Annotated in this window: 41 protein-coding genes and 1 pseudogene (1 of these 42 only partly in view); 17 read left to right on the forward strand and 25 right to left on the reverse strand. The window is 60.4% G+C overall.

Features of this window, described 5'->3' with window-relative positions; all coding sequences use genetic code 11:
• From coaBC to Q1A75_RS08945, 3 genes are all read right to left on the reverse strand, one after another.
• Nucleotides 1–1,066, reverse strand: partial view of a bifunctional phosphopantothenoylcysteine decarboxylase/phosphopantothenate--cysteine ligase CoaBC gene (gene coaBC, locus Q1A75_RS08935; protein ID WP_299547581.1) — the 5' portion only. 128 nt of this gene lie to the left of the window's left edge; only the first 1,066 of its 1,194 coding nucleotides appear in the window; it begins with the start codon at nt 1,064–1,066; its stop codon lies off the left edge, out of view.
• Between the two features lie 130 nt (nt 1,067–1,196).
• Nucleotides 1,197–2,000, reverse strand: a complete 804-nt coding sequence (locus tag Q1A75_RS08940; protein ID WP_299639625.1) for a ChaN family lipoprotein — start codon at nt 1,998–2,000, stop codon at nt 1,197–1,199.
• Nucleotides 1,997–2,875 carry an RNA polymerase factor sigma-32 gene (locus tag Q1A75_RS08945; RefSeq protein ID WP_299547575.1) on the reverse strand — a complete coding sequence of 293 codons (879 nt, stop codon included), beginning with the start codon at nt 2,873–2,875 and terminating at the stop codon, nt 1,997–1,999. Before Q1A75_RS08945 ends, Q1A75_RS08940 begins: the two co-directional genes overlap by 4 nt.
• Before the next feature lie 90 nt (nt 2,876–2,965).
• On the opposite strand from Q1A75_RS08945, the gene cobU reads away from it, so the two are divergent.
• The 3 genes from cobU to Q1A75_RS08960 are packed head-to-tail and all read left to right on the forward strand — an operon-like array spanning nt 2,966 to nt 4,796.
• A complete protein-coding gene (cobU, locus tag Q1A75_RS08950; RefSeq protein ID WP_299547572.1) occupies nt 2,966–3,487 on the forward strand; it encodes a bifunctional adenosylcobinamide kinase/adenosylcobinamide-phosphate guanylyltransferase in 522 nt (173 codons plus the stop codon).
• A complete protein-coding gene (locus Q1A75_RS08955) occupies nt 3,484–4,056 on the forward strand; it encodes a histidine phosphatase family protein (protein ID WP_299547569.1) in 573 nt (190 codons plus the stop codon). The genes cobU and Q1A75_RS08955 overlap by 4 nt, the downstream gene beginning before the upstream one ends.
• 59 nt (nt 4,057–4,115) lie before the next feature.
• Nucleotides 4,116–4,796, forward strand: a complete 681-nt coding sequence (locus tag Q1A75_RS08960; RefSeq protein WP_299547567.1) for a glutathione S-transferase — start codon at nt 4,116–4,118, stop codon at nt 4,794–4,796.
• On the opposite strand, the gene Q1A75_RS08965 is transcribed toward Q1A75_RS08960, so the two are convergent.
• Complete coding sequence (locus Q1A75_RS08965) at nt 4,786–5,118, reverse strand: DUF1992 domain-containing protein (protein WP_299547564.1); 333 nt, start codon at nt 5,116–5,118, stop codon at nt 4,786–4,788. The genes Q1A75_RS08960 and Q1A75_RS08965 overlap by 11 nt on opposite strands.
• 102 nt (nt 5,119–5,220) lie before the next feature.
• Here Q1A75_RS08965 and Q1A75_RS08970 point away from each other — a divergent pair, with 102 nt between their 5' ends.
• Nucleotides 5,221–6,732, forward strand: coding sequence for a YifB family Mg chelatase-like AAA ATPase (locus Q1A75_RS08970; RefSeq protein ID WP_299547561.1), 1,512 nt, complete (start codon nt 5,221–5,223; stop codon nt 6,730–6,732).
• Here the strand turns inward: Q1A75_RS08970 and Q1A75_RS08975 are convergent.
• From Q1A75_RS08975 to rsmI, 4 genes are all read right to left on the reverse strand, one after another.
• Nucleotides 6,702–7,610 (reverse strand): alpha/beta hydrolase, encoded by a 909-nt coding sequence (locus Q1A75_RS08975; protein WP_299547558.1) that lies wholly within the window; start codon nt 7,608–7,610, stop codon nt 6,702–6,704. The two genes, Q1A75_RS08970 and Q1A75_RS08975, sit on opposite strands and share 31 nt — an antisense overlap.
• On the reverse strand, nt 7,607–8,542 hold the full coding sequence (gene gshB, locus Q1A75_RS08980; RefSeq protein WP_299547555.1) for a glutathione synthase: 936 nt from the start codon (nt 8,540–8,542) through the stop codon (nt 7,607–7,609). Before gshB ends, Q1A75_RS08975 begins: the two co-directional genes overlap by 4 nt.
• Before the next feature lie 101 nt (nt 8,543–8,643).
• Nucleotides 8,644–9,057, reverse strand: a complete 414-nt coding sequence (locus Q1A75_RS08985; protein ID WP_299547551.1) for a YraN family protein — start codon at nt 9,055–9,057, stop codon at nt 8,644–8,646.
• Between the two features lie 18 nt (nt 9,058–9,075).
• Nucleotides 9,076–9,936: a 16S rRNA (cytidine(1402)-2'-O)-methyltransferase gene (rsmI, locus tag Q1A75_RS08990; protein ID WP_299547548.1), complete on the reverse strand. Its 861-nt coding sequence runs from the start codon at nt 9,934–9,936 to the stop codon at nt 9,076–9,078.
• 89 nt (nt 9,937–10,025) lie between these two features.
• Here rsmI and Q1A75_RS08995 point away from each other — a divergent pair, with 89 nt between their 5' ends.
• Both Q1A75_RS08995 and Q1A75_RS09000 read left to right on the forward strand, forming a co-directional pair.
• Nucleotides 10,026–11,216: a penicillin-binding protein activator gene (locus tag Q1A75_RS08995; protein WP_299547545.1), complete on the forward strand. Its 1,191-nt coding sequence runs from the start codon at nt 10,026–10,028 to the stop codon at nt 11,214–11,216.
• A gap of 126 nt (nt 11,217–11,342) precedes the next feature.
• Nucleotides 11,343–14,000: a [protein-PII] uridylyltransferase gene (locus Q1A75_RS09000; protein ID WP_299547736.1), complete on the forward strand. Its 2,658-nt coding sequence runs from the start codon at nt 11,343–11,345 to the stop codon at nt 13,998–14,000.
• Between the two features lie 31 nt (nt 14,001–14,031).
• Here Q1A75_RS09000 and Q1A75_RS09005 read toward each other — a convergent pair whose 3' ends face one another.
• The 7 genes from Q1A75_RS09005 to Q1A75_RS09035 all read right to left on the reverse strand — a co-directional run bounded on the left by Q1A75_RS09005 (nt 14,032) and on the right by Q1A75_RS09035 (nt 24,896).
• Nucleotides 14,032–15,663, reverse strand: a complete 1,632-nt coding sequence (locus Q1A75_RS09005; RefSeq protein ID WP_299547542.1) for an alpha-D-glucose phosphate-specific phosphoglucomutase — start codon at nt 15,661–15,663, stop codon at nt 14,032–14,034.
• Entirely contained in the window at nt 15,660–17,792 is a 2,133-nt protein-coding gene (glgX, locus tag Q1A75_RS09010; protein ID WP_299547539.1) for a glycogen debranching protein GlgX, read from the reverse strand. Before glgX ends, Q1A75_RS09005 begins: the two co-directional genes overlap by 4 nt.
• Entirely contained in the window at nt 17,789–19,213 is a 1,425-nt protein-coding gene (gene glgA / locus Q1A75_RS09015; RefSeq protein ID WP_299547733.1) for a glycogen synthase GlgA, read from the reverse strand. The genes glgX and glgA overlap by 4 nt, the downstream gene beginning before the upstream one ends.
• Entirely contained in the window at nt 19,210–20,460 is a 1,251-nt protein-coding gene (gene glgC, locus Q1A75_RS09020) for a glucose-1-phosphate adenylyltransferase (protein ID WP_299547730.1), read from the reverse strand. The genes glgA and glgC overlap by 4 nt, the downstream gene beginning before the upstream one ends.
• Before the next feature lie 22 nt (nt 20,461–20,482).
• Nucleotides 20,483–22,639, reverse strand: coding sequence for a 1,4-alpha-glucan branching protein GlgB (glgB, locus tag Q1A75_RS09025; protein WP_299547536.1), 2,157 nt, complete (start codon nt 22,637–22,639; stop codon nt 20,483–20,485).
• A 35-nt stretch (nt 22,640–22,674) separates the two neighbouring features.
• Nucleotides 22,675–24,264: an alpha-amylase family glycosyl hydrolase gene (locus tag Q1A75_RS09030; protein WP_299547533.1), complete on the reverse strand. Its 1,590-nt coding sequence runs from the start codon at nt 24,262–24,264 to the stop codon at nt 22,675–22,677.
• Between the two features lie 152 nt (nt 24,265–24,416).
• The gene (locus tag Q1A75_RS09035) at nt 24,417–24,896 is read right to left on the reverse strand and encodes a GNAT family N-acetyltransferase (RefSeq protein ID WP_299547530.1); all 480 of its coding nucleotides are present in this window, start codon (nt 24,894–24,896) and stop codon (nt 24,417–24,419) included.
• Nucleotides 24,897–25,037: 141 nt separating this feature from the next.
• Here Q1A75_RS09035 and murJ point away from each other — a divergent pair, with 141 nt between their 5' ends.
• Nucleotides 25,038–26,576, forward strand: coding sequence for a murein biosynthesis integral membrane protein MurJ (gene murJ / locus Q1A75_RS09040; protein WP_299547527.1), 1,539 nt, complete (start codon nt 25,038–25,040; stop codon nt 26,574–26,576).
• Here murJ and Q1A75_RS09045 read toward each other — a convergent pair.
• Complete coding sequence (locus tag Q1A75_RS09045; RefSeq protein ID WP_299547524.1) at nt 26,573–27,256, reverse strand: rhomboid family intramembrane serine protease; 684 nt, start codon at nt 27,254–27,256, stop codon at nt 26,573–26,575. The two genes, murJ and Q1A75_RS09045, sit on opposite strands and share 4 nt — an antisense overlap.
• A gap of 73 nt (nt 27,257–27,329) precedes the next feature.
• Here Q1A75_RS09045 and trpS point away from each other — a divergent pair, with 73 nt between their 5' ends.
• Nucleotides 27,330–28,352, forward strand: a complete 1,023-nt coding sequence (trpS, locus tag Q1A75_RS09050; RefSeq protein WP_299547521.1) for a tryptophan--tRNA ligase — start codon at nt 27,330–27,332, stop codon at nt 28,350–28,352.
• Nucleotides 28,353–28,603: 251 nt separating this feature from the next.
• Here trpS and Q1A75_RS09055 read toward each other — a convergent pair whose 3' ends face one another.
• Nucleotides 28,604–33,553, reverse strand: coding sequence for an ExeM/NucH family extracellular endonuclease (locus Q1A75_RS09055; protein ID WP_299547518.1), 4,950 nt, complete (start codon nt 33,551–33,553; stop codon nt 28,604–28,606).
• A 304-nt stretch (nt 33,554–33,857) separates the two neighbouring features.
• Nucleotides 33,858–34,766, reverse strand: coding sequence for a haloalkane dehalogenase (locus Q1A75_RS09060; protein ID WP_299547515.1), 909 nt, complete (start codon nt 34,764–34,766; stop codon nt 33,858–33,860).
• A gap of 138 nt (nt 34,767–34,904) precedes the next feature.
• On the opposite strand from Q1A75_RS09060, the gene Q1A75_RS09065 reads away from it, so the two are divergent.
• The 4 genes and pseudogenes from Q1A75_RS09065 to Q1A75_RS09080 all read left to right on the forward strand — a co-directional run bounded on the left by Q1A75_RS09065 (nt 34,905) and on the right by Q1A75_RS09080 (nt 38,142).
• Entirely contained in the window at nt 34,905–35,393 is a 489-nt protein-coding gene (locus tag Q1A75_RS09065) for a VOC family protein (protein WP_299547512.1), read from the forward strand.
• Between the two features lie 280 nt (nt 35,394–35,673).
• Nucleotides 35,674–36,780 (forward strand): class II histone deacetylase, encoded by a 1,107-nt coding sequence (locus tag Q1A75_RS09070; protein ID WP_299547509.1) that lies wholly within the window; start codon nt 35,674–35,676, stop codon nt 36,778–36,780.
• Between the two features lie 61 nt (nt 36,781–36,841).
• On the forward strand, nt 36,842–37,420 hold the full coding sequence (locus Q1A75_RS09075) for a nitroreductase family protein (protein ID WP_299547506.1): 579 nt from the start codon (nt 36,842–36,844) through the stop codon (nt 37,418–37,420).
• Nucleotides 37,417–38,142 (forward strand): annotated as a pseudogene (locus tag Q1A75_RS09080) (EI24 domain-containing protein). The gene Q1A75_RS09075 and the pseudogene Q1A75_RS09080 overlap by 4 nt, the downstream one beginning before the upstream one ends.
• Here Q1A75_RS09080 and Q1A75_RS09085 read toward each other — a convergent pair.
• Both Q1A75_RS09085 and mce read right to left on the reverse strand, forming a co-directional pair.
• A complete protein-coding gene (locus Q1A75_RS09085) occupies nt 38,093–38,368 on the reverse strand; it encodes a DUF1467 family protein (protein WP_299547504.1) in 276 nt (91 codons plus the stop codon). The pseudogene Q1A75_RS09080 and the gene Q1A75_RS09085 sit on opposite strands and share 50 nt — an antisense overlap.
• Nucleotides 38,368–38,772, reverse strand: a complete 405-nt coding sequence (mce, locus tag Q1A75_RS09090) for a methylmalonyl-CoA epimerase (protein ID WP_299547501.1) — start codon at nt 38,770–38,772, stop codon at nt 38,368–38,370. Before mce ends, Q1A75_RS09085 begins: the two co-directional genes overlap by 1 nt.
• Before the next feature lie 128 nt (nt 38,773–38,900).
• Here mce and Q1A75_RS09095 point away from each other — a divergent pair, with 128 nt between their 5' ends.
• Nucleotides 38,901–39,620, forward strand: a complete 720-nt coding sequence (locus Q1A75_RS09095; RefSeq protein WP_299547498.1) for a response regulator — start codon at nt 38,901–38,903, stop codon at nt 39,618–39,620.
• 8 nt (nt 39,621–39,628) lie between these two features.
• On the opposite strand, the gene Q1A75_RS09100 is transcribed toward Q1A75_RS09095, so the two are convergent.
• The 4 genes from Q1A75_RS09100 to aspS form a co-directional block, all read right to left on the reverse strand.
• A complete protein-coding gene (locus tag Q1A75_RS09100) occupies nt 39,629–40,357 on the reverse strand; it encodes a GNAT family protein (RefSeq protein WP_299547495.1) in 729 nt (242 codons plus the stop codon).
• A gap of 52 nt (nt 40,358–40,409) precedes the next feature.
• A complete protein-coding gene (locus Q1A75_RS09105; protein WP_299547492.1) occupies nt 40,410–41,582 on the reverse strand; it encodes a DUF1501 domain-containing protein in 1,173 nt (390 codons plus the stop codon).
• A 9-nt stretch (nt 41,583–41,591) separates the two neighbouring features.
• On the reverse strand, nt 41,592–42,983 hold the full coding sequence (locus Q1A75_RS09110; RefSeq protein ID WP_299547489.1) for a DUF1800 domain-containing protein: 1,392 nt from the start codon (nt 42,981–42,983) through the stop codon (nt 41,592–41,594).
• Nucleotides 42,984–43,079: 96 nt separating this feature from the next.
• On the reverse strand, nt 43,080–44,861 hold the full coding sequence (aspS, locus tag Q1A75_RS09115) for an aspartate--tRNA ligase (RefSeq protein ID WP_299547486.1): 1,782 nt from the start codon (nt 44,859–44,861) through the stop codon (nt 43,080–43,082).
• 119 nt (nt 44,862–44,980) lie between these two features.
• On the opposite strand from aspS, the gene pcaC reads away from it, so the two are divergent.
• The 3 genes from pcaC to pcaG are packed head-to-tail and all read left to right on the forward strand — an operon-like array spanning nt 44,981 to nt 46,691.
• A complete protein-coding gene (gene pcaC, locus Q1A75_RS09120) occupies nt 44,981–45,361 on the forward strand; it encodes a 4-carboxymuconolactone decarboxylase (RefSeq protein WP_299208340.1) in 381 nt (126 codons plus the stop codon).
• On the forward strand, nt 45,358–46,083 hold the full coding sequence (gene pcaH / locus Q1A75_RS09125) for a protocatechuate 3,4-dioxygenase subunit beta (protein ID WP_299547483.1): 726 nt from the start codon (nt 45,358–45,360) through the stop codon (nt 46,081–46,083). The genes pcaC and pcaH overlap by 4 nt, the downstream gene beginning before the upstream one ends.
• Nucleotides 46,083–46,691 carry a protocatechuate 3,4-dioxygenase subunit alpha gene (gene pcaG, locus Q1A75_RS09130; protein ID WP_299547480.1) on the forward strand — a complete coding sequence of 203 codons (609 nt, stop codon included), beginning with the start codon at nt 46,083–46,085 and terminating at the stop codon, nt 46,689–46,691. The genes pcaH and pcaG overlap by 1 nt, the downstream gene beginning before the upstream one ends.
• 51 nt (nt 46,692–46,742) lie before the next feature.
• On the opposite strand, the gene katG is transcribed toward pcaG, so the two are convergent.
• Nucleotides 46,743–48,917, reverse strand: coding sequence for a catalase/peroxidase HPI (katG, locus tag Q1A75_RS09135; protein WP_299547477.1), 2,175 nt, complete (start codon nt 48,915–48,917; stop codon nt 46,743–46,745).
• Nucleotides 48,918–49,150: 233 nt separating this feature from the next.
• Between katG and Q1A75_RS09140 the strand changes: the two genes are divergently transcribed.
• Nucleotides 49,151–49,810, forward strand: a complete 660-nt coding sequence (locus tag Q1A75_RS09140; RefSeq protein ID WP_366142192.1) for a LysR substrate-binding domain-containing protein — start codon at nt 49,151–49,153, stop codon at nt 49,808–49,810.
• Nucleotides 49,811–49,883 lie beyond the last annotated feature (73 nt).

Consider the following 49,883-nt stretch of genomic DNA (forward strand, 5'->3'; position numbering starts at 1 on the left):
CGGTCTCCGGTGACACGTCATTGGCGACGATCCAGTCGCACCCCTTGCGTGTACGCTTGGCCGTGGCATGGGCCTGTACGTCATCCGTTTCTGCCGCGAAACCGACGACCAGACCGGGCCGTCCCTTGGTCATCTGAGACACACCGGCCAGAATGTCCGGGTTCTCGGCAAATTCGAGCACTGGCAACCCGTCCTTCGATTTCTTCAGCTTGCGGTCGCTGGCCGTCGCCATGCGCCAATCCGCCACCGCGGCGGCAAAGATGGCGGCATCGGCGGGCAAGGCTGCATCAACTGCCGCCTTCATCTCCTGTGCTGTTTGCACCGGTACGACGTGTGCACCTACCGGGGCCGCGACATCAGCCGGTCCCGTGACAAATGTCACATCAGCCCCCAAGGCAAGCAGTGCGCCAGCGACAGCGGCACCTTGCGCCCCGGAGGACCGGTTGGCGATGTAGCGGACAGGATCAATGGGTTCGTGTGTCGGTCCGGAGGTCACAAGCACATGCTTTCCGACGAGCGGTTTAGGGCCGAAATGGGTCTCGACCGCCGCCACGATTTCAAGCGGTTCGGACATGCGGCCCGGACCGTATTCGCCACAGGCCATATCGCCATCATTGGGGCCAACCACAGAAACGCCGTCATCCGTAATTTGTGCCAAATTGCGTTGCGTCGCGGGATGATCCCACATGCGCACATTCATGGCGGGCGCGATCATCACCGGCGTGTCAGTGGCCAGCAGGAGCGTCGAGGCCAGGTCATCCGCGCGTCCCTGCGCCATTTTCGCCATGATGTCTGCCGTGGCCGGAGCAACAAGGATCAGGTCCGCAGAACGCGACAGCTGAATATGTCCCATCTCGGCTTCGTCTGTCAGATCAAAGAGGTCGCGATAAACCTTTTCTCCCGCCAGCGCCGACACCGACAGGGGCGTTACAAACTGTTCGGCGGCGCGGGTCACAACGGGCGTCACTGCCGCACCGCGTTCCCGCAGGCGGCGGATTAGGTCGAGCCCTTTGTAAGCTGCAATCCCACCCGTCAGGATCAGCAGAATTCGTTTGTCTTGCAGCATGATAGCGTGTCCGGCTGGCTGTCGTCGGTGTGACCATAGGCATAGAGATGCGCAAGTGCCAGAGGGGTGAAGGGGCTCTGCCCCCGCCCTGCGGGCTCCCCCGGAGTTTATCTTGCAAGATGAAGAAGCATCAATTGGCCTTCTGGAACACCGCACAAGGATCATCGCGGTCAGGGGACGCTGCCCCATTCAACGTCCAGGAAAACACGCCGTCGGGTGGCTCTTGCCGTTCGCCTTGCCCAATGCTGGTGACGTCAAGCTCTGGCCGGGTCCGCATCAGGTACACCGGGACACCCCAGTCCATTCGGGCGTGGCCGTTGCCCGTGATCAGCACGACGGGGCTGCCATATGTGTCCAGTGCATCGATGACGGTCCGGGCAAAGGCCGCATCGCGCAGGCGCTGCGCCTCAATCATGCCACCCATCATTTCGAGCGGCATCGCCTCGCAGTGAGCATCAAACTGGTTGAGTTCCCGGATCGCCTGTTCGTCTTCGGCCAAAGGCTGGTCCAGCCCATAAATGTCGGCATCCGGACCAAACACCTCTGCCGCGCCCGTACTGAAGGCTGCACGCATGTCCTCGCGCGTCGGGGCGGCGCCGACGATCACCGGGCTTGCGGCCAGAATGTCAGCGTAGTCCGCGATATTGGACCAGTGGAAGCCATCAATTGCCGCTGTTATCGCGCCACGGTCCTGCGGAAGGTCAGAGAGTGCCTGCGCCTCGTCTGGTGTGAGCATTTCGAAGACAACGGCCTTGGGCTGGATCACCTGCACGGCGGTCGCCTGTTCGGCATGGTGCTGCGGGTTGTTGTGGAACTCACCCATGATCAGCACGTCACCGGAGAAGTCGGACCAGTCTGTTGCAGCAGACAGAAACGCCGCCGTCGACAACGTCGCGGCGGCGGCAATCAAGATCGGTTTCACCAGTGTCCTCATACGAGGAAATGATGGACCTCGCGGCTTTGATTTTCCAGTGCCTTGCGCATCTTTGTGAACGCAGCCGCTTCCAGCTGACGCACGCGCTCTTTTGACAAGCTGAGCTCTTGACCGAGGCTTTCCAGCGTTCGAGGGTCTTCCCGCAGCTTGCGCTCGCGTACGATGAACCGCTCACGTTCGTTGAGACCGTTCAACGCGGTGAGCAACCATTCCCGCAGCTGTTCGGTGTCATGCGACTGTTCGACCATCTCAGCGGCCTGCGCGCTGTCATCTTCCAGCGCGTCAATCCATTCCCGCCCTTCGTCATCGACCGATTGCGTCGCATTCAGCGAATAATCAGAGCCAGACAGGCGCCCTTCCATCATCTCGACATCGCGCAGTGGCACGCCAATCTCGGTCGAGATCATCTGACGCAGCTGGTGCTTGTCCAGTGTTTCGCCGACCGACGCGCTTTCACGCTCAAGCCGGGCCTGCACGCGGCGCATGTTGAAGAAAAGCGATTTCTGCGATGAGGTTGAACCGGTTCGCACCATGGACCAGTTGCGCATCACGTAGTCCTGGATCGACGCCTTGATCCACCACACGGCATATGTCGAAAAGCGCACACCGCGATCCGGGTCAAATTTGTCGGCCGCTTTCATCAACCCCAGACCTGCTTCCTGAATCAGATCGTTCATCGGGGCTCCGTAGCGTTTGAATTTCGATGCCATGGAGATCGCCAAGCGCATGTAGGCCGTAATCAGGCGATGAAGCGCTGCCTCATCCCGATCGTCCCGCCAGGCATATGCAAGCTTCAACTCTGTCTCTGCATCCAGCAACTCGGCTTTCATCGCCGTGCGCGACAGAGACATATCTCGAACATTATCCAAAGCCATTTGGTCATCCCCCTGGATGGTTATGCTTGTTTTGCGCACTTGATATAGATACGCGTCGACCCCGAGATCGGTTCACTCTTGAGACAAAAAATGTTGCCCAACACGACACTCGTCCTAGGAGGCGCGGCTTCCGGTAAATCGCAATGGGCGGAATCTTTGATCCTTAACAGTGGGTTAATGCCGGTTTACCTGGCGACATCGCGCATTTGGGACGAAGAGATGCAGGCCAAGGTTGATCTGCACAAGGCGCGGCGCGGGGCCGAATGGACAACAATCGACGCATCCGATGAGGTCGAGAATGGGCTGCGCGGGGCAACCCCGGACCAGTCTGTGCTGCTGGATTGCGCAACCATGTGGCTAACCAACCTGATGATGGACGAGGCGGATATCGGCGCGGCCCAAACCGACCTGCTGGTCGCGCTTGCCGATTGCACTGCACCGGTCGTTGTCGTGTCGAATGAGGTGGGTCAGGGGATTGTGCCCGAGAACGTGCTTGCCCGACGGTTCCGCGAAGCACAGGGGCGTCTGAACATCGCCCTGGCTGCGCAGGCAGACACGGTGTGGCACGTGCTGGCGGGCCTTCCGCAGCTGCGCAAGGGAGTGGCGCCATGACCACATGGCATTGGGTCAGGCATGGGCCGACCCACCAGAAGACATTTACCGGCTGGCGCAATGTCGATGCCGATCTGGGGGATACCGCCGCCATCTCGCGGTTGGCGGCCCATTTGCCGGACGATGCGCTTGTCATCTCGTCTGACCTGACCCGGTCCATCAACACGGCATCGGCGGTGCAAGGCGCACGAACGCGCCTGCCCCACGACCCGGCCCTACGCGAATTTCACTTCGGCACATGGGACGGCGTGCACTTTTCGACCGTGGCCGACTGGCACCCCGATCTGAGCCGCGCCTATTGGGAAACGCCCGGAGATCACACGCCACCGGGCGGCGAAAGCTGGAACGCCTCTGCCGCGCGCGTCGCTATGGCAGTGCACCGGATCGAAGCGACACATCCCGGTCGACACATCGTCGCCGTGGCCCATTTCGGTGTGATCCTGACGCAAGTGCAGGCCGTGCTGGGCATCACCGCGCGTGAAGTGCTGGCCCACAAGATCGACCCACTCTCCGTCACGACCCTAAACCGCGCAACCGGACAGGCAGAGATCATCAATCACACCCCGTGATGCGGCCCCTCACAAATCACCGTTGGGCAAGGGCACGCCGTTACGCCTAGCCTGCCCGCATGACTTATGACCTGTATATCGGCGACCGCACTTTTTCGAGCTGGTCGCTACGCGGCTGGCTCATGCTTGAGAAGTTCGGCCTGTCCCACCGCACCCATATGATTGGCCTCTATTCCGGTACCATGGCGGATGACTTGGCCCCGCTGGCCCCTGCTCGGCTGGTGCCAACGCTCAGACTGCCGGACGGTACAGTCGTGGGTGAAAGCCTCGCCATGGCAGAAACACTGGCCGAACAGAACCCCGATGCGGGTCTGTGGCCCAAAGATGCATCCGCCCGCGCCACGGCGCGATGGCTGTGCGCCGAGATGGCATCAGGGTTTGCCGCATTGCGCGGCGCCTGCCCGATGCAGCTTCAATATGTGAACACCGGATTCGAGGTACCGGAGGCCGTCCGAACCGATCTGGACCGGATCGAGACCCTGTGGGCCCATGCCGCCAAGTTCAAGACAGACGGCCCATGGCTGTTTGGGGCTTACTCGCTTGCTGATGCGTTCTATGCCCCTGTCTGCGCGAGGATTGTAGGGTATGACCTGCCGGTGTCGGACATGGCACGTGCCTACTGCATGACCACACTGGCCGATCCCGCGTTTCAAACGTGGCGGGCCGAAGGGTTAAAATCCGTCTATGACCCCTTTCCTTACGATATGCGCGTTCCCACAAGGGACTGGCCTAGCGCATGAACCGTTGGCGGGCTTCGCGGGCAATGTTGTAGCGTAATTCCAGCCGCGCCAGCTCTGCCATCGCCTCCTTCCGTGCTACCCGATCCGTCAGGCGGGCAACCAGTGCGCGCTGCTTGGCCATGGCGTGTTTGATTTTGATCTCTTCGGGCATGACACCCGCCTGCGCCATCATCCGGAAGCCGGCGGCATCGGCCGTATCCACAAAAGCCTCTTCCGGGCGATCAGGCAGGGGTTTGCCTTCGCCCTCCAATCGATCCAACTGACCGTCGAGGCGAGCCTTCTGGATCTGTCGTTCAATCAGTTCGCGTAAGCCGCGCGTCATGCCTCATCGTACCAAACGCGACCGGGTCTCGCCAGCGGTCATACTTTAACCAATCGTAAACCATGCCCCCTTAACCGTTAACCAAGAGTGAGGGAGACGCACATGGTCGCACGGGCCTACACGGTTGCATTCCAAGGTGTCGACGCGCGCGAGGTCGAAGTGCAATGCGCCATGACGCCGGGCTTGCCCGCCTTTTCCATCGTGGGCCTGCCGGACAAGGCGGTGTCCGAAGCGCGCGACCGGGTCCGCGCGGCCCTGACGGCCATGTCCATCGCACTGCCGTCGAAACGGATCACGATCAACATGTCGCCCGCCGATCTGCCCAAGGAGGGATCGCATTTCGACCTGCCCATCGCGCTGGCGCTGCTTGCCGCCCTTGGCATCCTGCCCGAAGACACGGTGGAAGGCACCGTTGCCCTTGGAGAGCTGTCGCTGGACGGCACCCTCGTCCCCGTTCTGGGCGCCCTGCCCGCCGCCATGGCTGCAGCAGAACAGGACCGCGGGTTGCTGTGCCCTGCAGGGTCGGGGGCCGAAGCCGCATGGGTTGACGCGACCAAGGTCATTGCCGCCAGATCCCTTGGCGACGTGGTGCGACATTACACGGGACAGGTCCCGCTGGAACCGGCAAAGGCTGGACAGATCGCCCGGGGCACCGGACTGCCCGATTTGCGCGATGTCAAAGGACAGGAACGGGCTAAGCGGGCGATGGAGGTGGCCGCCGCCGGACGGCACCACTTCCTGATGGTCGGCACGCCCGGGTCCGGCAAATCCATGCTGGCCGCACGCCTACCGGGCATCTTGCCACCACTCTCGGCGATGGAAGCGCTCGAAACCTCGATGATCCACTCGCTGGCCGGATTGCTGGACGCGGGCGGCATTTCGATGGATCGCCCGTTTCGCGAGCCGCATCACACCGCTTCCATGGCCGCGATCATCGGCGGCGGGCGCGGGGCGAAACCCGGTGAGGTGTCACTGGCCCATAACGGCGTGCTGTTCATGGACGAATTCCCCGAGTTTCCGCGCACAGTGCTTGAGACCCTGCGCCAACCCATCGAGACGGGCGAGGTCATGGTGGCCCGCGCCAACAACCACGTGAAATACCCATGCCGGTTCATGCTGGTGGCGGCAGCCAACCCCTGCAAATGCGGCTACCTGTCGGACGCGTCCCGCGCCTGTGGCCGCGCGCCTGCTTGCGGAGAGGACTATATGGGGCGCATATCGGGGCCGCTGATGGACAGGTTCGACCTGCGGGTCGATGTGCCGCCCGTCACCTATACGGACCTCGACCTACCCGCCTCGGGCGACAGCTCTGCCGCGGTCGCAGCCCGCGTGGCGGCTGCACGACAGGTGCAAAGCGCCCGCTTGGCCGACACGGGCATGCGCAGCAATGCGGACCTGAGCGGCGCCGCGCTGGATGAATACGCTGCCCCAGACGCCGAGGGACGCGCCCTGCTGACCAAAGTGGCTGACCGGTTTGGCCTGTCAGCGCGCGGCTACCACAGGGTGCTGCGCGTGGCGCGGACCATTGCCGACCTTGATGGATCGCCGGACGTGCGCAAACCCCACGTGGCCGAGGCGGTCAGTTACCGGGTTCCGGCGCTTGTTCCAGTCTGAGCCATGATCCATTTCGCCAGAGTGTTCAGGGTGCGCCGCGCCTCGGGCAAGGTATTGTGGAAGATCGGCCAGACATGGGGCAGGTCGTATTCCTCGACATAGGTTACATTGACGCCTTGCCCTTGCATCTGGCCGACAATGCGGCGGCTATCATCCAGCAAAATCTCTGTATCACCCACAGTGATCCAGACCGGAGGCGCACCGGTGAAATCGGCAAAGAGCGGGCTGGCCAACGGGTTGGTCTCATCCGCGCCGTTCAGATACATCTGCGCCATTTTGCTCGCGCGTTCAGCGGGCAGTTCGACGTCCGCCTCGGCATTGTCTCGAATGCTGGCACCGGAAAACGTGAGGTCCGTAAGCGGAGAGAACGAAAAAACCGCGTCAGGCAGCGGCTCCCCCTCCGTCAGCAAATGCGCGAGCAACGACAAGGTCAATGCGCCGCCTGCGCTATCTCCGCCCACGACCAGGGGGCCACCCTGTGCGCGGCAGGCGTGATAGGCCGCAATCGCATGATCCAGCGCAGCGGGAAAGGGATGTTCAGGGGCCAGCGGATAGCGGGGCAGAACGGCGCAGGCGCCTGCCCGTTTCGCCAAGGCCGCGACCATGGCCCCGTGGGTATGAGGCGACCCGAAAACGAAACCACCGCCATGAAAGTAGAGGATCGTGACATCCGGTTTGGGCCCACGCCGGGGCGCCACCCAAAGGGCTTCCGCCCCAGCCAATGTGCCGGTTGCCAGACGTATGGAAAGCGGCGCGTGAAACAGAAACCTGGCCTTGCTTGCAAAACTGCGGCGCAAGGTCGCTTGATCAGATCTGCGCATATGCGGCTTTTCCGTCAGCCGCAGATAGGTGCTGAGAAGGGGCCGGAGAAGGCTCACCCGATCTTGCCCTCGATGGCCTTCCAGATCTTGCCAGCGATATTCACACCGTCAAACCGTTCCAGTTCCTGGATGCCAGTGGGAGAGGTCACGTTGATCTCGGTCAGGTAGTCGCCGATCACGTCGATGCCAACAAAGACCTGCCCCTTTTCCTTCAGCAAAGGACCGATAGCCGCGCAAATTTCCAGATCGCGGTCGGTCAGACCGATCTTCTCCGGTCGTCCGCCCACATGCATGTTCGACCGCGTTTCACCTGCGGCGGGCACACGGTTGATCGCACCTACGGCCTCTCCATCCACAAGGATGACACGCTTGTCGCCGTTGGAAACGTCGGGCAGGAATTTCTGGACAATCAACGGCTCGCGGCTGAAGCCGGTGAACAGCTCATGGAGCGAGGTCAGGTTGCGGTCATTGGCATCCAGACGGAACACGCCCGCGCCACCGTTGCCATAGAGCGGCTTGAGGATCACGTCACCATGCTTGGCCTTGAACGCCTTGATGGTGTCCAGATCGCGGGCAATCGTGGTGGGCGGCGTGAGATCCGGGAAGTCGAGGACCAACAGCTTTTCGGGATAGTTACGCACCCAGAACGGATCATTCACGACCAGTGCCTGCCCTTTCAGGCGATCCAGCAGATGGGTCGAGGTGATGTAATGCATGTCAAAGGGCGGATCCTGCCGCAACCATATGACATCGAAATCGGAAAGGTCGGCTTCGCGCTCCAGACCCAGCTGGGCGTGCTCTCCTTGCACCCTTTTTACCGTGAAGTCATGGCCGCGGGCGGTCACCCGCCCCTCCTGGTAGGCAAGGTGATCGGGTGAATAGAAAAACAGGGTATGACCCCGGGCCTGCGCCTCTTCCGCCAGGCGGAAACTGCTATCCGCATTGATATCCACGGACCCGATCGGGTCCATTTGAAAGGCGATCTTCATGGCGCAACTCCGCTGTGGTCTGCGCCACTAGATGGCGCAGCAGGCCCGGTCACGCAATGGCAAGCTATTGTGCAGGGTCGCAGAATGCCCTGCGCATGAGGTCAGACATACCCGGAAAAGGCGTTTTCGAGGATGTCGACAGCGCCCGCCTGGTCAACCAGAGCCACGTCAAAGCGCAGCTCTGTCAAAGACCCATCTGAAAGAGTTGCAAGGTATTCATCTGCCGTAGCACAAAGCCGTTTGACCTGTGCAGGCGTCACATGCGCGGCTGCCGACGCAAAGGACTTGCTGGTCTTCACCTCAACCATGACAAGCCCGATCACCGTGGAAAAGATCAGATCGATTTCGCCGCGCTGTCCGCGCCAGCGATCCGCGACCAACTTGTAGCCTGCCGCAATGTATGCACGTGCGACCACCTGCTCGGCGGCCATGCCGGCATGATATGACATATGCCCACGCGCCACGCGCGCATCAACGGGCTGAGCCGCACCAAAAGACCGTTCGTGCCGTGCCATGCGTTACCCTTCACGCCGTTAGCTGTCGCGTGCCAGTTCCAATGCGCGCTGATAGACGCGCCTGCGGGGCACCCCGAGTGTTTCCGCGACGAACGCCGCGGCATCCTTCACAGACATATCATTCAGCGCCGAGCCTAACGCACCATCAATGTCTTTTTCCTTAACAGCCGTCACTTCAGCGCGGCCGATCAGCACGACGATTTCGCCCTTTGGAGATGTGTCTTTGAACCTGGCCGCCAGATCACCCAATGTACCGTTTTGCACGTCTTCGAATTTCTTGGTCAGCTCCCGGCAGACGCTGGCTTGTCGATCCGCCCCCAGAACCTCGACCGCGTCTGCAAGCAGCGCACCGACACGTTTGGGCGATTCGTAGAGCACAAGTGTTGCCTGCACTTCAGCCAGACCTTGCAGTGCCTTCTGCCGGGCAGAGCGCGCGGCGGGCAAGAACCCGCCAAAATGGAAGGCATCTGTCGGCAATCCACCGATCACCAGCGCCGTCAGCACGGCCGATGGACCCGGTGCACATGTCACCGCAACGTCCGCCGCCCGGGCGGCGCGCCCCAGTTCGAACCCTGGATCTGCTATCAGGGGCATCCCGGCCTCGGACGCGTAAGCAACGCTTTCGCCACCTGCCGCCCGTGCCACAAGCCGTGTCACCTGCGCGCCCTTTGAATGCTCGTGCAATGCCTCGATCCGACGCCCACCAAGCGGAACCCCATGGATGTCCATCAGCTTGCGCAAGGAACGTGTGTCTTCGGCCACCAGCACATCCGCTGACGCCAGCACATCCAGCGCCCGCAAAGTGATATCCCGCGCCGTCCCAATCGGCACACCCACGAACCAAATGCCTGCGGACAGGGGCACCTCGATATGATTCAACGCTGGACCCGCCTTTCCTGACGTCTATTATCTGCCCCCAAAGACCGGGCAGGCCAATGTTATGCCCGGCACTTAGGGAGTGACAGTCTATGTTTGCGTTTTTCAAGACTCTGCGCAAGGCAGCGCGGCGGGCCATTGTACCTATAGCTGCCCTTGCACTGGCCGCATGTGACCCAGCCGCTCTGGGTGGCCTTGGCGGATCGTCGGGCGGTCCGCGCATTGATACGTCGAAACCTGTTCCGGTTGCATTGCTGGTGCCACGCGGATCCGGCCAAGCCAGTGACGAACTGCTGGCGAACAATCTGGAAAACGCGGCCCGGCTGGCCATGCGCGACCTCCAAGGTGTCCAGATCGACCTGCGGGTCTACGGCACTGCCGGCAACGCCGGGACTGCAGCAAGCCAGGCAGCGCAAGCCGTAAATGACGGCGCACAGATCATCGTGGGTCCGCTCTATGCCGAGGCAGCAAACGCTGCTGGCGTGGCCGTTGCGCCGCAAAACGTGAATGTGCTGGCATTTTCCAACAACACGACGATCGCCGGGGGCAACGTCTTTGTTCTGGGGTCGACCTTCGACAACACGGCAGACCGGCTTGTCAGCTACGCCGCGAGCCAGGGCAAGAACCGGGTTGTTGTCGTTCATGCCCAGGATGTCGCCGGTCAACTCGGTCGCAATGCCATCCAGCAGGCGATTTCGCGTAGCGGTGCCACCATGGTGGGAACGGTCGATTACCCGCTGTCGCAGCAAGGACTTGTGGCAGCTGTGCCAAGGGTCAAATCCGCCGTGGACAACTCGGGCGCCAACGCAGTGTTCATGACGGCGGCACCGGCGGCGGGCTTGCCCCTTTTGTCGCAATTGCTGCCCGAGGCAGGCATCAGCCCGACCACAACCCAATATGTCGGGCTCACACGTTGGGACCTCCCGCCACAAACGCTGGAATTGCCCGGTGTGCAGGGTGGCTGGTTCGCCCTGCCTGATCCGGCGCGATCCTCGGCTTTCCAGTCACAGTATCAAGCCGCCTATGGCAGCGCACCTCACCCGCTGGCTGGGCTGGCTTTTGATGGGATCGCCGCAATCGGCGCCCTTGCTGCGCAGGGTAGTGCCGGTGCACTAACGGGTTCGGCCCTGACCCAAGGGTCCGGCTTCCAGGGCGCGTCGGGTATTTTCCGTTTGCGCTCCGACGGCACCAACCAACGGGGCCTGGCCGTTGCCACAGTGCGCGACAACAGGGTTGTCGTAATTGATGCCGCCCCTCGCGGGTTTGGCGGCGCAGGCTTCTGATCCGGCTAAACGGCCACAACGGAGAACATATTGAGCGACACCGCCTTTCAGGCCCCAACCACGCCTGACCAACACCTGATCTGCGCCGCCACCGATATCTTCGATGGCGGCGCTTTCGATACGCTTCTGGGCAACAAACCGGACCGGGCGGCCATTGTCGCGCATCTGAAAGACGCTCAGAAGGCAGGACGAGCGGCCATCGCTGAAGCCTTCCGTACAAATCCGTTCGCGTCACGCCCCACAACGCAGGCATATGCGTTTCTGACCGATTGTCTGGTCCATGCAGCTCTGCGCACGGCGCAAACGGTGATGCACCCCAACCCGAACCCGACCAATGGCGAACGATTGGCTGTCCTGGCCGTGGGCGGCTACGGGCGGGGCGAAATGGCCCCCTTCTCTGACGTGGATCTGCTGTTTCTGACGCCTTACAAAATCACCCCCTGGGCCGAAAGCGTGATCGAAACCACGCTCTACATCCTGTGGGACCTCAAGCTAAAAGTGGGTCATTCCAGCCGCACGGTGCGAGATTGCCTCCGGCTCGGGGCCGAGGATTTCACAATTCGCACCGCCATGCTGGAGCACCGGTTTCTCTTTGGCGACGCCGCCCTGGCCAAGGAACTGGATACCAAACTACGGACCGACCTGTTCGACGGGACCGAGCGTGAATTCATCGAAGCCAAGCTTGCAGAACGGGACGCGCGGCATGTCCGACAGGGACAACGATATGTGGTCGAGCCCAACGTGAAAGAGGGCAAGGGCGGGCTACGCGATCTGCAATCGCTGTTCTGGATCGGTAAATATATCCACAAGGTGCAGGATGCAGCAGACCTTGTCCCTCTGGGCCTGTTCACGGATGAAGAATTTGACGCCTTTGTCGCGGCCGAGGATTTCCTGTGGGCCACCCGCTCTCACATGCACCTGATCTCGGGCCGGGCCACGGACCAGCTGACCTTTGATCTGCAAGCCGCCGTGGCCGAGGACATGGGATATCAGGACAAGGGTGGACGGCGGGCTGTCGAATGGTTCATGCAGGACTATTTCCTGCACGCGACTGAAGTGGGCGACCTGACGCGCATCTTCCTGACCAAGCTTGAAGCGACACACATCAAAGCCGAACCGCTGCTTGAACGGCTGTTCAAGCGCAAGCCGCGCATCAAACACGGCTACCAGGTGATCCACAATCGGATTGCGATTGCCGACGATGCCGTGTTTCTCGACGACAAACTAAACCTGCTGCGCATTTTCGAGGAAGCACTGCGCACAGGCATGCTGATCCACCCTGATGCGATGCGGATCATCAAGTCGAACCTGCACCTGATCGACGATGATATGCGCACCACGCCGGAAGCCCAGCGGCTGTTTCTGGATCTGCTGCTGAAACACGGCAATCCGGAACGCGCCCTGCGGCGGATGAACGAATTGGGCGTACTGGCCGCCTTTATCCCCGAATTTGAACCCATCGTCGCGATGATGCAGTTCAACATGTACCACTCCTATACGGTTGACGAACATATCATCCAGTGCATCGCGCAACTGGCCATGATCGAGCGCGATGAACTGGAAGAGGACCTGCCCGTCGCGTCCTCGATCCTCAAGGAAGGCGTGAACCGCAAGGTGCTCTATGTCGCGCTTCTGCTGCACGACATCGGCAAGGGACGGCCCGAAGATCACTCGATCCTCGGCGCGCAGATGGTCCGCAAGATCGCACCACGGCTGGGCCTGAAACAGGATGATGTGGACACGGTCGAATGGCTGGTGCGCTACCACCTGCTGATGTCCGACATGGCCCAGAAACGCGACATCGCCGACCCTCGCACCGTGCGTGACTTTGCCAAGGCGGTGCAGACCGTCAAACGGCTGGACCTGCTCTGCGTGCTGACGGTCTGCGACATCCGTGGTGTTGGCCCAACGACGTGGAACAACTGGAAGGCCGTGCTGATCCGCGCCCTCTATCGGCAAACCCGCCGCGCGCTTGAGGACGGCATGGAGGCGTTGACCCGAGAAGGCCGCGGAGCAGAGGCGAAAAAGGCGCTGCGGGCCGAGTTGGCGGAGTGGCCGCGCAAAGAGCTGCAAACCGAAACCGCCCGGCACTACGATCCCTATTGGCAGGGCCTTCACGTTACGGCCCACGTCGTCTTTGCCAGGCTCTTGCGCGACATCGACGAGAACGAGATCGCCATGGACCTGCATCCCGACGACGACCGCGACGCCACGCGCGCGTGCTTCGTCATGCCCGATCATCCCGGCATCTTTGCCCGACTGACCGGGGCGCTCGCGCTTGTGGGGGCCAACGTCGTGGATGCGCGCAGCTACACCACCTCCGACGGCTACGTGACCGATGCGTTCTGGATACAGGACGCTGACGGCAACCCCTACGAGGCCAGCCGCCTGCCCCGCCTGCGCAAGATGATCGAGCGCACGCTCGCGGGCGAGGTGATCACCCGCGACGCGATCAAGGATCGCGACAAGGTCAAGAAGCGCGAAAAGGCATTCAGGGTGCCCACGCACATCACCTTCGACAACGAAGGGTCCGACATCTACACCATCATCGAGGTCGACACGCGCGACCGTCCCGGTCTGCTACACGACCTCACACGCACGCTTGCGGCATCGAATGTCTACATCGCCAACGCGGTCATCGCGACCTATGGCGAACAGGTGGTCGATACCTTCTATGTGAAGGACATGTTCGGCCTGAAATACTACTCCGAGGCCAAACAGAAGACGCTTGAAAAGAAACTGCGCGCGGCAATCGTCGAGGGGGTCGAGCGGGCAGCGCAATAGGCGTCAGCCACCCGCATGAACGTCCGGCAGATCAGGTGATGACGTCGGGGCCATCGCGTCCGGTGCGCGCCTTGATCCCGGCCAGCGCGTCTGCGGCTGCGATGATGCCTGCCAAGGCCTCTTGCGGGTCCTGATCCAGCGCATCCGGCGCAGTTTCCAACTGCTCCAGATACACCCGCAGCGTCGCTCCATCGGTGCCAGTACCAGACAGGCGGAACACCACACGCCCGCCCCCTTCGAAATAGATGCGGATGCCTTGACCAGAGGACGTGGAGCCATCGACTGGATCGTCATAGGAAAACTCGTCCGCGCCCGAGACCGTCAGCCCACCAGCACTCTGCCCAGCCAAATCACCCAAACGGGCGCGCAGATTGGCAATCAGGTCATTCGCCGCCGCGCTATCCACCGCCTCGTAATCATGGCGCGAATAGTAGTTGCGCCCATAGCTCGCCCAATGTGCCGCCATCAGATCAGATACGGACTTGCCCGTGGCGGCCAGAATGTTCAGCCACAGCAGAACGGCCCATAGACCGTCCTTCTCGCGCACATGGTTTGATCCGGTGCCCGCGCTTTCTTCACCACACAATGTCACCTTGTCCGCATCCAGCAGGTTGCCAAAGAACTTCCAACCGGTGGGTGTCTCGAAATGCGCCATGCCCTTGGCCTCGGCAACGCGATCTGCAGCGGCAGAGGTCGGCATGGACCGCGCCACCCCAGCCAGACCACCCGAATAGCCGGGTGCCAGATCGGCCTTGTCTGCCAGCAGCGCCAAACTATCCGACGGGCTGACATAGCACCGCCGCCCCACAATCATGTTGCGGTCGCCATCGCCATCCGACGCCGCCCCAAAGTCAGGCGCGTCACCCGCATACATCACATCCATCAGCGCCTTGGCCCAGACCGGGTTCGGGTCAGGGTGCCCGCCACCAAAATCCGGGCTAGGGACGCCATTCATCACCGTGCCCGCAGGCGCGCCCAGACGGTTCTCAAGGATCTCATGCGCATAGGGCCCGGTGACAGCGTGCATGGCGTCAAAGCACATGCGGAACCCACCGCGAAACAGGGCCGCGATGGCGTCGAAGTCAAACAGGGTGCCCATCAACTCGGCATAGTCCGCAACCGGGTCGACAATCTCGATCCGCATATCACCCAACTGGCTGTCGCCCAGCGCGTTCAGGTCCACCGCGCCGCCTTCAAGAATGTGATAGGCGTCAATCTGCGTCGTCCGGGCAAAGATCTTCTCGGTCACGCCCTCAGTCGCAGGGCCACCGTTCGGACCGTTGTATTTCAGGCCAAAATCCGCATCCGGCCCGCCGGGATTGTGGCTGGCCGACAGGATCAACCCACCATCAGCGCCACGCTTGCGGATCAGGTGCGAGGCCGCGGGCGTGGACAACAACCCGCCCTGCCCGACGATGCACTTGGCAGCGCCGTTGGCCGCCGCCATCCTCAGGATGGTCCCGATGGCAACGTCGTTAAAGTACCGCCCGTCGCCGCCCACCACGAGCGTCTTGCCCGCAACACCGCCAATGCCGCCGAAAATCGCCTGCGTGTAATTCTCAAGGTATCCGGGCTGCATGAAGATCGCCGTCTTCTTGCGCAAGCCGCTGGTGCCCGGTTTCTGGCCGTCGATGGGTGTCACCTTCACCGTTTGAACTGTCATGCTTTGACCTTTCTTTCCTGGGTCGCCTTTTTGCCTGTGGGCGTGCTGCCAATCGGGCACAGCTCAAGCGCGACAACACTGTTGGGCGCGACAGACACGGTGCCGGACCGGGATGTTTCAGCAACATGGCCAGACGTATCGATGACACGCTGCCAGCGGTGCCCGGGCAGGGTCTCGGGCAGCGTCGCACGGGTTTTGCCGCCCGCATTGAACAGGATGTAAATGGCACCAAGGCGCGGCTCATAGGCGGGCGTGCCGCGCGCCATCCGCATCTCGACCCCAAGGAATTTCAACTCGGGCCGCTGCCAATCCTCTTCCGCCATCGCGGTGCCGTCGGCCTTGCGCCAGAACACATCCGGCTTGCCATCAACCGCCCGCTTGCCCGCATGTAAAAACCGCTTCTGGCGCAGGATCGGGCTAGACTTGCGAAACGCGATGATCTGGCGGCAGAAGGCCAGGAAATCAGGATCGGCCTCGTCCCAGTTGACCCATCCAATCTCGTTGTCCTGACAATAGGCGTTGTTGTTGCCACCTTGGCTATTGCCCAACTCGTCGCCCGCCAGGATCATCGGCGTGCCCTGGCTCAGCATCAGGGTGGCGAGCATATTGCGCCGCCGTTGGGCCCGCAGGGCCATGATCGCCGGATCATCCGTCGGCCCCTCAACCCCGCAATTGTCCGAACAATTGTGATCATGCCCGTCGCGGTTGCCTTCGCCATTCGCGGCGTTGTGTTTTTCGTTGTAGCTGACGGTGTCCATCAGCGTGAAACCGTCATGGGCGGTGACAAAGTTGATCGACGACGTGGCAGGCCGCCCGTCATGGTCAAAGCGCAGGGCCGACCCGGTTACATGCCCCGCCAGCTTGCGGGTGATGCAGGCATCCCCGCGCCAGAACTTGCGCACGTTGTCCCGGTACTTGTCATTCCATTCGGTAAAGGGCGATGGAAAGGCCCCCAGCTGATAGCCGCCAGGGCCGACATCCCATGGCTCCGCAATCATCTTGACCTTGTTCAGCACCGGATCCTGCCGGATCGCACGGCAAAACGGCCCGTCCCGATCAAAGCCGCCCGAGGTGCGCGCAAGGGTCGAGGCAAGGTCAAAACGGAACCCGTCCACATGCATCACCTCAACCCAATAGCGCAAGCTGTCCATCACCATGCGCAGGACAAAGGGATGATCCAGATCCAGCGTATTACCGCAACCCGTATCGTTCACATAGTAGCGCGGATCGTCCGTTAGCCGGTAATAGCTCGCGTTGTCAAAGCCTCGGAAAGACAGGGTAGGCCCGCGCTGATCTCCTTCGGCAGTGTGGTTGTAAACCACGTCGAGGATCACCTCGATCCCGGCAGCATGGAAGCGCGCCACCATCTGTTGGAATTCAGAAATGTCGTGATTGCTCAGATACTTCGGCTCAGGCGCAAAGAACCCGTAGGTCATGTAGCCCCAGTAGTTGCTCAGCCCCTTGTCCACGAGGAACCGGTCATCGACAGCGGCCTGCGCAGGCATCAACTCAATCGCCGTCACCCCCAGATCAGTCAGATGGTCCAGCATCTGGTCCGACGCCATGCCAAGGAAACGGCCCGCATGGTTTATGTCCTTGCGCTGCGTGGTCAGCCCTTTGACATGCGCCTCGTAGATCACCGTATCGGACCACGGTGTATCAAGGCGCAGGCGTTCGCTCCGTCCCCATGTGAATGCCGGATCAACAACAACGGACCGTGGCATGTATTCCGCGCTGTCACGGGTGTCGAAACTCATGTCCTTGTCAGCATGCCCAATCTCGTAGCCGTAAAGCGCATCATGCCACTGCACCTGCCCCGCCAATCGCTTGGCATAGGGGTCCATCAACAGCTTGTACGGGTTGAAGCGGTGACCTTCCTCGGGCGCATAAGGCCCATGCACGCGGTAGCCATATTGCTGCCCGGGCCGCAGTCCAGCGATATAGCCGTGCCAGATATGGCCCTCGCGCTCGGCCAGATCGACAAGGTACACCTCGCGCCCCTGATCGTCGCACAGGCACAGCGCCACGCGGGTCGCGTGCTGGGAAAACACGGCAAAGTTCACGCCCTCGCCGTCGAACGTGGCCCCCAAAGGATGCGGGCGGCCCGCGCTCAGTTGGAATGGTGTCATTCAGCAGCCTTTACCAGGTCGTCATACAGCGCGGCATAGGCCGCAGCCGATGGCGCCCACCCCACGGGCTGCGCCATCGCGTTTCGCTGCATCTTTGACCACAGCTTGGGCGCGGCGAAAAGGTCGCAAAGCTGCATCAACACGTTTGAGAGGGCGTCCGCCGTCACAGGGTGAAATTGCAGGCCGGTTGCAACCTCCTTGGCCATGGTCGCAGGCGTGGCCGGAATCACCGTATCCGCCAGCCCGCCGGTCAGCGCAACAACGGGCAAGGTGCCGTATTGCAGGCCATACAGCTGGGTCAGCCCACAAGGCTCGAACCGCGACGGGACAAGGATCGCATCACCGCCCGCCATCATCCTGTGCGACAGTGCCTCGTCATAACCAATCCGCGCCGCAACATGCGGGTGGTCATACCCGGCAAACGCCTTCTCCAACGCGGGATCGCCAGAGCCCAACAGCACCAACTGCCCGCCCCGGTCAAGCAGCGCAGGCAAGGCGTCCAAGAGCAGGTCCAACCCCTTCTGCTCGGTCAGGCGCGACACCACCACGCACAGCGGGCCCTCGGCCTCCGGCAACCCGAACTCGTCGCGCAAAGCCGCCTTGTTCGCAGCCTTCCCGCGCGGGGTCTTGTACTGATGAATGTGCGTATCGACCCCAGGCGACCACACCTCCAGATCAATGCCGTTCAGAATGCCCGACAGATCCGCCTTGCGGGTCTGCAGCACGCCGTCCAGCCCCATGCCGAACTCGGGCGTCATCAATTCGCGTGCATAGGTGGGCGACACAGTGGTCAGCCGGTCGGCCCAGACCAGACCCGCCTTCAACGCCGAAATTTGCCCCCAGTATTCGACCCCCTCGCGGGTCAGATCGGCCTTGGCAATGCCCAGCGCCTTGGCGCGTGCCATCGGCACCAGCCCCTGAAAGGCAATGTTGTGGATGGTCAGGACGCTCGGCACTGAAACTCCGTCACGCTTCAGGTAGTAAGGCACCAACCCCGCCTGCCAGTCATGGCAATGCACCAGATCAGGTCGCCACTGCCCCAGTGTTCCACCCGCAATATCCGCCGCAACCCGGCTCAGCGCAGCAAAACGCTCGGGGTTGTCAGGCCAGTCTACTCCATCGTCGTTCAGGTAAATCCCGGCACCCCGGTCAAACAGATGCGGCGCATCCAGCACAAACAGGCTCAGACCAGCCGCCTCGCCCGACAAAAGCCGCGCCGCCCCACCAAAAAGATCGCCTACTTCCGCAACGCATTGGGCACCCGTCAACGCCTTCATCACAGCCGAATACCCCGGCAACAACGTCCGCATCTCGACATCCAAAGGCGCCAATGCACCCGGCAAAGCCCCCGCCACGTCAGCCAGCCCGCCGGTTTTGACCAGCAGGGCACATTCAGACGCAACAGACAGAACCTTGATCATTGCGCGGCCTTCCATGCCTCCACCATATCCTTGGTGATCAGCGTAGTGCCCTTTTCCGACACGCGGAAGAACTTGGCATCCTCCACGGGGTCCTCGCCCACAACCAACCCGGTGGGAATCTCAACCCCCCGATCAATCACGCATTTGCGCAACCGGGCCGACCGGTTGATGACCACGTTGGGCAAGACAACCGAATGATCCAGCACGGCATAGGAATTGGTGTGCACCTGCGTGAACAACAGCGAATTGCGCACCTCGGTGCCCGAAATGATGCACCCGCCCGAAACCATGGACGAGATCGCCACCCCGCGCCGGTCCTTCTCATCATGGATGAACTTCGCGGGTGGCACGCTTTCGGAATAGGTCCAGATGGGCCAGCTCTGATCCCACAAATCCAGCTCGGGCGTGAAATCGGTCAGGTCGATATTCGCCTCCCAGAACGCATCAAGCGTCCCCACATCCCGCCAGTAACTCGGCGCGCCCTCGCCCCGGACACAAGAATCGTCAAAGCGATGCGCCACGGCTTTGCCGCCCTTCACGATCTCGGGGATCAGGTCATTGCCGAAATCATGGCTCGAATTCGGATCGGCGGCATCGGCAATCAGCAACTCGCGCAGATACTTCCAATTGAAGACGTAAATCCCCATCGACGCCAACGCCTTGGTCGGGTCCTCGGGCGTGCTGGGCGGATCGGCGGGCTTCTCCAGAAAGGACGTGATCTGGCTGTGCGCGTCGACCGCCATCACGCCAAAGGCGGACGCATCGGCCCGCGGGACGGTCAGGCACCCCACGGTTACATCCGCACCCTGCTCCACATGCTGGCGTAGCATGATCTCGTAATCCATCTTGTAGATGTGGTCGCCTGCAAGGATTACGATGTATTCGATGCCATAACTATCAACGATATCAATATTTTGCGTAACCGCATCGGCGGTGCCACGATACCACATCTCCTCGGACACACGCTGCGAGGCGGGCAGAATATCCAGAAACTCGTTCCGCTCTGCCCGGAAAAAGTTCCAGCCCCGTTGACAATGACGGATCAGGGAATGGGCCTTGTATTGCGTGGCCACGGCCATGCGGCGGATGCCGGAATTGACGGCATTGGACAGGGCAAAGTCGATGATCCGCGTCTTGCCGCCAAAGTAGACAGCGGGTTTCACCCGCCGGTCGGTCAACTCCTTCAACCGCGATCCGCGCCCGCCCGCCAGCACGAATGCCATGGACCTCTGGGACAACCGTGTCATGTCCGCCATATCGTTTCCTCCCCTAATGTTTGTGTCGGAACACCACCGTCGCCAAAGGCGGCACGGTAACATCCACGAAATCCGGCAGCCCGTCCCAGTCGCCACTCTGGCTTTGGAGCGCGCCCCCGTTGCCGCGGTCGCCACCGCCATAGGCCGCCGCATCAGTGTTCAGAACCTCCTCCCAAAGGCCCGGAACCGGCACGCCAATGCGCCATTGACGCACGACCGGAGTGAAATTGCACACAACGACAACAGGCGCGTCACCGTCCTCGCCCCGCCGCACAAAGGCGGTCAGCGACTGATCAGGATCATTGGCGATCCATGCAAAACCCGACGGGTCACAATCGCGCCGATGCAGCGCAGGCGTGTCACGGTAAAGGTGGTTCAGATCGCGCACCAACGCCTGCAACCCGCGCTGCTGATCCCCATGCAGCGCATCCCAATCCAACGCCGCATCGTGGTTCCATTCGGCCCACTGGCCAAACTCACAGCCCATGAACAACAGCTTCTTGCCCGGATGGCCCCACATGAACCCATAATATGCACGCAGGTTGGCAAACTTCTCCCACTCGTTCCCCGGCATCTTGCCGATCATCGACCCCTTGCCATGCACCACCTCGTCATGGCTGATCGGCAGGACAAAGTTTTCCGAAAATGAATAATCAATCGGCGATGTCATCAGGTGATGATCGTATTTGCGATGCACCGGGTCCTTTTCGATGTACCGCAAGGTGTCGTTCATCCACCCCATGTTCCACTTGTACCCGAACCCAAGACCCCCCGCGTCCACAGGCGTGGACACACCGGGAAAGGCCGTGCTTTCCTCAGCCACCGTCATGATCCCGTCCACCTCACCATAGCAAAGGGTGTTCATCTCCTTGAGGAAATCGATGGCCTCGTAATTCTCCCGCCCGCCATCCTTGTTCGGCACCCATTCGCCGTCGGCGCGCGAGTAATCGCGGTAGAGCATCGACGCCACCGCATCCACACGTAGCCCGTCAATATGGTATTCCTTGAACCAATACAGCGCATTGGCGGTGAGGTGGTTCTTCACCTCGCGCCGCCCGTAATTGTAGATCAGCGTGTTCCAGTCCTGATGAAACCCCTCGCGCGGGTCAGCATGCTCATACAGATGCGTGCCGTCAAACTGTGCCAACCCATGGGCATCCGACGGGAAGTGGCCCGGCACCCAATCAAGGATCACGCCCAGCCCTGCCTTATGCGCGGCTTCCACCAGATCGCGGAACTCATGCGGCGGACCAAAGCGGATTGTCGGGGCATACAGACCCAGCGGCTGATAGCCCCACGACCCATCAAATGGAAACTCGCTGATCGGCAGAAACTCCAGATGTGTGAAGCCCATCCAGACGGCGTAATCGACAAGCTCCGTCGCCAGCTCGCGGTAGCTCAGCCGCCGCCCGTCCGCCGTGTGACGCCAAGACCCCAGATGCACCTCATAGACAGAAATCGGCTTGTCCCGCTGTTGGGCGACACCGCGCCGCGCCATCCAGCCAGCATCGTCCCAGCCATAGCCCGAAATATCCCGCACGACCGAGGAGGTCTCGGGCGGATGCTGCGCGCCAAAGCCCACCGGATCGGCCTTGAGGAACGGCGTGCCGTCCTGTGGCGCGATCTCGTATTTATACAGATCACCGTCACCCAGGCCGGGCAGGAAAATCTCCCACACGCCGGTCTCGCCCACACGCCGCATTGGATGTCGGCGCCCGTCCCAGATATTGAAATCCCCCACGACAGACGCGCGCGCCGCATTGGGTGCCCAGACAGCAAAATGCGTGCCTGCCACACCATCCACGTCGATCACATGCGCCCCGAGCGCCTGCCACAGCTGGCGGTGCGTGCCCTCACCCATCAGGTGCTGATCCATCTCCGTCAGGACAGGGCCAAAGCGATAGGGGTCCTCGAACGCCCATTCCGCCCCGTCCGCAAACGTGGCCGTCAAGCGATACGCGGACTTGGAATTCGGCACCTGTGCCGCAAAAAGCGGCCCTTCAACGCGGTCCAGCGGAACGGTCTTGCGCCCCACCGCCGCTGTAACACTCGTTGCGTCCGGCACCAGGGCAACACACCACGCCACACGTCCGGTCGTGTGCACACCCAGAACATCAAAGGGGCGGTCATGGCGCGCATTAAGCAGCGCATCGACATCCCCTTGGGTCATATGGGGCGGCAAACTGGTCGTGTCCGCCCCACCCATCAAGCGATGCGCCCGATCAGAAACCCGCTTCCACCCAGTGTCACGCGCGCGCCATCGACCTCAGCGGACTGGTCCAAAAGGGACGTCACCACATGGGGCACATCCACACTCACAGGATCAGGCGACAGGTTATACAGGCACATCATGTTCTCCCCCCGCATGAACCCTAGCACGGGTTCCGGCAGATCAAGAAACACCGTCTTGCCTGCCCGCAAATCGTCCGACCCGCGGCGCAAGGCCAGCATCTCGCGATAAAACGCCAGCACGCTATTCTTCCCCTGCGTCGACACGGCACGCGCAGCTTGCGGCTCCTTGACCGGCAGCCATGTGCGGTTGGCTTGGCTAAAGCCCGCATTGGGCGCGTCAGCCTCCCAAACCATGGGCGTTCGGCACCCATCCCGACCCGTCTTCTCGGGCCAAAAGTTGATGCCCTCGGGATCGGTCAACTCGTCAAAACTCAGCACAGTATCCACCTGCCCCAGTTCCTCGCCCTGATAGATGCAAATGGACCCTTCGAAACTCAGCAACAGAGCCGCCGCCTGCTTGGCCAAGGAATCCTGATCCACCCCATGCTCCAACCAACGCCCCACATGGCGCGGCACGTCATGGTTTGAAAACGCCCAGCAGGGCCAGCCTTCGGGTGCATCCCGAAAGAACGCCTCGATCCGCTCGCGAAAATGCTTGGGGCTGAAATCCGGCCCCAGCATTTCAAAGCTGTAGGCCATGTGCAGGCGCTGACCGGACGTGTACTGCCCCATGATGTCGATGGAATGATGGCTGTCGCCGACCTCACCCACCATGGTCCGATCATCGTATTCGTCCAGAAGCGCGCGCAACCGCTCCAAAAACGCGATGTTCTCGGGCCGGTTCTTGGAAAACAGAGTGTACTGCATCTCGAACGGGCGCACGGCCTCCTGCGCCCAGTCCGATGGGTTCGCCGCGTTGTCGCGTAACAGATGGTCGTGAAAATAGAAGTTCACGGTATCGAGCCGGAAGCCGTCGACCCCCCGATCCAGCCAAAAGCGCACGCAGTCCAGCAGGTAATCCTGCACCTCCCGGTTATGGAAATTCCAATCCGGCTGCTCTTTCAGGAAGTTGTGCATATAGTACTGACGGCGACGCGCATCCCACGTCCAGGCTGGCCCACCGAAAATCGACAGCCAGTTGTTGGGTGGCGTGCCATCGGGGTTCGGATCGGCCCAGATGAACCAGTCCGCCTTGGGGTTGTCGCGGCTCTGACGGCTCTCGGTGAACAGGGCATGCTGGTCCGACGCATGGCTCAGCACCTGATCAATGATGACCTTCAGGCCAAGGTCATGCGCCTTCGCGACCATCTCGTCAAACTGCGCCAAGGTGCCAAAGGTCGGATCGATATCGAGGTAATCCGACACGTCATACCCCATGTCGGCCATGGGCGACGGAAACACAGGGCTGAGCCAGATCGCATCGACACCCAAGGACGCCACATGGTCCAAGCGGTCCATGATGCCCTTGATATCCCCAATCCCATCCCCGTCCGCGTCCATGAAGGACCGGGGATAAATCTGATAGGTCACCGACCCGCGCCACCAGTCCTGTCCGTCTGCCATTGGTTCTGCCTTTAATTAGAGATGTGCACCACCATTCAAAGCGCTTTGACAGGCAACGGCAAGGCGAAAAACAATTGTTTCAAGTCGGGCCGACTGTGTGTCTAATCAGTATGGTCAAATGATCGCTTAGCGGGACAAAGCTGCCGAAGTGACTAAGAAAGGCTCTTCTCATACCTCCAAACTTGAAACGGAAAAACTCCGCTTAGTGCTTCGAATTCGACAGTACGAAGACCTACATTTTTCCATCCAGATTTATCGTAAAATCTTGCGGCTCTGTCGTTGCCGACCGCGCACGACAGCCAGCCAAGGCTATAACCCGCTTTCATTAGGCGCTGTTCTGCATCGGTCATGAGTACTTGGGCCAGGCCAGTACCGCGTGCTTGGGGGGCCGTATACATTTGATACAGCTCATCTTCTTTGATCATGCAGAGGCCAAGAACATGGCCATTTTCGATATAAACCCGGACAAACTTTAAGTTGCTCCTAAGCCTATGAATAAAGCTTTCAGAAGTCCTCGATCTCACTAGTTCAATCGGCACGATAGCAGAATGAGCTTCGTGCCAACCTCGTTCCCAAACACTAGCAGCGTCAGCGAGGTCATTCTGATGCAAGTTTGAAATATGGAATTCCATTGCCTGAAAATATGTCGTGTTTAGCGTGCCAGCAAGCCACGACACTTTGGGCTCAAAAATCCTTTTCTGGCAACGTCTGAAAACCAAGCGCTTCCACCCCGGCCATTGCGCCCGCGCGCACCACAAGCTACCCCATTCCAAATGAAACCGATCCGCCTCATCAGTGGTTTCCTGACCGTGGGTGTCTGGACGCTGCTCAGCCGCATCTTGGGCTTCGTGCGCGAGATCATGATCCTGTCGCTGATCGGCCCCGGCCCGCTGATGGACGCCTTTGTTGCCGCCTTCCGCCTGCCCAACATGTTTCGCCGCTTCTTTGCCGAAGGGGCGTTCAATGCAGCCTTTGTTCCGATGTTCTCGGCCAAACTCGAAGGGGAAGAGGACGCCGCCCGCTTTGGCCGGGATGCCCTGAACGGGCTGGCGCTGGTCACACTGATCCTGACGGCGCTCGCCATGATTTTCATGCCCGCGCTGGTATGGGCCACGGCAGGCGGTTTTGGGCAGGAACGGTTTGACCTGGCGGTGGGCTTTGGCCGCATCGTCTTTCCCTACATCTTCTTCATGTCGCTGTCGGCACTGTTTTCCGGGGTGCTGAACGCCACGGGCCGGTTTGCGGCCGCCGCCGCGGCACCCGTTCTTTTGAACGTCATGGTGATTGGCGCCATGACACTCGCCTGGGCAACCGGTGGCGCGGCAATCAATTGGCTGGTCTGGACCGTCCCCCTCGCGGGTGTGGCGCAACTGGCGCTGACATGGGGGGCTGCCGCCCAAGCGGGCTTTGCCCTGCGCCTTGGTCGACCCCGCTGGACCCCGGACATGTCACGGATGGTCCGCACTGCGATCCCCGCCGCGCTCGCCACGGGGGTCATGCAGATCAATCTGGTCGTGGGTCAGCTCGTGGCCTCAAACTACGACAACGCGGTCAGCTGGCTGTTCGCCGCTGACCGGCTCTATCAACTGCCGCTTGGGGTTGTGGGGATTGCCGTGGGCATCGTTCTGTTGCCGGACCTGTCCCGCAGGCTCAAGGCAAACGACATCGATGGTGCGCGTGCGGCCTATTCGCGCGCGGCGGAATTTTCCATGGCACTCACCCTGCCCAGCGCAGTGGCGTTGGTGGTGATCCCATTGCCGCTGGTGTCGGTCCTGTTTCAACGCGGCGCGACGGGGGCGGATGACGCAGCCGCCATCGCTGTTGCCGTGGCGATCTACGGCGCAGGCCTGCCCGCCTTCGTCCTGCAAAAGGTGCTTCAACCCCAGTATTTCGCGCGCGGAGACACCAAACGGCCCTTCCACTACGCGTTGGTGGCCATGGTCATCAATGCCGCCATCGCCGTGGGGCTGTCACCGGCAATCGGCTGGATCGCCCCCGCCGTCGCCACGACCGTTGCGGGATGGGCCATGCTGGGACTGCTGTATATGGGGCTGCGCGGCATGGGGGACGTGGTGCAGGTCGACACCCGCTACCGCCAGCGCCTGCCGCGCATTGTCATTGCATCGCTGGTGATGGGTGTCGTTCTGGGGGCTTTCGCAACCGTACTGAAACCCGCGCTTGGAACAGAAGGGGTGCGCTACTTAGCGCTGCTGGGGCTGATCACGATGGGGGCAGGCAGCTATTTCGGCATCGCCCACGCCATCGGAGCCTTGAAACTGTCGGACATCCGTGGGGCTGTGCGACGCGGTTAGCGACGGCGCAGAGTGCTCAGCACTCGGACCCATCCGCCGGGCATGACAAAGGCCGTCAGGCCAAAGCCGGCGCAGAAGCCCGACAATTCCGCCACCCAGGCATAACCCACCTGAAAGAACATCCCGAACAAAAGCTGCAAACCCATCAACACCCCGATCAGAGTAAAGGCGCGCGCCTGAGGTCCGCCGGTCGCAGCCAGTTTCTGCCACAGCAGAAACGTAAAGACACCAATCAGACCATAGACACTGGGATAGGCGCCAACCAACCACGCCTGATCCGTGACCAAGCCAAAGACGGTCGCGCCAAATATCCCGCACAAAACAAACAGCAGGATCACGGCCCAACCGCCCATCACCTCACCCACCATCTTTCCCATGGCCAGCAGGATAACACCCGCAAACAGGGTCGAGGTGAACGTGCCGTGTACAAAAGGATAGGTCAGGAACCGCAGCAAATGCTCGGGCAAAAGAATGCCGTTGCTCAGCATGTAGTCAAATGCCTCACCCGAAAAGCTGTAGTCGTTCAACGCCTGCAACCGCCACCCAACAGCGGCCGGTCCGCCGATCAGGTTGGCCTCGCCCAGCGAAAACGCCAGCTCGGGCAGGGCCACCGCCAGGAAAAGCAGCCACACAGCGGGCGGCAAAGGGTTCACGGGGCTTGGATCATGGTGCTCGGACATGGGGGCCTGCCTGCTTGAACTTTGTTTAAGCCATGGGTAAGCCAACGACGCAAATTTGCCCAGAGGTAAGCCAATGTCAGACAGCCAATTCACACCCCGCGTGTTCTCCGGCATGCAGCCTTCTGGCGGCCTGACGCTGGGCAACTACCTCGGTGCGCTCAAACGCTATGTAGAGATGCAGGACGAAGGCACGTACGAGACGGTCTATTGCATGGTCGACCTGCACGCGATCACCGTCTGGCAGGACCCTGCCGAACTGGCGGCCAAGACCCGCGAACTGGCCGCCGCATACATCGCCGCTGGCGTTGACCCCGAACGGTCCATCCTCATCAACCAGTCCCAGGTCCCTGAGCACGCCCAGCTTGGCTGGGTCTTCAACTGCGTGGCCCGCATGGGCTGGATGCAGCGCATGACGCAGTTCAAGGACAAGGCAGGCAAGAACGCACAGAACGCGTCGCTTGGCCTGTTCGGCTACCCCGCGCTGATGGCGGCAGACATCCTGATCTACCACGCCACCCACGTGCCCGTGGGCGACGACCAGAAACAGCACCTCGAACTGACACGCGACATTGCCGCCAAGTTCAACCACGACTACGGCGTCGACTTCTTCCCCCTCACCGAACCGGTGATCAAAGGGGCGGCCACTCGTGTGATGAGCCTGCGCGACGGGTCCAAGAAGATGTCGAAATCCGATCCCTCGGACGCCTCGCGCATCAACATGACGGACGACGCCGACACGATTGCGAAAAAGATCCGCAAGGCCAAGACAGACCCCGACGCCCTGCCATCCGAGGTCAAAGGGCTCGAAGACCGCCCCGAGGCGCGCAACCTCGTGAACATCTACGCCGCCCTTGCGGACATGAGCGTCGAACAAGTGCTGGCCGATCACGGCGGCGCCCAATTCGGCACATTCAAACCGGCACTGGCAGAACTCGCGGTGGCAAAACTCAGCCCAATCGCGTCCGAGATGACGCGGCTGATGGGTGACGTCACCGAGATCGACAGGTTGCTGGCCCGCGGTGCAGAACAAGCGCGCGAGATTACAGCGCCGATCCTGAAAAAGACCTACGAGATCGTGGGCATGGTCGGCAGTTAAAGCGGGTTTCCGGCCATTGGCCGATCCGATATGAACGGCTGCCTCCGTGTCTTGAATTTCTTAAGCTTACGCCCGCTTTTTGATGGGCGTGAGCAGACCGCTAAGGGAGACAGGCGTGTCAGGGCATCTTGATGCCCCTCACTCTCAAGCCGAACCAAGCCTGTTGCGCGCGCAACCTGAAAACAGGTTGTCTCCACACAAAAAATACGCCCCGCTCGGAACCAGCGGGGCGCACGTGTTTTACCTTCCGATCAGCCCAGCAAATCGTCATTCGGGTTGGTGTCGATCCCGATGATCAGCGGGTCATGATCGGATGCGGCAAACAGGCTGCCTTCAAAGAAGTTCGGATTGTTGAAGGCGGAATTGTAGTTCAGCAGGTCCGGTTCATCTGCATTGATGTGCCACTCTGCTGCCCCCGTGATCAGGCTGGCCATATCGTCCGACGCAATGGCATGATCCAACGCCCCACGTTGACCGTCAAAGACAAAGCTGTAGGCGTCGTCCTGGCCAATGAACTGGTCGATCAGGTCCACCAGATCCGGATCATCGGTCAACGTCTGAACCGGATCTTCCTGAGCATAGGCGTTGAGATCGCCCATGATGATGAAGTTGGACACACCGCCGCCCATATAGTCGTTTTCGATCCACGTCTGGACCTCGGCCGACGCGTCGGCGCGGACCTGGTTCCAGAAGCCCTGGCCGTCACCCTGATCAAAGTTCGGATCGTTGACGAGCGCGTCGATATCGGCTTGCGTGATGTCGGTACCACCGCCATCCAGATAATCCTGCGCGGCCTCGACCAGATCATCCAGACCGCTGGGGCCTTTGGACTTGAAGTGGTTCGAAACGATCGTGAACGTTTCGCCCGTTTCATTGGCTTCGAAGGTGGCTGCAACGGCGGGACGGTTCCTCTGGAAATCACCAACCTGGGAACCCGTTGGAACCACCGCGTTCAGCACTTCCGCCAAGGCAAAGGTCGTGGCAGCAGAACTTTCTTCGAACGCAAGGAATTCAGACCCCACAACCGACACGGCGTTGGCATCATATATGATGCCCGTGGTGATCGCGTCAGTACCGATAAAGCCCGCATCGGCCGTTGGGTCCACAAAGGCGTAGTTCGCGCCTGATCCCGTTGCCGCCGCGTCGTCGTTCAGCGCGCCAACCAGTGTCGCGATGGCCGAATCCGAACCAAATCCACCGTTTTCGATCTCCTGCAGGGCGAATATCTCGGCACCGGTGCCCGTGATGGCGTCGACCAGTTTTTCGGTCTGACGTTCAAGATCGGCCTCGGTCGAGGCGCCGCGCGGATCAAGGCCGTTGGGACCCGAACCGCCGTCACCGTTCAACGTGGTGAAGTAGTTCAGCACATTGATCGACGCGACCTGAATATCCCCACCGACATCCGGCGCGGTCTCCTCGCGGGCGCCGGAATTGGTGCTTTCGTCGATGTTCAGCGTGCCATCGACCAACATCCGGTACTCACCAAAACCAAAGGTCATAATGCCCGTGGTCGGCCCGTCGATCTCGGCCCCAAGGCGCAGCGTTGGTCCGGTTTCGGTGAACGTGTCGCCCGCATCAAGGAACCCATTGCCATTGTCGCCGGATGTCGTGTTGGGAATGTACTGGAACTCGTCGGGGTTTTGTTCCGAATTCCCGTCATCGATCAGCAGCCGGTTGTTGGCATTCTCTTCGGCCAACGCGGCAACCTCATCCGCTTCGGTCTGAGCGTCGAAGATTTGAGTTGGTTGTGTCTGTACGCCAGCCGACACGGTGATCTCACCAAAGCGGTCAAGGTTGAAATTCTCGACGACCGTGATGTTTTCCCCTTCGATCCCGCTATCAAGGGTAAAGCGCATACCTTCGATCGCCTCGAAATCCTGTGCCGCGCCACTCAGCAGAACAGAGGCTGCCGTCGGCAGTTCGTTCCCTGATGATACAATCCGCATCGTATCCTGACCCAGTTGCGTGGTGCCAAAGAATTCATCGACAACGCCACGTGTCACCACCAGATCGCCGACCTGCGGTTGGTTGTCGCCACCAGTAAAAACAAAAATGCCTTCCGACGTCTGGGCGTTGGCGTCGTTGTCGGCATCTTCTTCCTGCAGGAAATAGCCGTCCGATGTGACATAGGTGACGATCGCCTCGACCGTGACAACCTGATCCACCAGCTCACTTTCCGTGCCATCGCCCTGAATGTCAGAAATCAGCACCCGGTCGTCATCGTCCAGCACCTCGACCGACGCACTGTCCGTGACAATGTCTCCTCCGACCGGGTTGTCGAGGGTGACAGTGAACGTTTCATCATCCTCGACCATCATGTCGCCCGTCACCTCCAAGGTGACCGTGGCACAGGTTTGACCGGCCGCAAATTGAACCGTGCCCGCGGGAAGGACACCGCCGAAATCGTCCGCGTCAACATCGCCTCCAATGGCGAAATCAATGCTTCCCGCTTCGGACACATCGCCATCGCGGGTGATTTCAAAAGTGACTTCGGTAACACCATCGTCGCCTTCGAACACATCCTCGCTGAGCGCTGAAACGGAATAGGTCGGCGGCTCGGGCTCTCCGGTGCCGCCTTCGCTTGTGCCTTCGATGACAATGTTCTGGAAGGCAAACGCCTCCGATCCACCATCTGTGTTGGCAGTAAAGGTCAGGTTCAGGGTCGAACCGGTCCCGTCGATCGACCCGCTGAGCGTTTGCAACATGTTCGACAATACCTCTCCGGATCCCGACAAGGTCAGCGGGTCACTCAGTGTTTCGACGCTGCCCCCGGCCAGCGTGTAGTCAAGCGTCGCGGCTTCATCGGCCACGAAGTCAAACAGCGTCATCTCGGTGCCGCCATCGATGTTGTAGGTAAAGCCGAAACTGTCTGAGCTTTCGAAATCACCCATCGCACCGGCGTCAATCGACAGCATCAGGTCTGTGAACCCCGAAATGTCAAAGGCCCACGTCGCCGTCACCGGACCAGACGTGTCGCTGTTGACGGTATCCGTCGCGCCGAAAAATGCATCCGTGTTGCTGCTGCCGTCGATGATGCCAAGGCCGTCGCCGGGAAAGGCACCTGCACTGTCGTCAACAAGGCTGAACGGTATTGATGCGCTGGTGCCGACCTGGAAAATACCAAAACCGTCGCCCGCACTCGAAAAGGTCGGCGCATTGTTCATGAACGAAATCAGGTTCACATCCGCATCACCTGTCAGCGTCGAGGCAACCACCTGTGGCTCCGAAGACGCCGCAGCCTCGATTACGAGGTTCTGCAGTGCAAAGGCTTCTGATCCACCATCGGTGCTGCCGGTCAAAGTGACGTTCAGTACGGATCCGGTTCCCGCCAATTCCGCGCTCAATGTTTGCAACGCATTCGACAACACCTCGCCCGTACCGCTCACGATCAGCGGGTCATCCAATGTCTCGACGCCGCCACCAGCCAATGTGTAATCGACAGTCGCCGCTTCATCGGCCACAAACTCAAAGAGCACCATTTCGGAACCGCCATCGATGTTGTAGGTCAACACGAAGCTGTCGGAGCTTTCGAAATCGCCCATGGCACCGACATCCACGCTAAGGCTCAGATTGCTCTCCCCCGCGATATCAAAGCTCCAGATGGCCGAAACAGGGCCATCGTTGTCGGCGTTCTGCGTGTCCGTGGCACCAAAGAACACATCCGTGTTGCTGTTGCTGTCGATGATGCCAAGGCTGTCGCCCGGGAACACTGCCGCGCTATCGTCAATCAGGCTGAACGGGACAGACCCCGCTCCGGCCTGGAAAAGGCCAAACCCATCCCCGGCGCTGGAGAATTCCGGCGCAGTGCTCACGAAACTCAGCAGCCCCAGCGACGCACTGCCAACCATATCAAAGGCAATGACGTTGGAGCCTGCCCCCCCGGTCGGCGGCAGAGCCACGACCTGAACCGCGACATTCCGGGTCGTGCTTTCATTGCCGTCCGATATCGTCAACTCAAGATCGTAGATATTGTCTCCCTCCTGATCGAGCGGATTTTCCAGATCGGGGGCATCGAGGAAACTGATGGCGCCCGTCGCTTCGTCGATGGTGAACAACGCCGCATCCGCGCCGGACAGGGAAAAGCTCAACGCATCGCCGTTCGCGTCTTCGGCATCGATCACGGCCTGGAACATGCTGTTGCCTTCGATCAGGCAAATCTGTTCGACGGCCAGAAGGTTCGGGGCATCATTCTCGCCCTCGATGGTGACAGAGACGGTCGCAGTGACCGTGCTGCCATTGTTGTCGGTGACAGAATAGGTGAACGTGTCAGTCGCACTGTCACCATTGCCCAGGCTTTCGAAAATTGTGCCCGGATCATAGATCACCTCGCCATCCACAAGGCTGACCACTGCACCAGCGGCGCTGGTTGCGGACACCGCCGTGATCTCGAGCACGTCACCATCCACGTCAGTGTCATTTGCCAACAGCGCCGCCGTCGTCACTGTCAAAACACCGCTTTCGCTTACGGTCGCGGTGTCATCGCCTGCAATGACCGGGTCATTTTCACCCGTGACAGTGACCGTTACGGTGGCGGTGTCCGTGCCGCCCTTGCCGTCGTCCACGACATAGGTGAACGTATCGGTCGCGGTCTCACCAACAGCCAGATTATCAAAAAGCGTGCCCGGATCGTAGCTGATCTCTCCCCCGTCCAGCGTCACGGTCGCACCCGCTGCGCTCGTGGCAGAGACGGACGTGATCTCTGTCGTATCTCCGTCGAATTCCTGGTCATTGGCCAGAAGCGCGCCTGTCGTGATCGTCAGAGTTGCATTCTCTGCGGTCGAAACAGCATCGTCGCCCGCAAGCACGGCGTTGTTCAGACCATTGAGGAAAAGGGGGTAGTCGTCTTCGGCAAAATACAGCGCCTCGACGCTGTACAGTGTGTCACGGCCTGCATCGTCGACACTCGGATCGACCGACTTGACCGTGGTCGGACCCCACCAGCTTCGGGTGCTTATGGCATAGTCATCAATCGAGCCCGCATACTGCGCTGTATCGAACCCGAAACCGCCAAAGATACGGTCGTTACCGGCACCGCCGTTGATCGTATCATCGCCAAAACCGGCAAAGACCAAATCGCTTCCAGCACCTGATGAGATCGAGTCGTTTCCGCCGAATGCGAAAATGACATCCCGCCCATCCGTTCCCGTTAAGGTATCCGATCCCCACGATCCAAATTCAAAGTTACGATGATGACGACCCATGTCGCGTCCCCCTGGAAATTGATGCTTTTAGCTTGTCCTCTCATCTAGTTGTAAAAGTTATGGAACAGTCGAACGACAATTTGTGTCGACGGCGATTTCTCGCTCGAGTTGTGCGTAGAGCGTCGCTAAAATCATCAGAGTGGCAGGATTTTCAGCAATATGGCAGTCTGCCGGTCGCGCCGGCCATTCGGCTTGAACTCCGGCGACCGTGTCTAGCCAAAATGGAACCAACGCCGCCGAACATAAACCTTCGTTGCCGCTATCGCACAAACCGCAATTCTGGAACAAACATACTGTGGCGTAGCTACCGGTTCACCGTCATAAACTCCACCGTCGCCTGCGCCAGTTCAGGGCCTACATCCTCTTGCAGGAAATGCCCGGCCCCATCAAAGATCACATGCGCCTGACCCTTGGCCCCCGGCATCTTGTGCTGGAACACCTTCTCGACCCCGGCCATCACTTTGTCCTGCGCGCCAAAGGCGGTCAGGACGGGCAGCTCCAGTGTCTCCAACACAGCCCACGCCGCCCGGTTCGGCCCTGCGGCCGGGTCATCCGGCCCATCCGGCACCAGCATCGGAAACACCCGCGCACCGGCCTTGTAACTCTCATCGGGGAACGGCGCATTGTAAGCTGCCACTTCCTCGGGCGTCAGCTTCGTTTCGGTCCCGCCATAGACAATCCGGCCCGCATCGAACGGGTCAACCGTCTGCGAAAACTCACGCCACGCCTTGAACGCATCACTCATCGGATGATCCCCCGTGGGCAGCGCCGTATTCGCCACCACCAGCCGCGCAAACTGCTCCGGCATGGCCGCCAACAGACGCAAGCCGATCAACCCGCCCCAGTCCTGGCAGACCAGCGTAGTGCCCGTCGCATCGACCTGCCGCAGCCAGTCGCTCATCCAGTCCACATGCCGCTGATAGGTATAGTCGGACTGCAGCGCGGGCTTGTCCGACCGGCCAAAGCCCACAAGATCGGGGGCCAGTACCCGATGACCCGCAGCGGTAAAAACCGGGATCATGTGACGATAGAGGTAACTCCATGTCGGCTCCCCGTGCATGACCAGCACAACCTCGCCGTCACGCGGCCCTTCGTCCAGGTAATGGACACGCAGTGACCCGCCATCGGTATCGTCGACATCGACATAATGCGGGGCAAAGTCGAAATCCGGCAGCCCGTCAAACCGGGCATCGTCGGTCCTCAAGATATCCATGGCATCCTCCACTGGCAGATGCTCAGCCTATGGGCGCCCAAGCGCATCTGTCCACCGCCCCGCACCAACGCTGTGCGGAACTGCGCCTAGGCACTGAACCTGACGATCCCTAGCTTTCGGATCACAAGGAGACGCACCATGACCGCCAAAGTCCCCGCCGACACACGCGTCGGCCATATCCACCTCAAGGTCGCCGACCTCGGACGGTCCATCACGTTCTACCGCGATGTCCTCGGCTTCACCCTGACCCAACGCTACGGCGATCAGGCCGCCTTCCTGTCGGCGGGCGGCTACCATCACCATATCGGGCTGAACACCTGGCACTCGCGCGGCGCAGGCCCAGCACCGGAACAGGCGGCGGGCCTCTATCACGTGGCCTTTCTCTTCCCCGACCGCGCGTCGCTTGGGGCGGCCTTGGGCCGCGTGCTCGATCACGGCACAGCACTGGACGGGGCCGCTGATCACGGCGTGTCCGAAGCCGTCTACATCCGTGACCCCGATGGTAACGGGATCGAGCTGTACCGCGACCGGCCAGAGGCGGAGTGGCCCCGCACATCCGATGGCACGCTTGCCATGGTCAACACACCGCTGGATGTGCCCGCACTGCTGGCCGAAGGTGCGGCATAATCACCCCCGTTAACTGTTCCTAAGCGTGGTTTTCTATCTGCGCACCGAAACATCGCAGTTTGCCCGCCAAATGACGCGGTTTTTCGGAAACGGGCAAAAGGACCTCGGAAATGGCCGCCTCAAATGTCGTAGTTTCGCGGGGAAAACATGCAGTTTTGACACAAGGCGCCCGTCAAGGACGCCGCCAATCCTGCGCAGACGTCATGGTTAACAGACCGCACGCTGGCATGGACAATCCCGGACCGCTTCGACACCTTCGACCGCAAAGGGAGGGGCACAAATGAGCACTGGATTCTACTGGGACGAACGCACCATGTGGCACGGCGGCGGCAACTATGCCTTCACCGTTCCATTGGGTGGATTGGTGCAGCCGCTCGCCGCCGGTGGTCTACCCGAAAGCCCTGAAACCAAGCGGCGGATGAAGAACCTGATGGATGTCACGGGTCTGACAAATGACCTGCATGTCACCACGGCTGACGCTGCGACACATGACCAGTTACTGCGTGTGCATCCCGACAGCTACCTGAGTGAATTCAAAGCCTTATCGGATGCAAAAGGGGGTGAGATCGGCCACCACGCGCCCTTTGCAACGGGCGGATACGAGATCGCCGCACTGGCCGCTGGCCTCACCACTGCAGCGGTCGAAGCCGTACTGAAAGGCACCCATGAAAACGCCTACGCCCTCGCCCGCCCGCCGGGCCACCATTGCGAGGCCGCGACCCCCATGGGCTTCTGCCTGATGGCCAACATCGCCATCGCGATCGAGGCCGCCAAAGCCACCCGACCCGATCTGCGTGTCGCCGTTCTGGACTGGGATGTGCACCACGGCAATGGCACGGAATCCATCTTCTATAACCGGCCCGATGTGCTCACGATCTCCTTCCATCAGGAAGGGAATTATCCTTTAGAAACCGGATACTTAGAAGATCGTGGTAGAGGAGAAGGAGAAGGCGCAAACATCAACCTCCCCCTGCCCGCAGGGACCGGCCACACCGCCTATCTCCACGCCATTGACCGCGTGGCCGTTCCGGCCATCGAAGCCTTCAATCCCGACCTGATCATCGTGGCCTGCGGCTTTGACGCCGCCGCCGTGGACCCCCTCGCCCGGATGCTCGCCACTGCCGAAACCTTCCGCGAAATGACGTTGAAGATCAAAGCCTTGGCGGAACGTATCTGCGACGGCAAACTGGTTCTCAGCCACGAGGGCGGATACTCGGAAATCTACGTCCCCTTCTGTGGTCACGCCACGCTCGAAGCCCTGTCTGGCAGCAAAATCACCGCCCCCGATCCCATGGCCCGCGCCTTGAACAACCGTCAGCCGGGACCACGGTTCGATGCCTTCCTGCGCGCCGAAATCGACCATATGGCCCAACAACTTGACCTCTAACCCCTTGACGTCGCAGCCAATCGCCACGACATGACCCTCAACATGTAAAAAGGCGTAACATATGCCCGCAAGAAACCAAGCCGCCCTCGACTTCCTTTTGACCCGCCGGTCCCGCCCCGCGAAGACACTGCGAGAACCCGTACCCGACCGGGCAACGCTCGAACAGCTTCTGACGGCGGCTGCCCGCACCCCGGATCATGGCAAACTGGAACCGTGGCGCTTCATCATGCTGGGCAAGGGGGCCATGCCCCGATTGGCCGAGGCGGCCGAAAAACGCGGCAGGGCACTTGGCCTCGACCCCGATCAAATCACCAAAGGTCGGTCACAATTCGATCAGGGACACCTTGCTGTCGCAGTCATTGAAGTCACCCGCCCGGTCGAAAAAATTCCAGCACTTGAAATGACTTACTCAGCGGGCGCGGTTTGTCTGTCGCTGCTCAACGCAGCCCTCGCCGCAGGTTGGGGAGCCAACTGGCTCAGCGGTTGGCCGAGCCATGATCGAGGGTTCATGACCGACGCGCTCCATCTGTCAGATAACGAACGGATCGCCGGGTTCATCCACATCGGCACCGAAACCTCCGCGCCGCCCGAACGCCCCCGCCCGGACGTACCAGCCATCACCACATGGGTCGACGCATGATCCTGACCGCATTCTTCGCAGCCCTTGGCCAGATCAGCGACCCGCGCTTTCGCCGCGTGCTGCTGCTGGGCATTGCCCTGACAATCGCCCTTCTGGTCGCGGCCACATCTGGCTTTGTCTGGTTCATCGGTTGGCTCACGGCGGATGGTGTGTCCCTGCCGTGGATCGGAACCATCACGTAGCTCGGCGACATCATCACCTGGAGCTCATTCTTCCTGTTTCTGGTCCTGTCTGTTTTCCTGATGATGCCAGTGGCATCGGCCATCACATCCATGTTTCTGGATGAGGTCGCACAGGCGGTTGAAGATCGGCATTACCCCAACCTGCCGCCCGCGCAAAACGTCCCGTTCGCAGATGCAGTCGTCGACACGATCAACTTCCTGGGCGTACTGATCGGGGCCAACATTCTTGCCCTGATCCTTTATGTGATGTTTGCCCCGGCGGCCCCATTTATCTTTTGGGGGCTAAACGGTTTTCTGCTGGGAAGAGAGTACTTTACCCTTGCAGCCATGCGCCGCGTCGGCCGGGCGCGAGCCAAGGAATTGCGACGCACCCACAACGGTACGATCTGGCTCGCAGGCGCGCTCATGGCGATCCCACTGTCCGTACCGCTGGTGAACCTGTTGATCCCGATCATCGGGGCCGCAACCTTCACCCACATCTTTCACGCGGTTACAGCGGCTCAAGCGCCCGATCAAGGAAGTTCATATCGTCCAGACTGATCCATCCCGACAGGATGATCCCTGCGATGATGATCCACAGGACAAGTGCGACCCACGTCACGATCCACGCCTTCCGGCGGGTGTGATGATGTTCGGGCGCGCCTGCATGCGTGCCCGGCTCAACTTCGCCCAGATCACCTTGGGTCTGCACCTTCACGGGCAGGGCGATCAGGAAGCACAGCCACCAGATGACGGCATACAGAACAAGGGCAGATGTGATGCCCATCAGACCTGCTCAAGCTCGGTCAGGGTGCCGTTCATGTCTTTTGGATGCAGGAACAGCACCGGCTTGCCATGGGCGCCGATCTTGGGCTCGCCATCGCCCAGCACACGCAGGCCGCTGGCCTTCAGATGATCGCGGGCCGCGATGATGTCTTCCACTTCGTAGCAAACATGATGGATACCGCCCGCCGGGTTCTTGTCCAGGAAACCTTGGATCGGGCTGTTGTCACCCAAGGGATACAGCAATTCGATCTTGGTGTTTGGCAGCTCAATAAAAATAACGGTCACGCCGTGATCGGGTTCATCTTGCGGTTCACCAACATTCGCGCCCAGCGCGCTGCGATATTGCGCGGCGGCGGCCTCAAGGTCGGGGACGGCAATGGCAACGTGGGTGAGGCGACCGATCATGTTCTAAGGCTCCTTTGGCTGGCAATTGCGCCCTTATCGCCAACGTGCACGCTGCACGCAAGGCGACGTTAACGCGCTGTTAGGCATGGCGACGTAACGATGAGTCGCAAGAGCTTTTGGAGGATCTGATGGATACGACGGACCCATTCAAACCAACCTACCCGGCCCCGACTTCCTTGCGCCCGCTTCTGGGCCTGACAGTTCTTGTGATCGAAGACAGTCGCTATGCCTGCGAAGCCATGCGCCTGCTTTGTTTGCGAAGCGGCGCGCGCATCAGGCGCGCCGACACGATGCGTGCGGCCCGGCGACATTTGCAGGTGTATCGCCCGTCAGTCGCGATCATCGATCTGGGACTGCCAGATGGGAACGGGGCCGACCTCATCCGGGATCTTGCAATAGCAGTGCAACGACCGGACGTGATCCTTGGGATTTCAGGGGACGTCGACAGCGCACATCGTGCGCTGGAAGCAGGCGCCGATGGCTTCCTGGAGAAACCGGTGGTTTCACTCGCGAATTTCCAAGAGGCAATTCTGGCCCACCTGCCAGACGACAGACAACCACTTGGCCCACGCACACTTCCCGAAGAAGATGTGGAGCCCGATCCCATCGCCTACCGCGATGATATGGTGCATGTGGCGGATGTGCTGGAGGATGTGCATGATGCACGAGCCATTGACTACATCGTACAGTTTCTTGGAGGTGTGGCCCGCAGCGCACAAGATACGGAATTGCTGAAAGCGACCAACGCACTGGCAGCCAAGCGCGCGCGGGGCGATGCCGCCGCATCGGAAACAGCCGCAATTGCTGGATTGGTGCAAGACAGATTGTCAGAAAAAATTGCCATCTGACAAATGCGTCACCTGGTGGTCAAGGTAGGATCATCGGCGACGCGCACCAACCGGGTCAGATCGGACAAACGTTCGATCTGTGCGCCCGTTTCATCAAAGTTGGCATCTGACAACCACGCTCCAAACGCTTCCTTGAGGGCCGGCCACTCGGCATCAATTGCAGCAAACCATGCGGTGTCACGGTTACGTCCCTTTACCACAGTCGCTTGGCGAAAGATGCCTTCGTAACTCAACCCAAGGCGTTGAGCGGCACTGCGTGAACCACGGTTTAATGCATCGCATTTCCATTCGAAGCGGCGATAACCTGCCTCGAAAGCCCATGTCATCATCAAATACAAAGCCTCAGTCGAAGCGCGCGTGTTCTGCAATGCCGGGCTGAAATTGATGTGCCCGACCTCGATACTGCCTGCTTGAGGTGCGATACGCAGGAAGCTGGCCACGCCTTCGTACTGGCCAGTCGCAATGTTGAAGATCGCATAGAATTGCAGGGCCGGGTCCTGCTCTACGTCACGGACCCACCGGTGATATTGAGCAGAGGAAGAGAACGGGCCATAAGGCAGGTAATCCCATACATGATCATGCCCGACATATGCACGGTACAACAGCGCGGCATGCTGTTCAGCCCGCAAGGGTTCCAACCGAGCATGGGTTCCCGTCAGAACGGTCGATGCATCCGGTGCGCGCGGCGGTGTCCAGTCAGCGACAGGGGCCGCATTCACAGTGTAAATCGTAGTCATGGCAGGACGTTAGGCAACGAACCGCCGAAGGCCAAGAGGCATTGCGTTTTGATCAGAGGATCAAGCCCGGGTCGCTGCCCATATCCAAGCCAGGAAAGATAGCGCTTTCCAACACGTGCCGATCCAAACCAGTCAAACCGCGCATCACCCATGCCGCCTGAGCGCGCACGTCGCTGGTCGGCATAAGATCGCGATCCTGGTACAGATCTCCGTCACCCAGACCCGGCCAATCACCAAAGACATGACCACCCTTGATCGCGCCCCCCGCAAGGATCATCAAGCCGCCCGTCCCGTGATCTGTACCCGCCGTACCGTTCTGACGCGCCGTACGTCCGAACTCGGTCATCGCGACAACGGCTGTCTTGCGCCACGTGTCGCCACGCATCTTGCCCCTTAACGTCAACAACGTTTCGGACAACCGGGTCAAAGCGGTGTTGATCGTCCGTTTCTGTGTGCTGTGCGTGTCCCATCCGTTTAGCGAAAATGCGGCAATCCGTGCTTCGTCCGACAATCGTGCCGCGGCAAACTCAGCGATCTCGACATGGCCACCTTTGCCACGTTTCTGTTCGTCATCGGCCATCTGAGACAGCAATTGCGCCTCGGAGAGTGCGGCATGCAGCGCCGGGTCAGATTCCGTCACCAACTCCAGCAAGCGCACAGCTTGCGGGCTGAGGTCGAGTTGCGCGTCTGGCGACCAATTCGCCACCTCGGCCTTCCCCTGCAACAACCGCATATCACTGCGTCCAACAGCATAGGCTGTCTGCGGCGTGACGTCGGGCACAGTCTGCAACATCCGGTTCAGCCATCCGTCCCGCACACCGGCAAGACTGGTTGTTCCTGCCTCAAGCAAGTCCTGCCCATCGAAGTGACTGCGCTTGTCGCGATAGGGTGTCGACACGGCGTGCGCAAAAGACAGCTGGCCTGCCTCCCACATCGGGATCAGGGGCGCGAGGCTGGGGTGCAGCGCAAAATAGCCATCGAGGTCATATGCCCCGCCCTCGGGGCCCAGCGCCAGCGATCCGCGCAAACGGTTGAACGCAGGGTCGCCATAAGGTTGCACAACGTCCAACCCGTCCATGCCTCCACGCAAGATGATAACCACCAAACGGGTATCCCAAGGAGCAGCCGCGAAACTGACCGGCGTCAAAAGCGGACTGGCCGCCAAGGAACAGCCGATTAGCCCTGTACGGGCAAGAAAATCACGACGGGAAACTGGATCAGCCATCAAACTCTCCTATCTGCGCTGGAACGCGGGGGACATCAGGACAAGTCCGATGGCCTCTGGTCGGCTTTCGGCGGCTGCGGCCGCAAAGCGCACCGCGTCATCGGCAAAACGGCCCAGCGCCACCTCGGCGAACGCTCTGGGGTCGGGAAGTGGCTCGATCATGCGCACCGGCACGGCCATGGCCCACGACACGCGGGCTGCCAGGCCTTGGGGCGTGATCCATTCGGGGTCTTCCTCTGACCACCCATCGGGGCCGATGGGACGTTCCCACTGCTGTCCCATATGCGTAAGCGGAGCCGCGAAGAACCGGCGCATCCATTTCTCTTCTCGCTTTGCAAAGGCGTCCTTGGGTATCGCAAGGGCCCGTAAAGCAGAAGACATGAAGTCAATCGGCAGCTTGAAATTGGATACAGTCGGTTCCCACGCGGACGGATGATTGAGCAGCACCTCGTACATCGGCAGCAACTGACCATCATGATCGACGTAAGCCGCCTCCAGCGCGTCGATCAACTTGGGATCGGGTGTGTCAGAGACAAAGTGAACAGCAAGCTTTGAAGCCAGATGTCGCGCTGTTGCGGGATGAGAGGCCAAGTCGCGCAGGGCTACACGCACCGACTTCACGTTGGCCTCCTCGCCATAATCAACGCCCAGCACCCTTTCGGAACCGGGCTCGGCGAAATCCTTTCTGAATTTGAAACCATTGCGGGCGTCAAAGCTAAGCCCTGTGAACAGTTCCGCCAACTCCGTGACATCCTGCTGACCGTAGGGGCCGTCCACACCCAAGGTGTGGAGTTCAAGAACCTCGCGTGCGAGATTCTCGTTCAACCCGGCAGGCTTGTTGGGCCCACGCTTTTCGGCACGAAAACTGTTTGGGCCCATCGATGTTGTCTGATCGAGATAGTCCAACATCAGCGGGTGCATCACGGCGGATTGCAGCAGGTCTTCAAACCGCCCCGCCACAAATGGGCGGATTGCGTCTTCGACGTAAGGCGACGTGCCGCGCCGGATCACGCCCCGCTTGCCATGGGCCGTAAAATGATCCGCCCAAAATGAAACAACCCGCTCACGAAAGGCAGTCTGGGTATGCGCGCGTCGCAACATCGTTTGGCCAAGCCAGACGAACATGGCCATCCGTGCCTCTCGGTTGATCACATTTCGCTGCTTTCGCGCAGCGGCGGCCAACTCAGTTCCACGGTTCTTCCGACGAATCTCGCGCTGCTTTTGCGCTTCGACCATGCGCGCCCGAAATTTTGCGAAGCTTTCAATTGGAAAGGCGGTCTGGACCGTATCAGGCCCGGCCATTCCTGCAAGAATCTGATCCGCGCCAGTCGGTGCGTCATAGAGAGGTGATAACCCGTATCCAAACCGGATTTCTGCAAGTTCAGGATCGAAGTCACGCACGGCCTGGCACCTTGAGCTTGTCTGCTACGGGGCCAAGATAGCATCGGTTGCCCCGATTTTCACGGGGCAACCCTGCACGAATGTGCAATTGTTTGCTCAGTCCTGCGGAATAACGCGCAGGCCCAGTTCCATCAACTGATCACTGGTAGGGTCATTCGGCGCATCCATCATCAGATCTTCGGCCCGCTGGTTCATCGGGAACAAGATCACTTCGCGGATGTTCTGCTCGCCCGCCAGCAGCATCACGATCCGGTCAATGCCCGCAGCACATCCACCGTGAGGAGGCGCGCCATATTGGAACGCGTTGACCATCCCGCCGAAGCGTTTGCGCACCTCGGCCTCGTCATAGCCTGCGATCTCGAACGCCTTGAACATGATCTCGGGTCGGTGGTTCCGGATCGCGCCCGAGACCAGCTCATAGCCGTTGCACGCCAGGTCATACTGAAAACCCAACACCTTGAGCGGGTCGCCATCCAGCGCTTCCATTCCGCCCTGCGGCATGGAGAAGGGGTTGTGTTCAAAGTCGATCTTGCCGGTTTCCTCGTCCGCCTCGTAGATCGGGAAATCCACGATCCAAGCAAAGGCAAAGCGGTCTTCGTCGATCAGTTTCAGCTCTTCACCGATCACATTGCGCGCGCGGCCAGCGATGGCTTCGAACGCCTTCGGCTTGCCACCAAGGAAGAAGGCCGCATCGCCCACGCCCAGGCCCAACTGCTGACGAATTGCTTCGGTGCGTTCGGGGCCTATGTTCTTGGCCAGTGGCCCGGCGGCCTCCATACCTTCGCCCTGATCGCGCCAGAAGATGTAGCCCATCCCGGGCAAACCTTCCTTCTGGGCATAAGCGTTCATACGGTCACAGAATTTGCGGCTGCCACCTGTGGGCGCTGGAATGGCGCGGATTTCGGTGCCTTCTTGCTCCAACAGCTTTGCGAAAATCGCAAAGCCGGAATCGCGGAAGTGGTCGGAGACCACTTGCATTTTAATAGGGTTGCGCAGGTCGGGCTTGTCGGACCCATACCACAGGGCCGCATCGCGATAGCTGATCTGCTCCCATGTCTCGGGCGCGTCAACCTTCTTGCAGTCGCCGAACTCTTCGAACACGCCAGCCAGCACAGGGGCGATGGTGTCGAACACATCTTGCTGCTCGACAAAGGACATCTCCATGTCCAGTTGGTAGAAGTCGGTGGGCGAGCGGTCGGCGCGCGGGTCCTCGTCGCGGAAACAGGGCGCGATCTGGAAATACTTGTCAAAGCCCGACACCATCAGCAGCTGCTTGAACTGCTGCGGGGCCTGCGGCAGAGCATAGAACTTGCCCGGATGCAGGCGCGACGGCACTAGGAAGTCACGCGCCCCTTCGGGCGAGGACGCGGTGATGATCGGCGTCTGGTACTCGCGGAATTCCTTGTCCCACATGCGCTTGCGGATCGACGCCACGACGTCGGACCGCAGCTTCATGTTCTCCTGCATCTTCTCGCGGCGCAGGTCGAGGTAGCGATAGGTCAGGCGCGTTTCTTCCGGGTACTCCTGATCGCCAAACACCATCAACGGCAGTTCTGCCGAATGGCCCAGCACTTCGATATCGCGGACATAGACCTCAATCTCGCCCGTAGGCAGTTTGGGATTGATCAGGCTGCCGTCCCGCGCTTTCACGTTGCCGTCGATGCGGATGCACCATTCGCTGCGCACCTTCTCGACCTCGGCAAAGACCGGGCTATCGGGGTCGCACAGCACCTGCGTCACGCCATAGTGGTCGCGCAGGTCGATGAACAACACGCCGCCATGGTCGCGCACCCGGTGGACCCAGCCCGACAGACGCACAGTATCACCCACATTGGCCGAGGTCAGAGCGGCGCAGGAGTGAGAGCGGTAGGCATGCATGGTGGAATCCCTTCGGGGCTGCGGTTTTTGATCGGCGCAGATACACCGGGCGAGGGGTGGAAAGTCAAGGCGACAACGCCGTTTGCCCCATGCTATCACCAAGGAAAAGGGAGGGTTCGATGGACGACAAATGGGCCAGGGGCATGGGCGTGCGCCGGACCGTGCTGGGCGATGCCCACGTGGACCGCGCCGAAGCGGTTAAAACGCCCTTTGACGCCCCGTTTCAGGAACTGATTACCGAAGGGGCCTGGGGCACCGTCTGGGCCAGCGATGCGATCAGCCTGCGGGAACGGTCCATGCTGACCCTCGCGCTGCTGGCAGCAACCGGCAACTTCGATGAAATCCCCATGCACATCCGCGCCACGGCGCGGACGGGGGCCAGCAAACAGGATGTGACAGAAGCATTCCAGCATGTCGCCATCTATGCAGGCGTGCCGCGCGCCAACCGCGCGCTGAAAATTGCCAAGGAGACCTTTGCCGAAATGGAAGCCGAGACATGAGCGACGGTCCCCTTTTCCACCGGGATCGCACCTGGCACCCGAAACCACTGTCGCCCGACTACAAGACAAGCGTGGTGCGCTCACCGCAAAAGGCGCTCTTGTCGATGAACACGACGCTGAGCGAGGAAACCGGCCCGGTCTTTGCGCACGACATGCTGGGCGAACTCGACAACGACCTGATCCTCAACTTCGCCAAGCCCGGCGAAATGGCGCTGGGTCAGCGCATCATCGTGCACGGTCGGGTGCTGGACGAAAACGGGCGTGGTGTTCCGGGCGCGCTTCTGGAGTTCTGGCAAGCCAACGCGGGAGGACGTTATCGCCACGCGAAAGAAGGGTACCTCGCCCCGCTCGACCCCAACTTTGGCGGCTGCGGGCGCACGATCACGGACGAAAACGGCAGCTATTCCTTACGCACGATCAAACCCGGCGCCTACCCATGGCCCAACGGCGTGAACGATTGGCGCCCAGCCCACATCCACTTCTCTGTCTTCGGGCGCAGCTTTGGTCAGCGCCTGATCACCCAGATGTATTTCGAAGGTGATCCGCTGATCCCGCTTTGCCCCATCGTACGCACGATCAGCGACCCGGAGGCTGTCGCCCAACTCATCGCGCCGCTCGACATGAACAACACGGTGCCGATGGACGCGCGCGCCTACACGTTCGACATCGTGCTGCGCGGGCGGCGTTCAACCATGTTCGAAAACCGGATGGAGGGGAACTGATGCAAAAGCTGACCCACCTCAAGGAAAGTCCGTCGCAGACAGCAGGACCCTATGTCCATATCGGATGCGTGCCGAATTTCTGCGGTATCACAGGGGTTTATGATCAAGACCTTGGATCGGCCATGGTCAACGACCGGACCAGGGGCGAGCGGATCACCGTCACGGGCACCGTGTTCGATGGCACGGGCACACCGCTCAAGGACGCGTTGGTCGAGATTTGGCAGGCCGATGCTGAGGGCATTTACAGGACAGGTGATCCACGCAGCGCGGGTGATCCGAACTTCACCGGTTGGGGGCGCACAGCAGGAGACTACGACACGGGCGTGTGGGAGTTTGAAACGATCAAACCCGGCGCGGTTCCCTTCCCCGATGGGCGGATAATGGCGCCGCACATCACCTTCTGGATCGTGGCGCGGGGCATCAACATCGGACTGCAAACGCGGATGTATTTCCCCAACGATCCGATGGTGGCAAACGACCCGTGGCTCACCCGCATCGAACATCAAAACCGCGTGCAAACCCTGATTGCCAAGGAAGTATCACCCACAACCTTCCAGTTCGACATCCACCTGCAAGGACCAGACGAAACCATCTTTTTCGATGTCTGAGACGCAAAACGCGGGCCAACATGGGCCCGCGTTTCATTGGTTTTGAGTGCCTTACAGCAGGTCGAACCGGTCGTTGTTCATGACCTTGGTCCATGCGGCGACAAAGTCGTTCACGAACTTCCCGGCATTGTCGTCCTGCGCATACACCTCGGCATAGGACCGCAGGATCGAGTTTGAACCAAAGACCAGGTCAGCACTGGTGGCCGTGTACTTGATCGCACCGGTCGCACGGTCGCGCAGTTCATAGCTGCCATCGCCCGCCGGGTGCCAACTGTAACCCATGTCGGTCAGGTTGACGAAGAAGTCCTGCGTCAACTGACCAACCCGGTCGGTGAAGACACCATGCGACGTGCCGCCATGGTTGGTGCCCAACATACGCATACCACCCAACAGGGCCGTCATTTCTTGCGCATTCAGACCCATCAGCTGCGCGCGATCCAGCGTCAGTTCTTCGGCGCTGATCGCAAGGTCAGCCTTGGCAAAATTCCGGAAACCGTCTGCATGGGGTTCGAGCACATCAAAGCTTTCGGCATCGGTCTGTCCGTCCGTTGCATCGCCGCGACCCGGCGTGAACGGCACGGTCACGTCGAAACCAGCAGCCTTGGCCGCCGCTTCCACAGCAACATTGCCTGCCAGCACGATAACGTCCGCCACCGAAGCGCCTGTTTCCGCTGCAATCGGCTCCAACGCGGCCAAAACGGCATCCAGACGCTCGGGCTCATTGCCTTCCCACGTGCGTTGCGGTGCCAGACGGATGCGCGCACCATTGGCTCCGCCCCGTTTGTCCGACCCACGGTACGTGCGGGCGCTGTCCCAAGCCGTCGCAATCAGGTCACCGTAGCTGACGCCGCTTGCCGCGATCTTGGCCTTCACAGCATCCACATCATAACCAGTGTTGCCGGCTGGGATCGGGTCTTGCCAGATCAGATCTTCGGCAGGCACATCGGGGCCGATGTAGTTGGCGCGCGAACCCATGTCGCGGTGGGTCAACTTGAACCACGCGCGGGCAAAGGTGTCGCGGAAATACGCCTCATCCGCCATGAACCGCTCCGAGATTTCGCGATAGATCGGGTCGACCTTCATCGCCATATCCGCGTCGGTCATCATCGGCATCACACGCTTCGACGGATCGGACGCATCAACAGGCATGTCCTCTTCCTTGATGTCGACAGGCTGCCACTGGTTCGCACCGGCAGGTGATTTGGTGAGTTCCCAGTCGTAACCAAAGAGCAGCTTGAAAAAGCCCATGTCGAACTTGGTCGGTTCCGTTGTCCAGGCACCTTCAATGCCCGATGTGACAAGCGAGCTGGCCTTGTCCGTCTGGTTGGGATTCATCCACCCCATGCCCTGCGCCTCGATCCCGGCGCCTTCGGGTTCGGCACCCAATGCACCTGCATCGCCATTGCCGTGCGCCTTGCCGACAGTGTGACCACCGGCCGTCAGCGCCGCCGTTTCCTCGTCGTTCATGGCCATGCGGGCAAAGGTCTCGCGAACATGCAGTGCCGTACGAGCCGGATCAGGATTGCCGTTCACACCTTCCGGGTTGACGTAGATCAGACCCATATGCACGGCGGCCAAGGGGTTCGCCATGGTCGATGGATCATCCAGATCCTCGTACCGGTTTTCACTTGGGGCAAGCCACTCGGCCTCTTCTCCCCAGTTAATGTCGATGCCGGGCGCCCATGTGTCGGCACGACCAAAGCCAAAGCCAAAGGTCTTCAAGCCCATGGATTCATAGGCTATATTCCCCGCCAGCAGGATCAGGTCGGCCCAAGACAGGGCATTGCCGTATTTCTTCTTGATGGGCCACAGCAAGCGGCGCGCTTTATCAAGGTTTGCGTTATCCGGCCAGGAATTCAGCGGTGCAAATCGCTGATCACCGGCGGAACCGCCACCGCGTCCGTCCTGCATCCGGTAGGTACCGGCGGCGTGCCACGCCATGCGGATCATCAAGCCACCGTAATGTCCCCAGTCCGCGGGCCACCAAGGTTGGCTGTCGGTCATCAACGCATGCAAGTCCGCCTTGACCGCATCATAATCGAGCCCTTTGACGGCGTCCCGATAATCAAAATCCGGGTCCATTGGATTGGTCCGGGCACCATGCTGGTGAAGCACCTCAACCTTGAGGGCATTCGGCCACCAATCCTTGTTGGTGCGCCCACCAAAGGTGCTGTGCAGGCTCGCGCCGTGCATCACCGGGCATTTGCCGATGTCGTTGCCGTCCATGTCAGTCTCCGTTCATTGCTGCGTTGCGTGTCGTTGCTGAGTTCAGATCTAGTGAGAGTTCAGAATCATTCTAGACTTGTGTTCGGAATGATTGCCCCACCTCAACTGATCATTCAAATGCGTTCGATTCGCACCGTCACGGGCGCGAACCAGAGCACTTATGGAAATGAGTTTAGAAGCCCGAGATGATTTGTAGAAGTTGCATTTTCCAATGATATCCATAACTAAAAGCTATGAATATCACACTGCGACAACTCCGCTATTTCAAGGCACTTGCAGAAGATCTGCATTTTGGTCGTGCAGCCGACCGCTGTGCCATTTCCCAACCCGCCCTGTCCGTTCAGATTCGCGAGTTAGAAGAAAACCTGGGCGTTGAACTGTTTGAGCGGCAGCCCCGTGCCTTGCGATTGACCCCGCGAGGAGAAGAATTTTCAAAACGGATCAATCCAATTTTGCGGGGCGTGGATGAGTTGGGAGATTGGGCGCAAACCGCCCGCGGGAGCGGTTTAGGTCGGCTTCGTATAGGTGTCATTCCAACCATTGCCCCCTACCTGTTGCCAAACTTCATCGGTGCCTTGACCGACGCGCACCCGCAAGTCGATTTGCATGTTCGCGAAACAGTTACCCCTCGCTTGGTGGATGAGCTGTTGGACGGCAAGCTTGATGCCGCCATTGTGGCATTGCCCCTCGACGAACCCGCACTTGTCGAAACACCACTGTTTGCCGAAGAAATGGTTCTGATACGCCCGAATGCAGATCGGGATGCTGTGCCGGTCCAGCTGGACACACTGGCATCAATGCGCCTGTTGCTGCTGGAAGAGGGGCACTGTTTTAGGGACCAGGCAATGTCATTCTGCAACATCAATCCGAACCGTCCGGGGGGTGGATTGTAAGCGTTGCTTTGACCCCACCTTGATCAATTGGGGCGCTTTCCCTTTGGCTTCCAGCGCTTGGCGAGTTTGAGGA

Source organism: uncultured Tateyamaria sp. (assembly GCF_947504105.1).
Classification (GTDB): domain Bacteria; phylum Pseudomonadota; class Alphaproteobacteria; order Rhodobacterales; family Rhodobacteraceae; genus Tateyamaria.

Coding starts and splice junctions, on each gene's coding strand:
- pcaH (WP_299547483.1), top strand. CDS start 45,358: ATGAGCGACGGTCCCCTTTTCCACCGGGATCGCACCTGGCACCCGAAA.
- Q1A75_RS09060 (WP_299547515.1), bottom strand. CDS start 34,766: ATGGATATCTTGAGGACCGACGATGCCCGGTTTGACGGGCTGCCGGAT.
- Q1A75_RS08945 (WP_299547575.1), bottom strand. CDS start 2,875: ATGGCTTTGGATAATGTTCGAGATATGTCTCTGTCGCGCACGGCGATG.
- Q1A75_RS08985 (WP_299547551.1), bottom strand. CDS start 9,057: ATGGCACGGCACGAACGGTCTTTTGGTGCGGCTCAGCCCGTTGATGCG.
- Q1A75_RS09035 (WP_299547530.1), bottom strand. CDS start 24,896: ATGGAATTCCATATTTCAAACTTGCATCAGAATGACCTCGCTGACGCT.
- Q1A75_RS09095 (WP_299547498.1), top strand. CDS start 38,901: ATGGATACGACGGACCCATTCAAACCAACCTACCCGGCCCCGACTTCC.
- Q1A75_RS09100 (WP_299547495.1), bottom strand. CDS start 40,357: ATGACTACGATTTACACTGTGAATGCGGCCCCTGTCGCTGACTGGACA.
- katG (WP_299547477.1), bottom strand. CDS start 48,917: ATGGACGGCAACGACATCGGCAAATGCCCGGTGATGCACGGCGCGAGC.
- Q1A75_RS09005 (WP_299547542.1), bottom strand. CDS start 15,663: ATGACAGTTCAAACGGTGAAGGTGACACCCATCGACGGCCAGAAACCG.
- Q1A75_RS09105 (WP_299547492.1), bottom strand. CDS start 41,582: ATGGCTGATCCAGTTTCCCGTCGTGATTTTCTTGCCCGTACAGGGCTA.
- Q1A75_RS09045 (WP_299547524.1), bottom strand. CDS start 27,256: ATGTCCGAGCACCATGATCCAAGCCCCGTGAACCCTTTGCCGCCCGCT.
- Q1A75_RS08970 (WP_299547561.1), top strand. CDS start 5,221: ATGGTCGCACGGGCCTACACGGTTGCATTCCAAGGTGTCGACGCGCGC.
- gshB (WP_299547555.1), bottom strand. CDS start 8,542: ATGAAGATCGCCTTTCAAATGGACCCGATCGGGTCCGTGGATATCAAT.
- pcaC (WP_299208340.1), top strand. CDS start 44,981: ATGGACGACAAATGGGCCAGGGGCATGGGCGTGCGCCGGACCGTGCTG.
- Q1A75_RS08965 (WP_299547564.1), bottom strand. CDS start 5,118: ATGACGCGCGGCTTACGCGAACTGATTGAACGACAGATCCAGAAGGCT.
- trpS (WP_299547521.1), top strand. CDS start 27,330: ATGTCAGACAGCCAATTCACACCCCGCGTGTTCTCCGGCATGCAGCCT.
- Q1A75_RS08955 (WP_299547569.1), top strand. CDS start 3,484: ATGACCACATGGCATTGGGTCAGGCATGGGCCGACCCACCAGAAGACA.
- Q1A75_RS09055 (WP_299547518.1), bottom strand. CDS start 33,553: ATGGGTCGTCATCATCGTAACTTTGAATTTGGATCGTGGGGATCGGAT.
- murJ (WP_299547527.1), top strand. CDS start 25,038: ATGAAACCGATCCGCCTCATCAGTGGTTTCCTGACCGTGGGTGTCTGG.
- mce (WP_299547501.1), bottom strand. CDS start 38,772: ATGATCGGTCGCCTCACCCACGTTGCCATTGCCGTCCCCGACCTTGAG.
- Q1A75_RS09085 (WP_299547504.1), bottom strand. CDS start 38,368: ATGGGCATCACATCTGCCCTTGTTCTGTATGCCGTCATCTGGTGGCTG.
- Q1A75_RS09070 (WP_299547509.1), top strand. CDS start 35,674: ATGAGCACTGGATTCTACTGGGACGAACGCACCATGTGGCACGGCGGC.
- aspS (WP_299547486.1), bottom strand. CDS start 44,861: ATGCATGCCTACCGCTCTCACTCCTGCGCCGCTCTGACCTCGGCCAAT.
- Q1A75_RS09065 (WP_299547512.1), top strand. CDS start 34,905: ATGACCGCCAAAGTCCCCGCCGACACACGCGTCGGCCATATCCACCTC.
- glgX (WP_299547539.1), bottom strand. CDS start 17,792: ATGACACCATTCCAACTGAGCGCGGGCCGCCCGCATCCTTTGGGGGCC.
- Q1A75_RS09030 (WP_299547533.1), bottom strand. CDS start 24,264: ATGGCAGACGGACAGGACTGGTGGCGCGGGTCGGTGACCTATCAGATT.
- pcaG (WP_299547480.1), top strand. CDS start 46,083: ATGCAAAAGCTGACCCACCTCAAGGAAAGTCCGTCGCAGACAGCAGGA.
- glgC (WP_299547730.1), bottom strand. CDS start 20,460: ATGACACGGTTGTCCCAGAGGTCCATGGCATTCGTGCTGGCGGGCGGG.
- Q1A75_RS08960 (WP_299547567.1), top strand. CDS start 4,116: ATGACTTATGACCTGTATATCGGCGACCGCACTTTTTCGAGCTGGTCG.
- cobU (WP_299547572.1), top strand. CDS start 2,966: ATGTTGCCCAACACGACACTCGTCCTAGGAGGCGCGGCTTCCGGTAAA.
- Q1A75_RS08995 (WP_299547545.1), top strand. CDS start 10,026: ATGTTTGCGTTTTTCAAGACTCTGCGCAAGGCAGCGCGGCGGGCCATT.
- Q1A75_RS09075 (WP_299547506.1), top strand. CDS start 36,842: ATGCCCGCAAGAAACCAAGCCGCCCTCGACTTCCTTTTGACCCGCCGG.
- glgB (WP_299547536.1), bottom strand. CDS start 22,639: ATGACCCAAGGGGATGTCGATGCGCTGCTTAATGCGCGCCATGACCGC.
- Q1A75_RS09140 (WP_366142192.1), top strand. CDS start 49,151: ATGAATATCACACTGCGACAACTCCGCTATTTCAAGGCACTTGCAGAA.
- Q1A75_RS08940 (WP_299639625.1), bottom strand. CDS start 2,000: ATGAGGACACTGGTGAAACCGATCTTGATTGCCGCCGCCGCGACGTTG.
- glgA (WP_299547733.1), bottom strand. CDS start 19,213: ATGATCAAGGTTCTGTCTGTTGCGTCTGAATGTGCCCTGCTGGTCAAA.